The organism is Actinoplanes sp. NPDC051470 (assembly GCF_040682035.1).
Taxonomy (GTDB): Bacteria; Actinomycetota; Actinomycetes; order Mycobacteriales; family Micromonosporaceae; genus Actinoplanes.
On record NZ_JBFBAA010000033.1, the window covers coordinates 1 to 57,347 of the forward strand.

A 57,347-nucleotide genomic window follows, 5' to 3' on the forward strand; every position below is an offset into this window, starting at 1 on the left:
TCGCCCCGAACAAGCCCGGCGACTGGCGGTTCCCGTTCAAGGACTTCACCAGCCAGGTCGGCCCGCCCTGCGCCGCCGACAAGCAGTGCTCGTGGAACCCGAAGGTCCCGTACTCGTGGAAGGACAACGCGAAGCAGAACGCCGCCCAGTTGTTCTACTACGTGAGCAGCTTCCACGACCACCTGGAGAAGGCCCCGATCGGCTTCACCCGGGCGGCCGGCAACTACGAGACCGCCGACGGCGACCCGATCGAGGTCAACGCCATCGACGGCGCCGACCTGTTCGGCACCGGTGACCCCGCCTACCTCAACAACGCCAACATGCTGCCCACCCCGGACGACGTGCCCGGCCGCATGCAGATGTACCTGTTCGCCGACCCACTCCTGGCCGCCAACTCCGGGGACGAGGCCGACATCGTCTTCCACGAGTACACCCACGGAATGTCCAACCGGCTCGTGGTCGACGCGTCCGGCAACTCGACCCTGTACGGCATCCAGGGCTACTCCATGGGCGAGGCGTGGAGCGACTGGTACGCCTTCGACAAGCTGGTCGCCGACGGCTTCCAGACCGACACGCCGGCCCCAGGCGAGGTGCTGGTCGGCCGCTATGTCGGCGACGATCAGAACCTTATCCGTACGCAGCCGCTGGACTGCGCGGTCGGCGCCCCCGCGGACGTCTGCCCGGGCACCCCGGGCGCCGGATCGGGCGGTTACACGTACGGCGACTTCGGCAAGATCGTCAGTGGGCCGGAGGCGCACGCGGACGGTGAGATCTGGGGCGAGACGCTCTGGGACCTGCGTACGTCGGTCGGCTCGAAGATCGCCGAGTCCCTGGTCACCCGGGCCATGGAGCTGTCACCGGCCAACCCGTCGTTCCTCGACATGCGCAACTCGATCCTGATGGCCGACAAGGTCACCCGCGACGGCCGGGACGCCAAGAAGATCTGGAAGGTGTTCGCCGGCCGCGGCATGGGCTGGTTCGCCTCCGACTTCGGCGGCGGCTACAGCACCACCCCGGTCGAGGACTTCTCGGTGCCGCCGACGCGGGACGCGTTGCGGACCAAGGTCAGCGGCACGGTCACCGACTCCGTCACCGGCGCGCCGCTGGCCGGGGCGACGGTCACCTTCGCCGGACACGCCTCCGGCTTCGCCAACCCGTATCAGGCGACCACCGACCCGCAGGGCCGCTACACGATCACCGGAGTGCTCCCCGGCGGCACCTATCCACAGGTGAACGCGGTGGCCGCCGCCTATTCGGTGGGTGTCAAGGAGGTGCGGATACACCAGGGCGCCAACACCGTCGACTGGGCGCTGGACCGGGACTGGGCGGCCACCGGCGGCGGCAGCAAGGTGGCCGGCTTCAACGGCGAGGACTACAGCGACTTCGGCTGCGGTCCGGGCGACGTCCTCGACACCCTGCCGTGGACAGGCTGGAGCACCGACGCCAGATTCGACGCCGACAACCGCATGGATCCGCGCTTCCTCGTGGTGGAACTGCCGAAGCCGGTCACCGTCTCGTCGATCGTGATCGACCCCACCGCGACCTGTGGCGACGACCTCAGCGCCTCGACCGGTGACTACCGGGTCGAGACGTCGGCCGACGGCCAGACCTGGACGGTCGCCTCCGAGGGCCACTTCGGGGTCGCCAACCGGAACAAGATGAACGAGGTCCCGCTCGCTGCCGGAAGCACCTCCGGGGTGCGCTACCTGCGTTACACCATGCTCGGGACGCAGACCGCCGAGAACGGCATCAACTGCCCGGAGGCCGACGGATACTACGCAGGCTGTTACTTCGTCGACACTGCTGAGGTTGCGGTGCACGGTAACGCCCGATAAGCGGCTCCGGGTGCCCTGCTCGGGCGCATGGGCACCCGGAGCTCCGGTCCGAACTGGTCCCTGAGGAGTGCGGGATCATCGATGCGACACGTCCGATCCGCCGCGGCGGATCGGCTGTCGTGCTGACCCTGTCGACGACTGCCCGCGCTTCCAGCGAGTGTGGCACCTCGGGCCGGCCCGACTCGGTAGTCCGCCACCAATCGTTGCCGCGCACCCGCCGGGCCGGTCGCGCGTTCGCATTCCACCGCCATGGAGAGCGTCGCGCTGACCGCCGCCGGGACGGCTGTCTGGGCGGGCGGCACGTGTGCCCCCGTGCTGTGTCCGCCCGCCCAGACGCCTCCGGCGCAGACCCGCATCGATGATCGCCGCGGTGACGCTGGTCGCCGTCAGCCGCACGGCCGAGGCGCTCGTGGCCGATCCGTCCGGTGGTCCCGTCGTTGCGGTCGTCGATGCGGTCCGCCGCCGGGCCGGGTGCCCGGTGCTGCTCGCCCGTGAGGAGCGGACATGGAATCCGCGGCCGTCGCCGTGACCGGAGCCGACCGATCGCCTGAAGCTCACGGCGTGATGACCTTCGGCGCCACCGAGGCCTCTCACCCGGCGAGTCCGGCCTCCCGGTCGGCGGCGGCGATCTGATCGTGGAAGCGCCGGTGGACCCAGCAGCGCTCGCCGAGGAGCTGCGTCCGCCCCCAGCGGCCGGACACCGGCCCGAGCCGGGTGCGCCGAGGCGCCGCGCCGATCAGCCGTTGCGGTCGGCCACCGCCCGACCAGCGGCTGCTCGCGAGCACGTAGATGGTCTCCGGGGTGACCGCGACGCAGCGGTACCGGGCCCAGAAGATGGCGAGTCCGGTCAGGTAGACGAGCACGAAGACGACGAAGTTCGGCGCGGTCTGGTAGATGAACACCTGCCGGACCTCGGCCTTCGGCGGCAGGAAGGGCGCCGCGCGCCGTGCCAGGTCCTCGCGCATGGCCGGCTTGGTCACAAGGTCCTTCCTAGCAACGTCCAGCCAGCGCAGCCGGTAGGGCGGGGTGCCGTCGTTGCGGACGATCGCGGTGACCAGCCCGACCCGGCGGTGCTCGCCGAGACAACGCGTCCTCGACGCCCGTACACGCTCAGGGTGATGACTTGGGTGGCGTCGCCTTCACCCCGATCGTGCTCAACGGCATCGGTGACCAGATCTCGACCATCGCCCAGCAGCAGGCCCACGAGACGGTCGTACGGTCACGGGGCAACGAGGGGCTGCTGCGGCAGACCTACGTCGCCACCGCCGGTCACTGCACCTGCGTCACGGGCGAGTACGTGGCCGCGATCGAGGTGATGGCCCGGCGGTTGCGTACCGGGACGTGGCCGGACTGGACCCGGCGGCGATGAACGGCCGCGCGACCGGCCCGGACCCGGAGGGCCGGCCGGGCCGGTACCTGACCTACCGCCCGGAGACCTTCAACCGCCCGTTCCCGGCCTGAGCCGGCCGGCGCCGGTCAGGGGGCGTTGCTAACGAACGTGCGACCAGGGATCAAAAAGTTGATCAATGGTTGAGTGATGGTCTTGGTCTGGTCTCGACGGAATGATGTCGGTCTGTGGCTGGTCTGCCGGAGAACTTTCCTGACCTGGTTGAACATTGGACGCTGCTGCCTACGGAGTCGGACCTGTTGGCGGGAAAGCATGATGGTCCGACGAAGCTGGCGTTCGCGTTGCTGTTGAAGTTCTATGGCCGGTACGGACGGTTCCCGCGGGGGCGGGCGGAGCTGCGTGATGAGGTCGTGGAGTTCATCGCGGCGCAGGTCAGGGTGGCAGCGCCTGATCTGGGTCTTTACGAGTGGAACGGCCCGACGATCAAGCGGCACCGGGCCGAGATCCGCCGGTTCTTCGGGTTCCGCACGTTCACAGTGGCGGACTTCGACAAGCTGACCGACTGGCTCGCGGGCGACTACGCGCAGCGGGTACGCCGCCCGGAGTTGGTACGCGAGTACTTCCTGGCCGAGTGTCGTACGCGGCAGTTGGAACCGCCGACCCTGGGGCAGATCGACCGCCTGGTGGCCAGCGCGCTGGCGCAGGGCGCCGAGTCGGTCGCGACCCGCGTAGCAGGCCGGCTCGACCCTGGCGTGATCCTGCGGCTGTTGGCGCTGGTGCAGAGCAGCGACGGTGATCCGGACGCGACGGACGTCGACGCCGATGTGGAGGCTGATCCGAGCCTGCTGCGCTGGATCAAGTCCTCGGCCGGAGACGTCAGCTTGAAGACGATGCTCGACGAGGTCGCCAAGTTGGAGGCGATCCGCGCGTTCGACCTGCCGGGGAACGCGTTGCGCGACGTGGCGGTCAAAGTCGTCGCGGAGTGGGAGCACGCGGCGTTGATCGAGTCGCCGAGTCATGTGCGCCGGCGCGCGGAGCCGGTGCAGGCGGCGATGCTGGTTGCGTTGCTGCTGGCCCGCCAGCAGCGGATCACCGATGCGCTGGTGCAATTGCTGATCTCCACGGTGCACCGGATCGGGCTGCGGGCGGAGAAGAAGGTCGTCCGGCAGATGGCCGCCGAGTTCACCCGGGTGGGCCACAAGGAGAGCCTGCTGTTGAAGGTGGCCGACGCCGCGCTGCGCCGCCCGGACGAGACGGTGCGGCAGGTGGTGTTTCCGCTGGTCGGCTCGGAGAACCTGCGGAACCTGGCGGCGGAGTTCAAGGCCGGCCGCACGGTGATCCAGACGAAGGTGCAGGCCAGCTACCGGGAGTCCTACACCCGGCACTACCGCCAAGGCCTGATCCGGCTTCTGGAGGTGCTCGAGTTCCGGTGCGAGAACTCCCACCAGCCGGTGCTGGACGCGGTCAAGCTGGTGCGCCGCTTCGCCGACGACGCCCAGTTCACTTACTACCCCGAGGGCGAGGTGGTGCCGAAGCACAAGGGCCTGGCCGGCGACTGGGAGACTCTGGTGTACCGCACCGCGAAGGGCGGCTCCAAGCGGGTCGTGCGGGCGATCTACGAGTTGCGCACCCTGGAGGCGCTGTGCGACCAACTGCGCTGCAAGGGCATCTGGGTCGTCGGTGCAGCTGAGTTCCGCAACCCGGACGAGGACCTGCAACCGGACTTCGTCGAGCGGCGCGGCGAGCACTACGCCGCCCTGGCCAAACCGCTGGATCCGAGCGAGTTCATCGACGCGGTACGCGCCGAGCACGAGAGCGAGCTGGCCGCGCTGCACACCGCACTGCCCGATCTGGACTTCCTGACGATCGCGCCGCGTGGCCGGGACGGGTCGATCCGGCTGAGCCCGCTGGATGCGGTCGCCGAGCCGCGCAACCTCGGGCTGCTCAAGCGCACGGTGGTACGGCGCTGGGGCATGGTCCCGTTGGTCGACGCGCTGAAGGAGGCGGTGCTGCGATCGAACTGCCGGGCCACGATCGCGGGCATGACCGGCCGCGACGACGTCGCCGACGCGTTCCTGCAGAAGCTGCAGCTATGCGTGCATGGCTACGGCACCAACACCGGTATCCGGTCGGTGGCCGCCGCCGGCAGCCACCGTGAGCACGAGCTGTACTACCTGGTACGCCGCTACCTCACCCCCGAGTTGGTGCGCGCCCTGGCCATCGACATCGCCAACGCCACCTTCGCCGTGCGGCAACGGGCGCTGTGGGGCGGCGGATCCAGCGCGGTCGCGTCGGACTCGACGCACTTCGGCGCGTGGGACCAGAACCTGTTCACCGAGTGGCATTCCCGATACAAGACACGCGGCGTGCTCATCTACTGGCACGTCGAGCGTAAGAGCATGGTCGTGCACTCGCAGCTGCTGACCTGCACCGCGTCCGAGGTCGCCGCGATGGTCGACGGGGCGATGCACCACGGCACCGAGATGGACGTGCGGTCGAACTACGTCGACACGCACGGCCAGTCGGTGATCGGGTTCGGCCTGACCAGGTTGCTGGGCTTCGACCTGCTGCCGCGGATCAAGCGGATCAACCACCTGCGGTTGTACCCGGCGTCGCCCGGTTGGCGGGATGTGTACCCGGAGCTGGCGCCGGCGATGGTGAACCGGGCGATCGACTGGGGCCTGATCGCCGACGAATACGACCACATGATCAAGTACGCGATCTCGATCAAGAACAAGACCGCCTCGACCGCGGCGATCCTGCGCCGCTTCCACCGCACGAACGTGCTGCACCCCACCTACCAGGCGATGCAGGAACTCGGCCGCGCGCAGCGCACGATCTTTGCCTGCCGCTACCTCCGCGACCGGGATCTGCAAAGGGAGATCAACTCGGGGCTGAACGTGGTCGAGTCGTGGAACTACGGCAACAGTGTGATCTTCTTCGGTAAGGGCGGTGACATCCCCGGCAACCGCCGTGACCAGCAGGAACTGTCCGTGTTGTGCCTGCGGGTGCTGCAAGCCTCGATCGGCTACCTGAACACCCTGATGATCCAGGACGTGCTCGCCGACGGCGCCGTGGCGCTGACGGCGGAGGACGAGCGCGGCCTCAACCCGCTGTTCTGGTCGAACATCGCCCCGTACGGCGAGGTCAAACTCGACCTCGGCCGGCGCATCACCCTAACCGCCGACACCCTCCCGGCCGCGCCGGCCGGAGACGATCCCGTCCGCTGACCACGAGGAAGAGTTCCGACCATGCCGAAGGCCCTGCCCGTGACCCACACCGAAGACTTCCACCAGCGGGCTGGCGCCGTGCTCGGTGCTGCGCTCGAGCGGGCCGCCGCGGCAGTGGCCGCCGGCGACTTCGCCCAGGCCGCGACCGCCGCGCAGCAGCTGGCCCAGTACGGCGAGCACGTGCAGACCGCCGTGGTCCGCGACGCTCTGGCCGCGGGGGCGGACTGGTGGCAGCTCGGCGAGCACCTGGGTCTGCACCCGCAGGCCGCCTACGAGCAGCACCGCGGCGCCGCCGAGGGCCTGCGCCCACCCGCGCTGCAACGGCAGCAGCTGGCCGTGGTGTGCACCGCCGGTCTACTCACCGAGCACGACCAGGACACCGAGCACGGCATTGACCTGGACGACCTCGGCGACGACCACAGCCTCACCCAGGACCCGACCGTGGCCCGCATCCGCGCGGCCGCTGAGCTGCTCGACGAGGACGCTTGGATCGCGGTCCGGCTGCCCGGCGACTACGAAGGCGACGACGACCTCGACGACGGCACGGCCATCCGCCGCTGGAGGACCGTCGTGGCCCACCCCGACGAACTCGGCTGGCTCCGCGAAGCCCTACAGCATCTCGCCGGCGACGACCCGGACGACGAGGATGATCTCGAACCGCTGTGACCGGGTGACGGAGGGTCTCACGGTCTCGTCACCTCAGTGGGGGCGTCGAAGCTGCAGCTGCGGATCGGATCCTGGTCGGTGGTGGAGATCCGGGGCGTACCCGGCCGTGGAAAGGCGCACCGACCGCCCGGCCGTTGCGCCTATCCGGTGGCGCGCCGGAGTGCCGAGTTCCACAGGACGGCCACGATGTTGAGTTCGCGCCGTTGGTCTGCAGGCAGCTCGTTCGCGTAGCGCCGGCCGACTTGCTCGGCGACCCGCGAAAGATCGGCCGTCATCGCGCAATCGGCGTCGGCGGTCGCGATCCGGATCTCCGTCGTGCGCGCCGAGGAGAGGTCTCGCCCGGCCCGGCGCGCCGCGTCGTACGCCTGGGCTGCGAGATTCCGGGCCTCCTGCGCAGAGGCGACGGCGAATCCCCGATCGCGCATACATGCCGACCACCGTGCGACAGCGTCCCGCACCCTCCGATCGGCGCTGATACGGCCGAGAACGGCCTGGTGGGCACCCTGCGGCACGTACGATACCCGGGCGGCGTCGACAACATTCCCGTAGAGCTCAATGCGGCTCTGTGCGATGCAACCTGTCGCAGCGAAGTTGAATCTCGTACCGTCCCGCATTTCGTACGTCGCGCGGCGACTTGGATCCCCCTTGAGCGCGCGCACATGCTTCGCCCGCTCGGCCGCGGAAAGCGCGCGTAACCACGAGTCAGGGGACGGCTGAGAGGCGGGGTCCAGTCCGTAGCCGCGGCTGCGGCGGACCTGAAGATTCGGTGCCCACTCGCTATCACCGCCGGTCTGATCTGGTCTGGCGGCGGGGTAGGTGAGCCCCTGGCCGAGCATGCATCGGCGCGTGAACTCGAGTTCCGCCTCGAACAGCAGGCGCCGTCCGGTGAGATAGCGGCTGCTCGGAATGGCCAGCGCGTGGGCGGCTTCGGAGAGCACGGTGTCGGCCGTCGCCGCGGCCGCCGTGCCGGATACAACCGGGGGTTGGGCCGGGGTCACCGGCTGCGCTGACGAGCAGCCGGTGACCACCAACACCGCACCCGCGACCGCCGCGAGGACTGTCCACGTTCGTCGTGTCGGGCGTCGAGGATGCATCGGTCTAGCAGAACCAGGAGTTGGAACTGACCACATCGTTCCAGTTGCCGCCGCTGGGCTTCCCGCGGTCGGCCAGGTTGTCGACGAAGGTCTCACGGTTGATGACGAAATTGGACCCGCCCATGCTGGGGTGCTCCCAGATCACGGCCTCGCAGTCGATGCCCTCGTTGCGGATCGACGAGATGCAGTCGTTCCAGCCCACCGAGGCGCCACAGCGGTTGGCGGAATCAGTGAAATTCGCCCAGTTGGCGTTGGCGTCCTCCACCGTTCCCGGCCGTCCCTGATAGTTGGCGGCCGGCCAGAAGCACAGCAGACCACTTTCGTCGGGGCAGTCGTTGAAGCTGGCCTGGGCGGGCGCCGGCGCGAGGCTGACAACACCGGCCGTGACCAGGCCCACCGCCAGCGCGGCACCGATCCTCGGAATTCGCATGTCCCCTACTCCGTTCTCGTGTGATCGACGGTTTGTGCGTTGACCGGCTCGACCGATCCCTCCGTCTTTCAATGACCGACATGGATGTTGTGCTGGAACCAGCGTTGAGTGGGGACCCGCGGCGATGGTGGATTCGGGACGAATTTGGACGTGGGTTCCGCGTTGGCCCGGAAGGTGCGCTTGGGGCAGCGCGCGGACTGTCACGTGACTGATACCGCCGGTTGCAAATAGCTCGCTAGCCTCGAACCTGAGATATCGAATACGGCTGATGGGTGGTGAGGGATGCCGCTGTCAGGGGAGCCGGTGACCGCGCCGGAAGACGCCTTCGTCACGCTGCCCGATCCGGCGCAGGCCGGCAGCCTCACCGCTCTTGTCGAGCGGCTGCGCCGGCTGAAGGTCTGGGCCGGTGACCCCTCCTACGAGACGATCAAGGACCGGGTCAACACGGCCTGGACCGCAGCCGGACGGCCCGCCGGTGAACTGACGCGCAAGTCCACCGTCGCATATTGCTTCCGGCCCGGTCGGCGACGCCTGGACACCGACCTGGTGCTCGCGGTGGTCCAGGCGCTGCACCCGGACACCGGGTACGTGAGCCAGTGGCGCCAGGCGCTGCGTGTCGTGGGCGGAGAGATCGAAGCGATGTCCCAGGTCCGGGTGCAGGACCGGCTGCCGCAGGATTTGGCCGGGTTCACCGGCCGCACCGGCGAACTCGACCGGCTCCGCCACGCGGCACAGGCCGGGGAAGCGGTGGTGATCTCCGCGATCGAGGGGATGGCCGGGGTCGGCAAGACCCAACTCGCCGTCCACGCCGGACACCTGCTCCACCGGCAGCAGCCGTTCGAGCGGGTGTTGTTCGTCAACCTGCGCGGCTTCGATCCCGACGCTGCGCAGCCGCCAGCCGACCCGGCCGCCGTCCTTGACGGGTTTCTGCGTCTGCTCGGGGTGCCCGGCCAGCAGATACCGCACGACCTCGCTGCCCGGGCCGCCGCCTACCGCGACCGGCTCGCCGGAACCCGGACCCTGGTGGTGTTGGACAACGCCGCCACCGCCGGGCAGGTCCGCCCGCTGCTACCGTCCACACCTGGCTGCCTGACCATGGTCACCAGCCGGCGCAGCCTGACCGACCTGCGCCCCGCCACCCACCTCACCATGGATGTATTCACCCCCGGCGAGGCAGTGGTCTTCCTGATCAAGGCCGTGCCAGGGGTTCCGGTCGGCCCTGACCCGCACGCCGCGGCCCGGATCGCCGCACGCTGCGGCTACCTGCCGCTGGCCCTTGGCCTGATCACCGGGCACATCCGTAACACACCGGGCTGGACGCTAACCGACCACGCCGACCGGCTCGACGAACGCCACCACCAGCGGCGCCTGGACACCGGCGTCGAACACGCCCTCCACCTGTCCTACCAACACGTACCCGCCGAGCAACGACGACTGCTGCGCCTGCTCGCCCTGCACCCCGGACAAGACCTCGACGCGTACGCCGCCACAGCACTGGCCGACACCAACCTGGACACCGCCCAGGCCGGGCTGGACGGCTTGCACCACGATCATCTGCTGCAGCAGGGCACACCGGGCCGGTACACCTTCCACGACCTGGTCCGCGCCTACGCCACCACCCGAGCCCACGACGAAGACCCACCATCCGAACGCCGCGCCGCTCTGACCCGCCTGTTCGACTGCTACCTGGTCACCGCCGCTGCCGCTATGAACACGCTGTACCCCGGCGAGTCCAGCTTTCGCCCCCGGATCCCCGTGACCGGCGCTCGCACCCCAAACCTGAGCGACTCGGACACCGCCCTCGCCTGGCTGGACACCGAACGACCCACCCTGGTGGCCGTCGCCGCGCACACCGCTACCAACGGATGGCCCACCCACACCATCCGGCTTTCCCGCACCTTGTACCGCTACCTCTCCGGCGGCCACTACACCGACGCCGTTACCGTGCACGGTCACGCACACCACGCCGTGCTCCACACCGGCGACGCGACCGGACACGCCCATGCCTTGAACGATCTCGGCGTCGCTCTCTGGCGGCTGGGCCGGTACGAGCTGGCTACTGCGCATCTCCAGCAGGCTCTGGCTCTGTTCCGGCAGGCCGGTGACCCGCACGGCCAGGCTCGCACGCTGAACGATCTCGGCATCACTGCGTACGGTGAGTGCCGTTTCCAAGCGGCTACCGACTACTTCACGCAGGCCGTGCCGCTGTACCAACAGGCCGGCGATCGCGACGGCGAAGCCCGCGGGCTGACCGGTCTCGGTAGCGTCGAGGCGCTGCTGGGCCGTCATCGGAAAGCCATTGACTACTTCGAGCAGGCCCTACTCCTGCACCGGCAGACCGGCGATCAGGACGGCACAGCTTACGTACTGCTCAACCTCAGTGAGGTCGAGGACCGGTCGGGCCGATACGGGCCGGCCGGCGACCACCTACAGCAGGCTTTGACCCTGTACCGGCAGTTGGGTAACCGCACCGGAGAATCGGGCCGCGCTGGACATTATCGGCGTCCTGTATACCCGCCTCGGCAGGCCCCGCCCAGGCCGCCGAATACCACCAACGGGCCCTGACTGGCTTCCGTGAGACCGGCTTCCGAGGGTGCGAACCGTGGGCACTCAATGGCCTCGGCGAGGCCGCCCACGCTGTCGGCCGCACCCTGTCGGCCGCACCCTGTCGGCCGCACCGCCGACGCCCTTACCCACCACACCGACGCCCACACCATCGCCAGCCGCGACCAGCAAGCTCGCGCTCTCACCGGCCTCGGCCACGCCCACCACGCTCTCGGCAACCTCGACCTCGCACGCGAGCACTACCAGCACGCCCTGGTCCTCTGGACCGATCTCGGCCTGCCCGAGGCCGACCAGACCCGGGTGCGCCTCAGCACCCTCGCCACCAGCTCCAACGGCACAGCCGGGATATCGAGTTCCCTTCAGGAAAGGTCCCTTCTGTGAAGGCAATCGCTACGCTGGCGGCATGACCGCGCAGGTGATCGACATCAGCTCCCGGCCGGATCGGCGCAGATTGCCTTCACGAAAGGTTGTCCCGCTGCCGATCGGCGGTCTCGCCGCCCCGGACGCGATCGAGGCGTGGGCCAGCCGCTACCTCGACGCCGCCGTCCGCGGCGTCCGCTCCGCCGAAGTCGCCGACAAGATCGCCCTGCACCTGGCCCGGTTCCGCGACCACTTCCACGCCGCCCACGGCCACGACCGGCTCTCCGCCGTCGTCCAACGCGAAGTCGTTGCCTGGCGCACCCACCTCACCACCGCCCGGGACGCCGGCGGGCTCGGCCTGGCCCCGGCGACGGTCAACACCCACCTCGCCTCACTGTCCGGGTTCACCACCTGGGTATGCACCCACGACCCGGCCGCCCTGCCGCACGGCAACCCATGCGCCAAGGTCAGCGACCTACCGCTGCCCCCGCTCGAACCCCGCGCCCTGGCGCCTGGACAGGTCCGCACCCTGAAGAACGTGCTCGACCGGCTCCCGCGCTTCCATCAGCACAAGGGCCGCCGCCGTTCCGGTACCGGTGAGCTGCACGGCCACGCCCGGCCGCTACGTGACCGCGCGATCGTGCACACCCTGCTCGGCACTGGGCTACGCCGCGAGGAACTGGTCAATCTCAACCTGGACCAGGTCACCCCCAACACTGCGGGGGCGCTGCGCGCGGCGAAGAAGGCGAAGATCAGCGGCGTCCGGGGCAAGGGCGGCACCTCCCGCACCGTGTTCCTCGGCGCCGACGGCCGCGCCGCCCTGGCCGACTACCTGGAACAGGAACGCTCCGCCGACGCCGGCGCGACGTCGACCGCGCTGTTCCTGTCTGCCGTCTCGATCGGCTCCCGCCGCCCCGACGGCCGGCTCTCCCCGCGCTCGATCAACCTGATCTGCGAGCAAATCGGCCGCTGGCACGATGCCGAGCACACCGATCCGGCCCGACACGTCAGTCCGCTACGGCCGCACGATCTGCGTCACTCGTTTGCCTTCGCGCTCGCCGAGGCCACCGGCAGCGACGCCTACGAGCTCGAACGTCGCCTCGGTCACCAGTCACAGCGCTACATCAGCCGGTACACCAACCCGCCCGAGGACATCGCCGCCGGCTACGTCGAGAACCTGTAGTCGACGCCGCGGCCATATCTAGATCAACTTTTGATCCCTGGTCGCACGTTCGTTAGCAACGCCCCGTCAGGCGAGGGCCTGCCAGGCCGAGGTGAGATTGCGGCGGAGTTCGACCGGGTCGAGGTCGCTGGTCATCGTCTCCTCCAGCCGGCGGACCGGTTCGGCCAGCCCGGCCAGCAGTTCGGTGCCCGTGCCGGTGAGGTAGATGAGCATCTCGCGGCGGTTGGCGGGGTTGCGTTCACGCCGGATCAGACGGCGTTCCTCGAGCGTGGAGACCATGTCGGCCATGGCCTGGGCGGTGACGAACGAGTCGCGGGCCAGCTTGGCGGTGGTCAGGCCGTCGTGCCGGTGCAGCACGGTCAGGGCGGTGTACTGCAGGGCGGTGATCCCAGCCGGCCGGACCAGGTCGCTCAGCCGCGCCCGGACCAGCAACTCCAGCTGTTTCACCAGGTAGAGCAGCGATGAAGCGGTCGTGCGGGGAACAGCCGTCATGGGCTGGATGGTAGAGCATTGACAGGAAGCCTGTTCGATACGAAGCTGTGAAGAACAGGTTTCCTGTCCTTTCTCCCAGGGTGGTTGCTCATGGATCTCGGTGGCAAGGTGGCGATCGTGACCGGCAGCGGTCGCGGACTCGGACTGGCGTACGCGAAGGCCCTGGCCGCCGCGGGCGCGGCCGTCGTGGTCAACGACGTCGACGCCACGGCGGTGGACGCCGCGGTCGCCGCGATCACGGACGGCGGCGGTCGCGCGACCGGGGTGACCGCGCCGGTCGGCGACACCGCCACGGCGCAGGCCCTCGTCGAGACCGCGGTCCGGGAGTTCGGCCGGCTCGACGTGCTGATCACGAACGCCGGCATCCTGCGCGACCGGGTGCTCTGGAAGATGACCGACGAAGACTTCGACGCGGTGATCAACGTGCACCTGCGCGGCACGTTCACCTGCGCCCGGGCCGCCGCGGTGCGCCTGCGTGAGCAGGGCGACGGCGGCCGGATCATCCTGATCTCCTCGCCGGCGGGCCAGCGCGGCAACTTCGGCCAGACCAACTACGCCGCCGCCAAGGCCGGCATCGCCGCCATGGCCCGCACCTGGGCGCTCGAGCTGGCCCGCAACGGCATCACGGTCAACGCCGTGGTCCCGGTCGCGGCCACCGAGATGACCCGCACCATCCCCGCCTTCGCCCCGGTCATCGACGAGGCCGAACGCACCGGTGCGCCGTTGCCCGCCTGGCTGCGGCGCGACGAGGGGCTCGGCACCGTCGACGACGTCACCGGCCTGATCACGTTCCTCGCCTCGGACGCGGCCAAGGACATCACCGGCCAGGCGATCGGGGTCGGCGGTGATCGGCTCGCGCTCTGGGCCCACCCGTCGGAGAAGGCGGTCGCGTTCGCCGACGGCGGGTGGAGCGCCGAGGCGATCGCCTCGGCCCCGGTCTTCGAGCAGCTCGAGACCTACGGCATCCCCGCGCCGAAGGCCCCGGACGCGTGATGGACGTCGCCGGCCTCGTTGCGATCGATGTCCACACGCACGCCGAGATCAGCCGGGACGGCCACGGTTCCCTCAGCCCCGAGCTGCTCGGTGCGTCCGAGGACTACTTCAAGGCCCACGGCCATCGGCAGCCGACGATCGACGAGACCGCGGCCTACTACCGGGAGCGCCGGATGGCCGCGGTGATCTTCACGGTCGACGCCGAGCACGCCACCGGCCACCCGCGGATCGCCAACGAAGAGGTCGCCGAGAGCTGCGCGGCGCACCCGGACGTGCTGATCCCGTTCGCCAGCGTCGATCCGCACAAGGGCCGGGCCGGCCGGCGCGAGGCGCGGCGCCTGGTCACCGAGTACGGTGTCCGCGGCTTCAAGTTCCATCCCAGCCTGCAGGGCTTCAGCCCGGACGACCCGATGGCGTACCCGTTGTACGAGGTGATCGAGGAACTCGGCGTGCCGGCCCTGTTCCACACCGGACAGACCGGCATCGGCGCCGGGTTGCCGGGCGGGGGCGGCATCCGGCTGCGGTACGCCAACCCGATGGTGGTCGACGACGTCGCGGTCGACTTCCCCGAGCTGCGCATCATCCTCGCCCATCCGTCGTTCCCGTGGCAGGACGAGGCGCTGGCGGTCGCCACCCACAAGCCGTACGTCTACATCGACCTGTCCGGCTGGTCGCCCAAGTACTTCCCGCCGCAGCTGGTCCGCTACGCCAACTCGCTGCTGCAGGACAAGGTGCTCTTCGGCTCGGACTACCCGGTGCTGACCCCCGACCGCTGGCTCGCCGACTTCGCGAAGCTCGAGATCAAGCCGGCCGTCCGGCCCAAGATCCTCAAGGGGAACGCCGCCCGCCTCCTCGGACTCGACAAGGAGACCCCCGGATGACCATCGTGAACGGACTCGACGAGAGCAAGGCGCTGACCGGCCGGGACCTCGGGCGCAGCGACTGGCTGGAGATCACCCAGGAGCGGGTGAGCCAGTTCGCCGACGCCACCGGCGACCATCAGTGGATCCACGTCGACGTCGAGCGGGCCCGTGGCGGGCCGTTCGGTGCGACCATCGCCCATGGTTACCTCACCCTGTCGCTGGTGATCCCGCTGCTCACCGCCATGCTGGAGATCCGCGGCACGACCATGAGCGTCAACTACGGGCTGGACAAGGTTCGTTTCCCGCACCCGGTGCGGGTCGGTTCGAAGATCCGGCTCGCCGCCACCGTGGCCGAGGCGGCCGAGGTGGCCGGGGACGGCGTACAAATGCTGATCGATCTCACGGTGGAGATCGACGGCGAGCCGAAGCCGGCCTGCGCGGCCCGGGCCGTCCTGCGCCACTACTTCTGATGACGGCCATCCCGGAGCGCAACCAGGGCCTCGGGTCCTGGCCGGCGAGGCGGGCGGTGATGTCGCCGGGCCGGACGGCGCTGATCCACGACGGCCGGGCCACCATCTATCCCGAGCTGCATGAGCGGGTCACCCGGCTGGCTCACGGGCTGCGGTCGGCCGGTGTCGGCCCCGGCGACCGGGTCGATTGGCGGACCACCCGCCAACCGTGTTCCCAACCCCCTCAGGGCAGAACACCTGGATCGTTACGCAACACGTACAGCAGCGGGGTTTCCGGGTCGGCGGTGACCTCGTGCGACTCCCCGTTCACGCTGATGGTCGTGGTCATGCCTTCTCCCCGAACACCTCGGGATGGTTGCCCAGCTCGATCCGGGTACGCCGGATGTGGCCGGACACGAACCGGCCGGCGTCGATCTCGTCCCGCCGGAACATCGCGTCGATGATCAGCCGGTGCTCGGCGTTCACCACCCGCATCCGGCTGGGGCCGCTGATCCGCACGAACGCCCGGCGGTAGTACTGCGTCGAGTTCCACAGCCGGTGGACGGTGGCACTCAAGTGCTCGATCTTGCAGCCGGCATAGGTCAGCAGGTGGAACTCGCGGTCGAGCTCGAGGAAGCCGTGCACGTCGGTGCCCCGCTCGATCTCGTCCTGCAGCTCGGTCAGCCGGTACAGGTCGGAGTCGTCCAGTTCAGGCAGGCTCTCGGCCAGGGCGAGCGGTTCGAGTTGTTCGCGCATCCGGTAGATGACGTCGACCTCGTGCATGCTGAGCCGCGGCACGCGGGCGCCCTTGTTCGGCTCGTTCTCGATGAGTCCCTCGCCTGCGAGCATCTGCAGCGCCTCGCGGACCGGAAGCCGGCTCGCACCCAGTTGCTGTGCCACGTCTTCCTGCCGCACCCGGTCGCCGGGGCCGAGGGCGCCGCCCAGGATGGCGTCGCGCAGGTGAGTGGCGATCCGTTGCGTGGCGACCGTCATGCCGTCGCCTCCGCGGCGGACTCGGCGTTCAAACAGGGCCGGCCGTGCGGGTCGGAGCCCGATGGCGCCAGGGAGGAGACCCGGCGTTGGCTCTCGTGAAGGCCCGGCACGTAAAGGTATTCGCGGCCGAGGACGTCGACCAGGAAGGCCTGGGCGTCGTCGAGGCCGGGCACGGTGGAACCGGTTTGGTCGAGCCACCGCAGTCCGGGCAGTTCCACGGTCGTCCTCCTGTCTGCCGTCCGGGGTTGTGTCGTCGCAACCGATCCACTTTTGGATCCAATCGGAGCCTAGCGCGCGAACATCGACGGCGAAAAGCTTGAAATTGGATCCAATCCTATGGCAGCCTTGTCGGCGAGAGCGAAGGAGGACCCGATGCCCCTACACCGCACACTCCACCCGGACGCGCCCTGGACCGAGCTGGCCGCCGCCGACGCCGACTGGGATGCCGCCGACTCCTCCGATGGGACCGGCTCATGCCCTGGCGGCAGACGCAGCGGCAGGCTCACGAGACGCCGAAGGGCACGTTCGTCTGCCACCCGGACGGGAACCACGGGGTGTCGAACCTGCGGTCGATCGCGCGGCCGTCGATCGCGGACTGGACGCGCGGGCAGTTGAGCGGGAGTGGCGATGGCAATTGATCTCAATGTCCGGCCGCGCGTGTGTCCGCGGCCTCGTGGGGACGGGTTCCCGGATACATTGCTCGTGGCCGATCCCGCCCGGGTCGAAGGAGAGCGATGTCCGACGCTGACACGCACGTCCAGGCGCTACGTACGCTCATCTCGGTCAGCAAACGGGTGCACGGGAGTCTCGACCTCACCCAGACCCTGGACGCGGTCGCGGAAGGCGTCGTCGAGGCGGCCGGCTTCGGGCTCGCCGTGGTCAACCTGGCCGAGCCCAACGGCGACTTCACCGTCGTCTCGGCGGCCGGCAGCGACAAACTGCGCCGCGAGATGGTCGGCACCAAGGGGAGCGCGGACAACTGGCACGAGCTGTTCCGGCGGGCCGACCGGTGGGACAACCTGTACTTCGTCGACCATCGCAAAGGCGTTCCGGAAAGCCTCTACACGTGGGTTCCGGACATCCCGGAGCCGGACGACCCGGACGCCTGGCATCCGCTGGACTGCCTGTTCGCGCCGCTCATGGCGCCGGGGGGCTCCTGGGTCGGGGTGCTCAGCGTGGACCTGCCGGTCAGCGGCATGCGGCCGGGACCGGAGCAGCGGGAGATCCTCTCGCTGTTCGCGGAGCACGCGGCGATCGCGATCCTGCACGCCCGGATGCACTCGGCGCTCGAGCACAGCCAGGAGGAACTGCAGCACGCGGCCACCCATGACTCGCTGACCGGGCTGGCGAACCGGGCATTTCTGCGCGAGCGGGTGAACGCGCTCCTGCGCGAGCCGGGACGTGAGGTCGGGGTGCTGGTGATCGACCTGAACGGGTTCAAGCGGGTCAACGACGCGGCCGGGCATGAGGCGGGGGACGAGGTGCTGCGGGTGGTGGCCCGGCGGATGCGGCGGCACATCCGCGAGGGGGACCTGCTGGCGCGGATGGGTGGCGACGAGTTCCTGGTGGTGCTGTCGGGCGAGAACCTCGAGGGGCCGCTCCGGGAGACGGCCGACCGGCTTCGCGAGGTGGTCGGCAAGCCGATCGAGACGGCCACCGGCGTCCACTTCGTGGGGGCCAGCGTCGGGGCGGCGCACGGCACGGCCGGCGACGACTTCGGGGCGCTGGTGGAGGCGGCGGACACCGAGATGTACAGGGTCAAGCGCCAGCGGCGCCTGCGATCGGCCGACCCCGGCATCCCGGCCTGAAGGGGACGGCACCGCGGGGCGCGGCGGGTGGGGTCAGGTGGGGTCAGGTGGAGAGCTTGATGCGGACGCGGCGGTTCTGGCGGCCCTTGCTCTCGACCTTCTGGACGGTGATGTGACCGACCTGGGCGGTTGAGGCCACATGGGTGCCGCCGTCGGCCTGGATGTCGAGGCCGACGATGTCGACCACGCGGATCTCGGGCATCTCCAGCGGGGGCAGGGCGTCCTGGGTGCGGACCAGGTCGGGGATGGCCAGCGCCTCGTCGCGGGGGAGGATCCTGGCGACGATCCGGCGGTCAGCGGCTATCTCGGTGTTGACGGCGTCCTCGAGGGCCTGTTTGAAGCCGGGCGGGACCTCGGGCAGGTTGAAGTCCATGCGGGCCTCGCCCGGTTGCATGTTGCCGCCGGTGACCAGGGCGCCGAAGTCGCGGAACACCGTGCCGCAGAGGATGTGCAGGCCGGAGTGGGTGCGCATCAGGGTGGAGCGGCGGTCGTCGTCCAGGGCGCCGCGAACCGCGGTTCCAGCCTTGGGGATGGGGTCGCCGGGGGCGGGGATCAGGTAGAGGTCGTCGCCCTTGCGGGTGTCGATGACGCGGGTCTGCACGCCCTCCCAGAGCAGGACACCGTGGTCGGGTGGCTGCCCGCCGCCGCCGGGGTAGAAGGCCGAGCGGTCCAGGACGATGCCGGCCTCGGGGTTCGCCGGGTCGGACCACACCACGGCGCAGTCCCATTCGCGCAGGGTCGGGTCGGTCCAGTCCAACCGGTGCGTGTGCCCGTGTTGTTCGAACGCCATCCGACGATCCTAGGCCCGGACGCTCGGTGACCAAAGACTTCCAGCCAGTAACAGAGCGTAGGAGTTGAGGTTCATCGGATGATCTCCGCTTGCGCAGGGTGGGGGATGCTTTTACGGAACGTGAGGACGGATCGGCTTTTCGGTCATGAAATGGATGTGAGGGGGGCTCGGAGTGCACCGATCGGCCCGGCACGACGTATCTTGGACCAGCGCCGAGGGCCCGCCATCCCTCGCGGCACGCCTCGATTCCCCCTTGAGGACCCCCGAGAGGACCCCCGTACATGCGTAAGGCAATGGCGTCGCTCGCCGTGTTCGGAATGCTGGCCACGGGTGGACTCTCCGCCTGTACCGGTGATGACGGGGACGGCGGCGCGGCCAACGGTAGTGGTGGCACCAAGACGAATGCGACCGGTAAGGGCGGCGTCGGCATCATCATGCCGGACAAGACGTCGTCGCAGCGCTGGGTGTCGGACGACCCGAAGTATCTCGCGGAAGCGTTCAAGGCGGCCGGCGTGCCGGCTGACATCCAGAACGCCGACGGCGACAAGACCCGGTTCGTCCAGATCGGCGAGAGCATGATCGCCGGCGGCGTCAAGGTGTTGATGCTGACGAACCTCGACTCCCCTTCGGCCAAGATCCTTCTGGACAAGGCGAAGGCCGCCGGCATCAAGACCATCGACTACGACCGTCTGACGCTCAACGGCGGCGCTGACTACTACGTGTCCTTCGACAACAAGGCCGTCGGCGTCCTTCAGGCGACCGAGCTCACGAAGTGCATCGCCGCCCAGAACTACACCAACCCGGTGATCGCCGAGCTGAACGGTTCGCCCACCGACAACAACGCCACCGAGTTCAAGGCCGGGTACGACGAGGTGCTGCAGCCGCTGTACGACGCGGCGAGCTACACCAAGGGCCCGGACCAGTCGGTGCCCGACTGGAAGAACGACCAGGCGGGCCAGATCTTCACCCAGATGTTCGCCCAGCAGCCGCGCATCCAGGGTGTGGTCGCCGCCAACGACGGTCTCGGCAACGCGGTCATCGAGGTGCTCCGCAAGAAGAAGCTGAACGGCAAGGTGCCGGTCACCGGCCAGGACGCCACCGTGCAGGGTCTGCAGAACATTCTGCTCGGCGACCAGTGCATGACCGTCTTCAAGAACACCAAGGACCAGGCGAACAAGGCCGCCGAGCTGGCCATCAAGCTCTACAACGGCGAGCAGCCGACCACGGTCGAACAGCAGAAGGACGTCGAGTCCGGCGCGTACGTGCCATTCGTCAGCCTTCAGCCCAAGGCGATCACCAAGGATAAGATCAACACGGTCATCGAGGCCGGCTACGCCACGTACGCCGATGTCTGCAAGGGCAAGTTCGCCGAGCTCTGCGAGGAGAACGGCATCGTCAACCCCAAGCCCTAGCGGGTCCGGCCCTTCAGGCGGCGGCCCATGTGCCGGGCGATCTCGCGTTTCGCGTCCCGCTCGGCCAGGGCCTGCCGCTTGTCGTACGACCGGAGGCCCCGGGCCAGGGCCAGTTCGACCTTGGCCCAGCCGTCGTTGAAGTAGAGCGACAACGGTACGACCGTGAGCCCGTGCTCGTCGTGCAGGCGAGCACGGATCCGGTCGATCTCCACCCGGTGCAGCAGCAGCTTGCGGTTGCGCCGCGGCGCGTGGTTGGTCCAGCTGCCGAAGCCGTACTCGGCGATGTGCAACCCGTACAGGATGAGTTCGCCCTCGTGCTCGCCCGCGAACGCGTCGCGCAACGAGCAGTAGCCCGCGCGTAGCGATTTCACCTCGGTCCCGGCGAGCACCAGCCCGGCCTCGTACGTCTTGAGGATGGCGTAGTCGTGCCGGGCCTTCTTGTTGGACGCGATGAGGGTGCGCCCGGTCTCGCGGGTCATCCGGTCATTGTGCGCGAGGCGTGCCGGAAAGTCCGTCAATAACGACGCCTTGACCGCCGGCCGGGCGCCGGGCACCGGCCGGCCCGGCCGTCCCGATCAGCGACGTCGTGACCGAACCCCGGTCAACAAATCGTCCGAACACATCAATACATGCAAATCATTGAGTAGTCTCCGACTGTCCTGAAGAGATCCTCCAGGACCACAGCTCAGGAGGTGCGCGTGCACAGACGCACACGTTTTGCCCTGGTCGCGGGGCTACTCGCGACAACCACCCTGATCGCCGCCGGGCCGACGCCGGCCGGCGCGGCGCCGGCGCCGGCCGCACCCACGGGAACACCGCTGACCGGCGAGCCGGTCGGCCACGAGCACGATTTTGTCGACAACCGCGGCGGCGCGGTCGCTCCCCGCGCCGGAGCCCGGGTCGCGGGCGCCCGCTTCAACAAGTTCGGCACGCCGGCCCGCCTGACCGGCAAGCTGGCGACCGGCCTGTCGAAGGACCCGGTGGCCGCGGCCAAGCAGTACCTCAAGCAGAGCCGCGGCCTGTTCGCCCTGGACGCGGCCTCGGTCGACAACCTCCAGACGGTCTCCAGCACGCCGGTCGGCCAGGGCTCGGTCGTGCTGCTGCGCCAGAGGTTCGGCAAGCTGCCCGCCGCCCACGACGGCCTGGTCGCCGTCGCGGTCAAGGCCGGCGACGTCCTCTCGGTCAGTTCCACGCTCAGCCCGGAGGTGGCCGCACCCGAGCCGGCCACCCTCACCCAGGCCCAGGCGGTGACCGCCGCCCTGCGCGACGCCAAGCTGACCCGGGCCGACCTGGCGACCCACCGGGTCCGTACGGTCGCCATGCCGATGCCCGGCGCGCCCGCGCGTACCGCGTTCGAGGTCGTCCTTCTCTCCAGGAGCGGCGAGCTCGGCTACACCACGTTCATCGACGCCCGGGACGGCAAGGTCCTGGTCCGCGAGAACCTGGTGAACAGCGCCGAGGCCGAGTCGGAGGACAACCCGCACTGGAAGGTCTTCGTCAGCACCCCCACCACGGGCGCCGACTCCCGGGCCACCTGGTGCGCCGCGGCCGCCCCCGAGTGCTCGCGGGTGGTGCTCGACCCGGCGACCGGCAAGGCGTGGGACATCGACCCGGACACCGGCGTCACCTCACAGACCACCAGCGGCAACTCGGCCTACTCGGTGCGGTTCTGGGACGCCGCGTCGCCGCAGGTCCCGGCCACGCCGAGCCCGACGCGCGACTACACGTACCCCTTCACCAACCAGTGGAACTCCACCAAGTGCGACCCCACCACGCTGGCCTCCCCGCAGCAGGCGGACGTCGACGCGGCCACCACGAACCTGTTCGCCATGCACAACCGGATGCACGACTGGTCGTACCACCTGGGCTTCACCGAGGCGACCTGGAACCTGCAGAAGACCAACGTCTCGCCGTACGGCAAGGGCGGTGACGCCGAGCGCGGCAACGCGCAGCAGGGCGCCAACACCCAGAGCACCCGCAACAACGCCAACCAGGCCACCCCGCCGGACGGCGTGACCCCGACGACCAACATGTACATGTGGCAGCCGATCGCGGGCAGCTCGTACCCGCCGTGCGTCGACGGCGACTACGACATGACGGTGATCGGGCACGAGTACACCCACGCGATCAGCAACCGGATGATCGCCGGCCCGGACTCCGGCATCAGCTCGCAGCAGGGCGGCTCGATGGGCGAGAGCTGGTCCGACCTGCTGGCCATGGAGTACCTGTTCGAGTCGGGCTACGTGCCGCGCGGCAACACGCCGTACGTGACCGGCGGCTACGTGACCGGCGACCTGGCCACCGGCATCCGCAACTACGACATGAGCAACAGCCCGCTCAACTACTCCAACTTCGGGTACGACCGCGGCCCGGCCGTGCACGCCGACGGCGAGATCTGGAGCGCCACCCAGTTCGACGTACGCCGCAACTTCATCTCCCGCTACGGCACGGGCACCCGCACCCTGCAGGAGAGCTGCGCGAACGGGCAGACGCCGGCCACCGAGTGCCCGGGCAACCGGCGCTGGGCCCAGCTGCTGTTCGACTCGTTCCTGCTCGCCGCCACCGGTCAGATCAGCATGCTCGACATGCGCGACAACATGATCACGGCGGACGCGCTGCGCTTCGACGGGGCCAACGCCGACCTGCTGTGGAACGCGTTCGCCGTCCGCGGCATGGGCGCCGGCGCCTCCAGCGGCCCGGCCGACATCGACCCGGTGGCGAGCTTCGCGTCGCCGTACACGGAGAACGTCGAACTGACCTTCAAACCGGCCGGCGGGGGAGCGGGCAAGGTCGCGCGCCTCTACATCGGCGACTTCGACTTCGGCTCGACGCCGGTCGCCGACACCGACCCGGCCACCCCGATCCCGGACACCTTCACCGTGGTGCCGGGCACCTACAAGTTCCTGGCCATCGGCAAGGGTCTGGGCCACAAGAAATTCACCCAGCCCGTGTACGCGGGCGTGACCACGGCCGTGACCGCGGTGATGCCGAGCAACCTGGCGTCGTCCACCAACGGCGCGACGGCCGCGGGCGACGGCGTCAACGCGCAGAACCTGCTCGACGACGCCGAGGCCACCTCGTGGAGCGGCACCGGCGGCGTGGCGGGCAGGACCGTCACCGTCGACCTGCCCGGTGACGCCGCCCAGCTGGTCTCCCGGGTCCAGGTCAGCGGCCTGACCGGCACCATGATGACCTCGGTCCGGAAGTTCGAGGTGCTGACCTGCAACGCGCGCGCCGGTCAGGACTGCGCCACGGACGCCGGGTACCGCTCGGTCTTCGTCAGCCCCGACAACGCGTTCGCCACGGGCTCGTTCCGGCCGAAGATCCGGGACGTCGTGATCAAGTCGTTCACGGTCCGCCCGGGCAACGCCACCCACGTGCGGTACCGCACGCTCACCAACCAGTGCACCGGCAACCCGCTCTACGCCGGTGAGCAGGACAACGACCCGCGCAGCACCACCGACTGCGCCTCCTCGCCGACGCCGGGCGCGACCACGGTCGCCACGGCCGAGTTCCAGGTGTTCGGCAGCTGATGGGAAAGAGGGCCGGGGACATCGTCCCCGGCCCTCCGCACATCAGGCGGGCGGCGGTGCCGGCGTCTCGTTGCCGAGCGGCGCCAGCAGGTCGGTCCGGCCGTCGAACGTGAACAGCAGCAGGTCGACCATCCGGAAGTCGCCCGCCTTCGAGGCGATGCCGGGCGTCGGCCGCCAGGACGGGTCGCGGAGGATCGAGATCCGGCTGGCCTCCATGGCCCGGTGGAACACCTCGGCGACGATCCGGCCGCCGACCCCGGTCAGCCGGCCGCCGTTCAGCTCGGCCTCCCGCAGGATGTAGAACCACAACGGCGTGCGCTGGAGGAACTCCTCCCGCTCGGCCTCGGTCAGCGTGTCGAGCTTCGCGCCGCCGGCCCCGTTCAGCAGCTCGTCGTCCTTCAGCTTGCCCACCCCGAGGAACTCGGCCATCTGCTGCCCGCTGGCCAGGTTGACCATGTTGGCCCGGACCAGGTTGCGGAAGGCCAGGTTGAGCCGGGGTGAGCCGGCCTGGACGCCCTTGCCGCCGAACGCGCCGAGCGGCAGCTCCGCGAGCGGGTCGACGAGGAGCGTGTCGATGCGCTGCGCCAGGTTGATGCCGTTCGGCGCGGCCAGGTCGGCCCGGCCCGCCTCGCCGGCGAAGTCGTACATCCGCCGCCAGTCGACCGTCCAGTTGGTGGGCAGCCGCTCGAACAGGCCGGATTCCTGGTCGTTGACGTTGGGGTTGAACGGGTCGAAGTTGCCGCTGGTGCCACTGAAGATGAACAGCAGCCGCAGGGTGCCGCGACCGCCGCTGAAAACCCGGTTCCAGTCGTACGCGGCCCGCACCATGCTGTGACCCAGCCGGTACGCGGCGACCGAGAACTCGATCGGCATCGTCGGCGTGTCACCGAACTGACGGGACGGGTTGCCGTGGTCGTCGAGCTTGACCGGCGGCTCGAAGAACTTCCGGCCGTTGGTGAAGACGTCGTCCACGATGGACTTGTCCACGATGCGCGGCAGGAAGTCGGTCTTCAGCATCCACTGGTAGTGCTTGACCACCAGCTCACGGGCCCGGTCGAAGAGCTGGGTGCTGGGCACGCTGCGGTCGACCAGGAAGTCGACCACCCGGTTGTGGAACCGCTGGAACGCCAGGTGGGTCTGCGCGACGACCAGGTTCTCGTCGTTGCGCTTGTCCGGGATCTGGGCGGCCTGCCGCTCCGCCTTGGTCGATCCCTGGGTGACGCGCGGCAGGTCGTACCCGTTGAGGTTGACGTTGGTGCCCGGGTCCGGGCCGATCGCGGCGGTCTGCCCGACCTTCAGATGAATCTTGTCGTCGGCGTAGAACCGGTCGTCGGCGGCGTCGGCCGGGCCGCGCCCGTACACCGAGTCGAGGTCCAGCGCCGGGGACCGGCCCTGGATCAGCTCCGCGACCGTGACGTGCTCACCGAGCGCCGCCGCGGTGTTGTCCAGAGTGAGGTCGTGATCGACGAACTGGCCCAGGTAGGTGAACCCGGCCGGCACCGGCGGATCGGCCGAGACCGGCTGCACCTGCCCCTCGGCCGGCTTGACCGTCATGGCCTTCGCGACCTTCTCGAGCAGCAGCTCGTCGTGCGCCTCGCCCTTCCGGCCCAGCCGCGAGAACCGGAATTTTCGCAGCTCGGCCAGCGGCGTCGGATCTTCCCGGTGCTTCTTGCCGTGCTCGTCCGTGGTCAGGATGCCCTCGCCGACCACGAAGTAGTTCTCGCGCATGTGACGCTTCACGCTGCGCACCTTTCCCCCGAGGGACGCCGGCCGCCGCGTAGGCGACCGGCGGGACACGTCCCCCTCGGCCGTGTCCGTGGTGAGGGAGCGACCGAGGTGGCGGAAAGATACCCGGGTGTCGGTTATGCGACGACCGGCGGGATCGGCCGGCGCATCGAGTACGTCACCGAGGCGAGCCGATGAGGCTCGTTGATCACGTGGATGGCGGCGCGGTCGTACGACTGCCACCCCGCCGCCCCGGCCCGGTTGAGGTGCCGCAGGTCGTCGAACCGCTCGTCGGTGCCCCACCGCAGCACACCGCCGGGGTGGTGGAACGTCGCCGTCCAGTCCATGAACTTGTCCGCGCCGAAGGTGCCGGCCGAGCGGTATTCGAGCCTCGCGTATTCCCAGTTCGCCACGAGATCCATTATGCCGCCGCCTCCTTTGCGGACGCTCGGTGAATGGGCCTGAACAGTCCGCGGCGACGACCCGCAACGGCCGGCCCGGCGGGCCGCGGTGGACGCTAGCCGGTGGTCACGCTGAGCTGGGCCATGCCGGCGGCGGCGTCGAGGTCGACCCGGTTGCCGGCGCCGGACCAGTCGTCGGGGGTGAAGAGGGCGCCGGCCGCGACGCCGTCGTGGGACTGGCCGGCCAGCACCACCCGGCCGGCGCCGCTGCCGACCCGGACGCGGACCGGGATGCCGTCGGCCGAGTGCAGGGCGAACTGGTTGACGCCGCCGGTCAGCCGGACCGCCAAAGTGCCTTCCGGGCGCGGCAGCCGCAGGTCGAGCACGGTCCCGCCGTCGTACAGGGCCACCGCGCTGACCCGGGCGCCGGCCAGGTCGACGGTGCGCCGGTCGGCCGGGCCGTGCACGCCCAGGTCCCAGGTCACGCCGGGGGCGAGCAGCAGCTCGACCGGGCCGGCGGCCATCTCCAGCCGGATCCGGCCGCCGTCGTCGGTGGCGTGGCCGGCCGGGCGTACCCGGTAGAGCTCGCCACCCAGATCGGCCGTCCGCACCGTGATCTCGGTCCCGCCGACCACGTCGATCCCGGACGACGCGCGACGCGGCGTGGAGACGGCCGGCGCCTGGCGGTCCATCGAGAACACGATCAGCGCGCCGGCGACTGCCACCGCCAGCGCCAGGCCGGCCAGGAGCAGCCGCCGAACCCGCGGGGTGTGCAGTTCCGTTGCCGGCGGAGGCGGAGGGGGCGGCGGCAACGGGTCCGGCTTGCGTCCGGCGACCGGCATCTCCAACGTCGGGTTGTCCCACTCCGGTGCGGTCATGCCCCTCAGTACGGACAGCGGGGGCGCGCGGTTCGTTGTCCGGACGGGACAAGCGCCGGACGAGGGACCTCACGGGTCACCTCCGTCGTCCTCACCCCCACCCGGGCCGGCAGGATGATGGTCGCATGTCGTTGATCATCCGTGACGCCGGTTCCGAGGACGCCGCCGCCTGCGCGGCCATCTACCGGCCGTACGTGCTGGACACCGCGATCACCTTCGAGACCGAGCCACCGCCCGCCGCCGAGATGGCCCGTCGCATCGAGACCGCGAACGTCTCGCACGCGTGGCTGGTCGCCGAGTTCAACGGCAGGATCGTGGGGTACGCGTACGCCCGCCCGTTCGCCGTCCGGCCCGCCTACCGATGGTCGTGCGAGGTCAGCGTCTACCTCGAGACCGGCCTGCGGCGCACGGGGGCCGGCCGGGCCCTCTACGAGGCGCTGCTGCCACGGCTGGCCGGCCGCGGCTTCCGGGTCGCGGTGGCCAAGATGACCCTGCCCAACGACGCCAGCGAGGGCCTGCACGCCGCCCTGAACTTCCGCCCGGTCGGCGTCCACCGCCGGATCGGCTGGAAGAACGGCGCCTGGCACGACGTGGCGATCACCCAGCTCGATCTGGCCACCGACGATCTGGCGCCCCCACCGAGCCGACCTGATCGACCCGCGTCCGGGCCGGATGGCGGGGAACGGCCTGGAGCCGCACCCGGGCCGCCGAGATGGCGGGACCGTGTGTCCGGCGTACCGGAAAAGGGTTATGGGGCGGTGAGGCGGCCGACCATGGCGTGGGCGGCGGCGGTGACCAGGGCGCGGTCGTGGCTGACGGCGAACTCGAAGCGGCGGTCGGGGTCGGGGCCGGTGTCGCCGAGATCGCGGGCCATCAGGGCGGCCGAGGTGTGCGCGCCGAGGACGACGACGGTCCACTCGGCGGCCAGCGGGTCGCGCGCCGAGAGGGCGCCGCCGCGGACACCGGGGGCGGGGAACGCGGGCATGTCCACGCCCAGGGCCGCGACGAACGGCAGCCGGGCGGCGAGGTCGGTGAACCGGCGGACGGTGGACGGCTGGAAGAACGAGGCGTGCTCGAAGGCGGCGAGCAGGATCGGCGGGACCGCCTCCTGCGCCGCCATCAGCTCCAGCGTCTTCGACACCGGGACGAGCAGGTGCTTGGGGGCCTGCCGGATCCGCCGGTCGGCGCCGATCAGCTGGTACGGCGTCGTGTGCAGAGCCGCGCCGATCGGGCGGGCCGCGAACCGCTCCGGCGCGGGCGTCCACCGGTCGAGCCGGCGCTCGCCCCGCCCCCACAGCCAGCCCTGCCCCAGGGTCGCCCCCAGCACCAGCGCGCGGGTGAGGTCCTCGGGAACCTCGATGCCCTCGGCGACGACCTCGGCGCCGGCCTGTTCGGCGTACGCCCGGACCGCCCCGGCCACCGCGACCGTGGCCGGGTCCTTCACGGTGCGCAGCAGGCCCAGGTCGAGCTTGACCACCTCGGGGCGCAGCAGCGGGATGAAGGCCAGCGACTCGGGCTGGGCGCCCACGTCGTCCAGGGCGATGGCGCAGCCGGCGGCGCGCAGTCGTTCCGCGGCGGTCAGCATGCCGGCCAGGTCGTCGGCCAGCGCCCGCTCGGTGATCTCGACGACCACCTGGAGGTGCCCGGCCCGCCCGGCCAGGGTCTCGAGCACCATGTCGAGGTGCTGGGTCAGGGTGCTGGGCTCGAGGTTGACGAAGACGGTGAGCGGCCGCCCCTCGGACAGCGCGTCCGCGTCGGTCAGGGCGGTTCGCAGCGAGGCGTGTTCCAGGTCGGCGAGGCGCCCGGTCTCGTGCGCGGCGGCCAGCAGCGCCAGCGGCGAGTGCAACGGGGTGCCCGCGGGGCCGCGCATCAGGGCCTCGAAGGCCGGCACGGAGCCGGTGTCCACGTCGACGAAGGGCTGGAAGACGCACGACAGTCCGACGCCGGCTAGGACGTCGTCGCGCGTGGCTACGGCGCTCACCTCAGACTGATCGGCAGCTGCCCCCACAACCTTGAGCCTAGTGAACGATCAATCCGAACGACCGTGCCCCCGGCTGGTGCACGCCGGCCGCGGGCACGGAAGCATGGCATCCGACCGCACGAGCAGAAGGAGTCACGTTGATCTTCATCACCGCGAAGTTCCGGGTGAAGCCCGAGCACGCCGAGGACTGGCCGCGGATCGCCGGCCCGTTCACCGAGGCCACCCGGGCCGAGCCGGGCTGCCTGTGGTTCGACTGGTCCCGCAGCCTGGACGACCCGGCCGAGTACGTCCTGGTCGAGGCCTTCCGCGACGGTGACGCGGGCGGCGCCCACGTCACCTCCGCGCACTTCAAGCAGGCCCAGCTGGAGCTGCCGCCCTATCTCGCCGCGACGCCGAAGATCGTCAGTCAGACGATTGACCAGGACGACTGGTCGGAGCTGGGGGAGATGGCGGTCCCGAGCCGCTGATCAGCGGCCTGGTCCGGTCAACTCGGCGGTGCCGAGGTTGCGGATCGACGCGTCCAGCACCTGCGCGGTGTGCGCCAGCGCGATGCTCCCGCCGCGGCGGCGCACACCGGCCGCCACCTGCATCAGGCAGCCCGGGTTGGCGGTGACCAGCAGCTCGGCCCCGGTGGCCAGCACGCTGGTGGCCTTGCGGTCGCCCAGCTCGGCCGCCGGCGCCGGGTTCAGCACGTTCCACACGCCGGCCGAGCCGCAGCAGATCTCCGGGTCGGCGATCTCGCGCAGCTCCAGGCCGGGAATGCCGCTCAGCAGCGCGCGGGGCTGGGCGCGGACGCCCTGGGCGTGCCCCAGGTGGCAGGCGTCGTGGTAGGCCACGGTCAGCGGCAGCGGATGCCGCTCGGCCACCGGTCCCAGCTCGGTCAGCAGCTCGGAGACGTCGCGCACCCGCCCGGCGAAGGCGGCCGCCCGCTCGGCGTAGATCGGATCGTCGGCCAGCAGGACGCCGTACTCCTTCAGCGACGACCCGCACCCCGCGGCGTTGACCACGAACCAGTCCATGCCGCTGCCCTCGAAGGTGTCGATCAGCCGCCGCGCGAACCCCCGCGCCTCGTCACCGCGCCCGTTGTGCACGCTCAGCGCGCCGCAGCAGCCCTGGCCGGCCGGCAGCACCACGTCGCAGCCCTCGGCGGCCAGAATCCGGACGGTCGCCGAGTTCACGTCCGGGAAGAACGCGCTCTGCACACAGCCGGTGAGCATCCCGACCACCGCCCGCCGCGGCCCCCGGGCCCGGACCAGCGCCGGCGGCCTGGGCACCCGGCGCAGCCGCGGCGCCAGCGAGTCGAGCGTGGCCAGCGTCGGCGCCAGCCGCTCCAGCAGCCCCGTCCGCGCGACCAGCCGCTGCAGCCCGCTCGCCTGATAGATCCGCAACGGCCCTTTCAAGAGCCTCAACCGCTTCGGGTACGGGAACAGCGCGAAAATCGCCTTCCGCAGCGCCCGCTCCTTCGCGCTGCGCGGGTGCCGCCGCTCGACCTGGGCCCGGGTGTCCTCGATCAGCCGGTCGTACTTGACCCCTGACGGGCACGCGGTCACACAGGACATGCAGCCCAGGCAGTTGTCGAAGTGCTGCACCATGCTCGGGCTCAGCGGCTCCCCGGTCAGCCCCTGCGACATCAGATGGATCCGCCCGCGCGGCGAGTCCATCTCCTCGCCCCAGAGCACATAGGTCGGGCACGTCGGCAGGCAGAACCCGCAGTGCACACAGTCCGACAGCAGCTCCCGCGACGGCGGATGGTCGTCGTCAAAGGCCCGGACCGGCCCCAGCACGTCGCGCGGCGCCGCCGTGGGTTCGCTGCCGTGCGTGGCGTCGATGTCGGCCATCAGATCCCTCCCACGAAGCGCCCGGGCGCGAACAGCCCCTGGGGGTCGAACTGGTCCTTCACCCGCCGCATCAGCTCCAAACCACCCACCGGCCCCCACATGTCCAGCCTGTCGCGCACCGTGGCCGGAGCCGTGAGGACGACGGCGTGGCCGCCCGCTCGGGTGGCGGCCTCGCGCAGACGCGCGACCGCATGTCCTACCTCTTCACCCCTTTGCTCTGCGCACTCATACTCACCCCCTGCGGGCCGGCCGGGAGCACCGCCGGCCGGCTGGCCGGCCGCCTCGCCAGGCGCCGGTCCCTGGTCAGCGGCCTGGGCGGGCGGATGTGAAGCGTTCCTCTCAGGCTCGCTTTGCTCTGCGCACAAATACGTACCGGGTAGTCCCGCGTACAGGACTCCGGAGGCGGCGGAACCGCGGATGGTCAGGGGGAGAGAGGTGTCCAGGGCGGCCGTGAACAGGTCGGGGACGCGGGAGAGGGAGGCGGTCAGCTTGATCCCGACGTCGCCGGGGCCCCACGGATAGGTGCCCCACCACGAGGGGTGTTGCCTGTACGCGCTCAGAGCAAAGGGGGCGGGGGAGAGCAGTTCGGCGAGGACCTCGGCGCGGTGGCGGACGCCTTCGGGGGTGCCCTCGACGAGGACGGCCACCTCGAGGTCGCCGGACGGCGGGGCGTTGACCTCGACCGCGGACGGCACCACCTGGGCGTCCAGCACCGCCGCGACCAGGCGGCCGGCGGCGGCCGGGGACGGGGCGGTGGCGGTGACGAACGCCGAGGCGAACGGGCGCGGGTGCAGGCGGAACGCGCATTCGGTGATCAGCCCGAGCGTCCCGTACGAGCCGGTGTACAGCTTGCCCAGGTCGTACCCGGCGACGTTCTTGACGACCTTGCCGCCGGAGCGTGTGACCGTGCCGTCGGCCCGGACCACCTCGATGCCGATGAGCAGGTCGCGGGCCGTTCCGTAGAGGACGCGGCGGGGGCCGCTGACGTTGGTGGCGACGGTGCCGCCGATGGTGGCGCCGGGCAGCGGCGAGTCGAGGGCCAGTTGCTGGCCGGGCAGGTCGAGGTCGTCCAGGCGGGTGCCGGCGCCGAGCACGGTGATCAGGTCGCCGGCGGCGTGCTCGCGGACGCCGGCCAGGCGGTGGGTGTCGATGATGAGGTCGAGCGCGCGGGGCGGCGTACCCCAGTCGATCTTGGTGGCTCCGCCCCGCACCACCACGGTGAGCCCGGCCGCGGCTTTGACCAGCGCGGACGCCTCGGCGGTGGACGCCGGAGCGGCGACCAGCCGGGCCCGGACCCCGCCCACCACGTCGTCGTCGCCGGCCGGCCGGGTCAGGTCGTCGAGCTGGGTCATCAGAACACCTCCGCGATGCCGGCCTCCTGCAAGGGGTGTGCGCCCTTGTGCCGGCCGGGCACCTCGCCGCACAGCCGCGGCGTCGGGAACACCTTGCCGGGGTTGGCCAGCCCATCGGGGTCGAACGCGCAGCGGACCAGCTGCATGGTGTCGAGGTCGTCGTCGGTGAACATCCGCGGCATGAACCGGGCCTTGTCCATGCCGACGCCGTGCTCACCGGTGATCGAGCCGCCGAGCTCGATGCAGATCTCGAGGATCGCCCCGGAGACGTCCTCGGCGCGTTCGGCCTCGCCGTCCACCGCGTCGTCGAAGAGCACCAGCGGGTGCAGGTTGCCGTCGCCGGCGTGGAACACGTTGGCCACCCGGACACCCTTGGCCGTGGCCAGGTCGGCGATCCGGTTCAGCACCTCGGTCAGCGCGGTCCGCGGGATCACGCCGTCCTGCACGATGTAGTCGGGGCTGATCCGGCCGACCGCCGCGAACGCGGACTTGCGGCCCTTCCAGATCAGGACCCGCTCGGCCTCGTCCGCGGCGACCCGGATCTCGAACGAGCCGGCCTGCTCGCACAGGGACACCACCTGTTCGAACTGGGCCGAGACCTCGGCGGCGGGACCGTCCAGCTCGACCACCAGCACGGCGCCGGCCCCGTCCGGATAACCGCAGCGCACGGCCGCCTCGGCCGCCTCGATGGCCAGCGCGTCCATCATCTCGATGGCCGCCGGCACCACCCCGGCGGCGATGATCGCCGAGGTCGCGGCGCCGGCCTCGTCGGTGGAGGGGAAACCGGCGAGGAGGGTACGCACGGACTCCGGCCGCCGCACCAGACGTACGGTCACCTCGGTCGCCAGGCCCAGCGTTCCCTCCGAGCCGACGAACGCGCCGAGCAGGTCGTACCCGGGGGCGTCCGGCGCGTCCCCGCCCAGCCGGACCAGGTCGCCGCGGGGCGTGACCACCTGGGCGCCGACCACGTGGTTGGTGGTGAAGCCGTACTTCAGGCAGTGGGCGCCGCCCGAGTTCTCGGCCACGTTGCCGCCGATCGAGCAGATCTGCTGGCTGGACGGGTCGGGCGCGTAGTAGTAGCCGTGCGGGCGGGCGGCCTTGCTGACGTCCAGGTTGATCACGCCGGGCTGCACCACGGCGCGTTCGTCGGCCGGGCGTACGTCCAGGATGTCGCGCATCTGCGAGGTCACCAGCAGCACCCCGTCGGCGTGCGGGAGGGCGCCGCCGGACAGGCCGGTGCCGGAGCCGCGGGCGACCCAGGGCACCTTGGCCCCGACGCAGGCCCGGATCACCGCCGCGCACTCCTCGGCGGTGTGCGGCAGCACGACCAGCGCCGGGACCACCTTGTAGTGGGCGAGGCCGTCGCACTCGTAGGTCCGCAGCCGCTGCCGGTCGCTGATCACCCGGTCGTTGCCGAGGAGCCCGCGCAGCACCGCCGCAAGATCATCGATCATGCCGTCCTCCTCACGCCCAACCTAACCGTCACCGGACGACTACGGATACTTTTGTCTGAATCGATGAAAGTTGTGCGTTCGGATCGTCAACTTCTTTGTTAGGCGGTCTTTCTTTTCACTTTGGACCGGGATAGCGTCTCGACCAGACGTAACACATTCGACACAGCTTGTTCTCAGGTCCACTTCGGACCCTCCCTTGAAACGATTCGCCAGCGGCCGACGAGCCGCCATCGAAAGGTGGGCACCCATGAGTGAGGCAATCCAGAAGGCGCCGGTCAGCCGGCGGAAGTTACTGGCCACCGCGGCCGGCGCCGCGGCCGCTCTCGGCGCGGCCGGTCTCCCGGTCCTGCAGACCGCCAAGCCGGCCATCGGCGAGGCCAAGCTGCACGCCGAGCCCCTGATCCCGGCGCAGAACCGGGGCATCATCCTGTACAGCGTGCGGGACCGGATCTCGGCCGCCCCCGACACCACCGGCGTCCCGTACGGCTTCGAGCGGGTGCTCGCCCGCATCGCCGAGCTCGGCTACAAGGAGGTCGAGTTCGCCGGCTACACGCAGAACACGGCGATCCTCGGCCGGCAGATCACCCCGGAGGAGATCCGGAAGATCCTGGACGACAACGGGCTGGTCGCCAACGGCACGCACACCTCGATCAACGCGGCCACCTTCCAGCAGCAGCTCGACATCGCCGAGACGCTGGGCATGAAGAACATCGGCACCGGCTCCGACCCGACCGGCAGCGCGTACCAGTCCGACTGGGACGCCGCCGCCGATCTGTGGAACACCCTCGGCGCCCAGGCCCGGGAGCGCGGGCTGCGGCTCTACACCCACAACCACGACGCCGCGTACGGGTTCCTGCTCGACGCCGGCCCGCTGGACGCCAACGGCCGCCCCACCCGCTCGTCCGGCATCCGCAAGCTCGAGTACTTCATGGCGAGGACCGACCCCAAGAACGTCTTCTTCGAGCTGGACATCTACTGGGCGTACGTGGCGCAGTACCGCTTCAAGACCTACGTGAACTCGGCCGGGAAGACCCGCACCGACATCTTCGACCCGATCCTGACCGTGGCCAACCGCACCAAGCGGTTCCCGCTGTTCCACGCCAAGGACGGCGACCGGGACACCAGCCAGTCCGCCGGGTACGTGATGACCCCGCTCGGCGAGGGCGACATCAACTTCCAGCAGTTCTTCGAGACCATCGGCGAGCCCGAGTTCCACCACGCCAACTGGGAGATGGACACCGCTCCCGGCGGCACCGCCAACCCGGGGCAGTCGCTGGCCTACGCGGACCTGAGCTACGACAACATGTCCGCCCTCTCGATCTACAAGCGCTGAGGCGGCCGGCATGCGTCGCTGGTTCCCCCTCTTCGCAGCGATCGTGGTCGCCTCACCTCTCGCGGTCGCCGCCCCGGCCGCTGCCCACGACGAGTACCAGGTGCTCGTCTTCACCAAGACCGACGGGGTCCGCCGCGAGTCGATCGACAAGGGCGTCAACGCCATCCGTACGCTCGGCGCGGCCAACCACTTCAGCATCGACGTGACCCAGAACGGCACCGCCTTCACCGGGGAGAACCTGGCCAACTACCGGGCCGTGGTCTTCCTGAACACCACCGGCGACGTGCTCACCGCGCCGCAGGAGCAGGCGTTCCAGGAGTACGTGACCGACGGCGGCGGGTATGTCGGCGTGCACGCGGCGGCCGAGACCGAGCCCTCGTGGACGTTCTACCGCAACCTGGTCGGCACCGGGGTGGCCGGGGTCGCGTCCACCGGCGCCGGAACCGTCGAGGTCACCGACCGGGTCCACCCGGCCACCCGGCCGCTCGCCCGGCAGCTGAGCCTCGCCGAGGAGTGGTACACCTACTCCACCAACGTGCGGGGCGCCTCCCACGTGCTGGCCACGGCGTTCAACGCCCCGGTCGCCTGGTGCAAGGACTACCAGGGCGGCCGCTCGTTCTACACCGGCCTCGGGCACAGCTCCGACACGTACGCCAACGGGGCTTTTCGAAAGCACCTGCTCGGCGGCATCCAGTGGGCCGCGGGTGACGCCGCCGGCGACTGCGGCGCCACGGTGACCTCGAACTACGAGAAGGTCATCCTCAACGACGAGCCGGGCGAGCCGATGACGCTCGCGGTGCTGCCCGACGGCCGGGTGCTGCACAACACCCGGAGCGGCCAGATCCGGCTCTACGACCCGGCGACCGCGGCCAGCCCGGTGATCACCACGGTCGAGGTCTACCAGCACGACGAGGACGGCCTCCAGTCGGTCACCCTCGACCCCGACTTCGCCACCAACAAGTGGGTCTACCTCTACTACGCGCCGAGGCTGAGCACCCCGGCCACGGACGCGCCCGCGACCAGCACCAACCCGGCCGCCTGGGACGTCTACCGGGGCTACAACCAGCTGTCCCGGGTCAAGTTCGTCGAGGAGCCCACGCCCCACCTGGACATGTCCACCGAGCAGAAGATCCTGCAGGTGAACACCGACCGGGGCATCTGCTGCCACGTGGCCGGCGAGGTCAAGTTCGACGGCAAGGGCCTGCTCTACCTGGTCACCGGCGACGACACCAACGCCGGCGGCTCGGACGGCTTCACGCCGATCAACGACGCGCCCACCCAGGGTCCCGGCTACGACGCCCAGCGCTCGGCCGGCAACACCAACGACCTGCGGGGCAAGCTGCTGCGCATCAAGGTCAAGCCGGACGGCGGCTACACGATCCCGGCCGGCAACCTGTTCCCCGAGGCGCAGGACACCGACAACAAGACCCGTCCGGAGATCTTCCTGATGGGCCTGCGGAACCCGTTCCGGTTCGACGTGGACGCCCGCGGCTGGGTCTACATCGGCGACTACTCGCCCGACTCGCAGACGCCCAGCCCGACCCGCGGGCCCGAGGGCACCGGCCGGTGGATCGCCGCCAACAAGGCGGGCAACTACGGCTGGCCGTTCTGCGTGAGCCCGTCGCTGCCGTACTTCGACTACGACTTCACCACGCGTACGCCGGGAGCGGCTTTCAATTGCGCGGCGCCCAAGAACCTCTCGCCGCGCAACACCGGTCGGACGACGCTGCCGCCGGTGCAGCAGTCCGAGTTCTGGTACACCTTCCAGGCCCGGACGACCTGCGCCGAGGCGTACCTGAACACCCCGCCCACGCCCTGCGACTTCAAGTGGCCGGTGATCGGCACCGGCGGCGTCGGCCCGATGGGTGGTCCCGCCTACCACTTCGACGCCGGCCTGGCGTCGGACGTGAAGTTCCCGGAGTACTACGACGACAGCGTGGTGTTCGGGGAGTTCAGCCGGGACAAGATCTTCATGATGCGTACGAACGGAGCCGGCGGCCTGACCGGGGTGGAGCAGTTCCTGCCCGGTGTGGTCTTCGACAACCCGATCGACATGGAGTTCGGGCCGGACGGCAGCCTCTACGTGCTCGAGTACGGCGACGGCTTCTTCACCGCCAACCCGGACGCCGCGCTCTCGGTGGTGCGGTACGTGAAGGGCACCCGGTCGCCGGTGGCCAAGCTGTCCGCCACCCCCGACAACGGACCGGCCCCGCTGACCGTGCGGTTCTCCAGCGCGGGTTCGGCCGACCCCGACCCGGGCGAGGCGATCTCGTTCGCCTGGGACTTCCAGAGCGACGGCACCGTCGACTCGACCGAGGCCGACCCCTCGTTCACGTACACCCAGAACGGGGTCTACAACGCCAAGCTCACGGTCACCGACTCGAGCGGTAAGACGGCGGTGCTGACCCATGTCGTCACGGTCGGCAACACCAAGCCGACGATCACCGTCACCTCGCCGATCGACGGCACCTTCTTCAATTGGGGCGACACCGTGCCCTGGACGGTGACGGTCACCGACCCGGAGGACGGTCCGATCGACTGCTCCCGGGTCACCGTGTCCTTCGTGCTCGGCCATGACAGCCACGGCCACGGCATGAGCGACGCGACCGGATGCTCGGGCTCGTTCGTCTCACCGTCGGACGGGGCGGACCACGCCGGCGGCTACCTGTACGGGGCGATCAGCGCCACGTACACCGACCTGGGCGCCAACGGCCAGCCCGCGCTGACCGCGGTCGACCAGTCGGTGCTGCCGACGTGGCGTCAGCAGGCCGAGTACGCGCAGGTCAAGAACAACGTGACGGTCGCCAGTACCGGTGACACCGGTGGCGGGCAGCACGTGAACGGGATCGACCCGGGCGACTCGATCGCCTTCGACCCGATCAACCTGGGCGGGGTCGCCTCGGTGGCGCTGCGCTACTCGGGCGGCTCGGCGGCCACGGCCGGGCAGCCCCGGGCCACGGTCGAGGTCCGCCTCGACAGTCCCACCGGAACCGTTGCCGGCACCGGCACGCTCAACGCCACCAGCGGCAACACGGCGTTCGCCACCCAGTCCGTACCGGTCTCCGCGTCCGCCGGCAGTCACCAGCTCTACCTGGTGTTCCGGCCGGTCAGCGGGGGTCCGGCCACCGGCCTGGCCAACCTGAACTGGGTCGAGTTCGCTCCGGCCTGACCCGGGTCCAGCGCTCGCCGGGGGCTGTCGCCACCCCCGGCGAGCGCTCCGGCCGTACCCGTCTAAAGCTTTTGTCGCTCAGTTAAGAAGTTAGATCTACAAATGAAGAACTTTGTCGATCAGCCATCTTTCTTTTCGTCGAAAGCCCGGCTAGCGTCCCGATACGTAACAAGGTCGACACAGGCTGTTGGTTTCTGTCCTCTTCGGATCCACCCCGGAAGGTGCACAGACATGGATGAACGCAAGCCCGGTTGGGGCCGCCGCAAAGTGCTCGCCACCGCGGGCGCGGCCGCCGCCGCCCTCGCCGCCGCCGGCCTCCCGGTGATCAGCACCGGCGGCGCCGCGCTGGGCGAAGGCAAGCTCCGGGCCGAGCCGCTGATCCCGCCGAACCGCCGCGGCATCATCCTCTACAGCGTCCGCGACCGGATCCAGGCCGCGCCCGACAACTCCGGGGTCCCGTACGGCTTCGAACGGGTCCTCGCCCACCTGGCCTCCGTGGGGTACAAGGAGGTCGAGTTCGCCGGGTACACCCAGCACACGTCGATCCTCGGCCGGCAGATCACCCCCGCCGAGATCCGGAAGATCCTCGACGACAACGGGCTGGTCGCCAACGGCACCCACACCAACATCAGCCCCGGGTCGCTCGACGCCGAGATGGACATCGCCCAGACCCTCGGCATGGCCCACGTCGGCACCGGCGGCGACCCCAGCGGCAGCGCCTACCAGGCCGACTGGGACCGCGCCGTCGACGACTGGAACGCGATGGGCGCCCGGGCCAAGGCGCGCGGGCTCAAGCTCTACACCCACAACCACGACACGGCGTACGACTTCCTGCTCGACGCCGGTCCGTTCGACGGCAACGGACGCCCCACCCGCTCCACCGGCATCCGCCGCCTCGAGTACTTCCTGGCCAAGACCGACCCCGAGCTGGTCTACCTGCAGATGGACATCCTCTGGGCGTACCTGGCCCAGCACCGCTTCCGCACCTACACCAACTCGGCCGGCCAGACCCGATCGGACGTCTTCGACCCGATCCTCACCGTCGCCAACCGGCCGCGGCGCTTCCCGCTGTTCCACGCCAAGGACGGCGACCACACCGCCAACGGCTACAACGAGACCCCGTTCGGCGAGGGCGACATCAACTTCCAGCAGTTCTTCCAGACCATCGGGCTGCCGGACTACCACCACGCCAACTACGAGATGGACGACGCGCAGCTCGGCGGGTCGGCCGACCCGGGCAAGAGCCTGCGCATCGCCGAGCAGAGCTACGACAACATGTCGGCGCTCACCATCTACACCAGATAGTCACCACCCTCCCCGGGGTCGCCGGCGTCGCCCGGGCCCCGGGGACCGGCCCCCCTGGAGGTCCGCTGATGCGTACCGGAATCTGGCTGATCGGCGCACGCGGCTCGGTGGCGGTCACCGCCACCGTCGGCGCGTTCGCCCTCAAGGCACGCCTGACCGACACCACCGGATGCGTCACCGAGTTGCCGCCGCTGAGCAGCCCCGCGCTGCCCGGCTGGGGCGAACTCGTGTTCGGCGGCCACGACATCGTCAGCACGCCGGTGGTGAAGAAGGCCGAGGCCCTCGCCGCCGCCGGCGTGCTGCCCGGCCGGCTGGTCGCCGCGCTCACCGACGAGCTGACCGACCACGAGGACAACATCCGGCCGCTGCCCACCGCCGACACCCAGGAACACGCGGCGCAGCTCATCGCGGCGGACATCGCCGGCTTCCGCGCCCGGCATTCTCTCGATCTGGTCGTGGTCGTCAACGTCTCCACCACCGAACCCCTGTTCGATGACTCGTCCGCCACCCTCGGCTCGTTGCCCGGCAGCTCGCTGGCGGCCTACGCGGCGTTCTCCGTGGGCTGCCCGTTCATCGACTTCACCCCGTCGACCGGCGCGCGGCTGCCCTTCCTGGACGCTTTCGCGCGCTCCCGCAACGTCGTGTACGCCGGGAACGACGGCAAGACCGGCGAAACGCTGGTCAAGTCGGTGCTGGCGCCCATGTTCGCCATGCGCAACCTGCGCGTCCGCAGCTGGTCCGGGCTCAACCTGCTCGGCGGCGGCGACGGCGCCAACCTCGCCGACCCCGCCGCCAACGCCGCCAAGGTGGCCAGCAAACAGCGCGTGCTCGGCGACGCCCTCGGCTACGAGCCGTCCGGCACCAGCCGCATCGACTACGTCGAGGAGATCGGCGACTTCAAGACCGCCTGGGACCTGGTCACCTTCCAGGGCTTCCTGGGCACCGGCATGCGCGTCGAGTTCACCTGGCACGGCTGCGACTCGGCCCTGGCCGCGCCGCTGGTGCTCGACCTGGCCCGGCTGACCGCGGCCGCCCAGCGCAGCGGCCGCAGCGGGCCGCTGCCCGAGCTCGGCTTCTTCTTCAAGGACCCGATCGGCGACGGGCCGTCGGCGCTGGCCGAACAGTGGGCGCTGCTGGTCGGCCTGGTGTCGTCCTTCTCCGGTCCTTCCGCCTCCGGTCCTTCCGCCTCCGGCCCTTCCGCCTCCGGCCCTTCCGCCTCCGGCCCTTCCGCCTCCGGCCCTTCCGCCTCCGGGCCTTTTGATGACGCCGCGTCCTTGCCCTCTTCTCCTTCCTCTTCGGAAGACGGCCGATGAGGTTCCGTGACCTGATCTCGCTCGTGCGCGCTCCCGCCGCCCTCTCCGTGCCCGGGGACGTGGTGGCCGGGGCCGGCGCGGCCGGCGCCCTGTCGCCGTCGACGGCCGGGCTGGCCGGGGCATCGGTCTGTCTCTACTGGGCCGGGATGGCCGCCAACGACTGGGCCGACCGGGAACTCGACGCCGTCGAGCGGCCGGAACGGCCCATCCCGTCCGGGCGGATCTCGCCCCGGGCCGCCTTCGGGATCGCGGCCGGGCTGACCGGGGCCGGGCTGGCTCTCGCCGGGGCGGCCGGCGGGCGGCGGGCACTGGCCGTCGCGGGGCCGCTGGCCGCCGCCGTGTGGGCCTATGACCTGAAGCTGAAGAACACGGCGGCCGGGCCGGCCGGGATGGCAGTGTGCCGGGGGCTGGACGTGATGCTCGGCGCCAGCGGCTCGGCGCGGATGGCCCGAGCGGTGCCGTCGGCGCTGGCTGTGGCGTTGCACACGTACACCGTGACGGCGTTGTCACGGCGCGAGGTGTCGGGAGCCGAGCCGCGGCTGGCCGCGGTCACCCTGGCCACCACGGCGGCGTTGACCGGGGCGGTGGCCACGACGGGCCACCTGTGGAAAACCGCGTCGGAGCGTCGGGCCCACGCGCTACATTCCGGCCCACCCAGTGATGGGGCGGGGGAGGGGGCGGGTCGTCGATCAGCGCAACCCACCCCCCACCGAGGAGGGCGCTGGGACGGGCTGGGCGGCGGGCGGGTCGAGGGCGCGTTCGGGCGCGGCGGGGACGAGCGCGCGGACAAGCGGCGCCGGGCCTGGCGGCTGGCGGCCACGGCCGTGATGGCCGCTGGGTATGCGGTGAAGTACGGCCGTGCCCAGGCCGCCGTCATCGGCGATCCGGCCGCGCCGCGGGTCCGGGCGGCCGTCGGCGCCGGCATCACCTCCTTGCCGTCGCTGCAGGGCGCGCTGGCCGCTCGTTCGGGCGCGCCGTTCGTCGGGATGGCCGTGGCCGCGGCGGCGCCGCTGGCTGGTGCGCTGGCCCGGAAGGTGTCCCCGACATGAGCGCACCGATCACCGGCGAACCGGCAGGCGGCGAGCCCATCATGGGCGGCCCGCTCGGTCGTGGTCCGAGCGCGGGAACGCCGGATGGGCCGTCGATCAAGGCGCCGGCGGGTGAGCGGGCCGGGGGCGGTTCAACCGAGGGCGAGCAGGCGGCCGGAGGAAGGCTGCGCTTCGGCTACGGGACGAACGGGTTCGCCAATCATCGGCTGGATGAGGCGCTCACGGTCATCGCCGAGCTGGGCTATGAGGGTGTGGCGCTGACGCTGGATCACGATCATGTGGATCCGTTCGCGCCGGATGTCGCGAAGCAGGTTGGCCGGGCCGCGGATCGGCTGCGGGATCTCGGGCTGGGTGTGGTGGTCGAGACGGGGGCCCGGTATCTGCTGGATGCCTGGCGGAAGCACGCGCCGACCCTGTTGCACGACGACCGGGGCAGGCGGCTGGAGTTTCTGCGGCGGGCCTGTGACATCGGGGCCGATCTGGGGGCCGAAGCGGTGTCGTTCTGGGCGGGGGTCAGGCCGGACGACGTCGACCCGGACACGGCCTGGAAGCGGCTGGTCGACGGGGTTGCCGAGGTGCTGGGGTACGCGCGGACGAAGGTCGGGTTCGAGCCGGAGCCGGGGATGCTGGTGCAGGACATCGCGGACTGGCGGCGGCTCCGGCATGACCTGGGCGATCCGGCCGAGCTGGGCATCACGCTCGACATCGGGCACTGCCGGTGCCTGGAGGATCTGGGCGTGCCCGAGTGTGTTCTCGCTGTGCGGGAACACCTGGTCAACGTGCAGATCGATGACATGCGCCGGGGGGTTCACGAGCATCTGGAGTTCGGCGAGGGGGAGATCGACTTTCCGCCGGTGCTGCGGGCGCTGCGCGAGGCCGACTACCGGGGGCTGGTCGCGGTCGAGCTGCCGCGGCACTCGCACGCGGCGCCGGACGTGGCCCGGCGGTCGATCGATTTCCTGAGAGGAGCGGCGGCGGAATGACCCTGGACGACCTGCGCGAGGCGCTGCCGGACAAGGAATGGCTGAAAAGCGCACAAAATGCTACCGAGATCACCCGCCTCTTCACGCGAGCCGACCGTCAGCTCGGCCGCGACGAGATCGCGCCGGGCTGGACCGCGGGGCAGGCGGGACGAGCGTTGCTCCTCGGCGGGCAGAGCCCTGAGCAGATCAGAGAGCTGTACGACCATGGCGACGCCGCCGAGAAGCTGGCCGTGCTGAAAGCGCTCCCCCTGCTGCCGATCAAGGACGCCGGCGTGCCGCTGCTGCTGGACGCGTTGCGCACCAACGACACCCGGCTGGTCGCGGCCGCGCTGGGCCCGTACGCGCGGCACCTGGACGCGGCGACCTGGCGCCAGGGCGTCATCAAGATCGTTTTCATGGGCGTACCCCTCGCCGAAGTGGAAGACCTGGACGAGCGCGCCGACGCCGAGCTGGCCCAGATGCTCCGCTCGCTGGCCGACGAGCGGGCGGCCGCCGGCCGGGAGATGTCGGCCGACGCCACCGCCCTGCTGAACCGACTGGAGGCGTGACCACCGTGCGCATCTTCGATCCCCATATCCACATGACCTCGCGGACCACGGACGACTACGCGGCGATGGCGGCGCACGGCGTGAAGGCCGTCGTCGAGCCGGCCTTCTGGCTGGGCCAGCCGCGGACCAACCCGGGCTCGTTCGCCGACTACTTCGACTCGCTGATCGGCTGGGAGCCGTTCCGGGCGGCGCAGTACGGCATCCGCCATCACGCCACGATCGCGCTGAACCCGAAGGAGGCCAACGACCCCCGCTGCCGCCCGGTGCTCGACCTGCTGCCCCGCTATCTGGACAAGGACGGCGTGGTCGCGGTGGGTGAGATCGGGTACGACTCGATGTCGCCGGTCGAGGACGAGGTGTTCGCCGCCCAGCTGGCCCTGGCCGTCGAGTTCGAGCTCCCGGCGCTGGTGCACACCCCCCATCGGGACAAGGCGGCGGGTACGAAGCGGACGCTCGACGTCGTCAAGGAGTCGGGCATCGAACCGGGCCACGTCCTGGTCGACCACCTCAACGAGGTCACGGTGGGCCTGGTCCAGGACAGCGGATGCTGGATGGGCTTCTCGATCTACCCGGACACCAAGATGTCCCCGCCGCGCATGGTGGACATCCTCAAGGAGCGCGGCACCGAGCGGATCCTGGTCAACTCGGCCGCCGACTGGGGCAAGTCCGACCCGCTGCTGACCGTGGCGACGGCCGAGGCGATGCTCGCGGCCGGCTTCACCACCGACGACGTCGACAAGGTGCTGTGGCGGAACCCGGTCGAGTTCTACGCCCAGTCGGGCAAGCTCGACCTGGGCGAGACGACGACCGACGCCACCTTCGAGGGCAGCTCGATCCTGCGGGGCGGCAGCTGATGCGCCTCCGCCACCGTGACGGGCAGACCGTGCACCTGTCCTACTGCACGAATGTGCACGCCGCCGAGGAGCTGGACGGCATCATCGAGCAGCTCGACACGTACGCGCTGCCGATCCGCGAGAAGCTCGGCACCAACGTCCTGGGGCTGGGCCTGTGGATCGCCGCCCCGGCGGCCTCCGAGCTGGTCTCCGACTCCGCCAAGATCGAGAGGCTCAGGCGGGAGATCGCGACAAGAGGCCTCGAGGTGGTCACCCTCAACGGCTTCCCGTACGCCGCCTTCCAGCAACCGGTGGTCAAGGGCGCCGTGTACGAGCCGGACTGGACCACGCCGGCGCGGCTCACGTACACGCTGAATCTGGCCCGGATCCTGGAGCGGCTGATGCCCGAGGACGCCGTCCGCGGCTCGGTCTCCACGCTGCCGCTGGCCTGGCGTACCCCCTGGGACGACGAACGCCGGGACGCCTGCCGCCGGTCGATGGACGTGCTGGCCAGCGAGCTGGGCCGGCTCGACCGCACGGTGCGGGTGGCGTTCGAGCCCGAGCCGGGCTGCGTCGTGGAGAACACCACGCAGGCGGCCGAGATGTTCAGGGACGCGGACACCGAGCGGCTCGGCGTCTGCCTCGACCTGGCCCACCTGGCCTGCGCCTGGGAAGACCCGGCGGCCGCCCTGCAACGGCTGCGCGAGGCGGGCGTGCCCGTCGTGAAGACCCAGGTGTCGGCCGCCCTGGCCAGCGACGACCCGGAACGCGACGCCGAGGTGCTGGCCCAGTACGTCGAGCCGCGTTTCCTGCACCAGACCCGGGGGCGGGCCGGCCTGTCCACCGACGATCTGGACGACGCCCTGGCCGGCGACCGCGGCCAGCCCTGGCGGATCCACTACCACGTGCCGATCCACGCCCAGCCGGTCCCGCCGCTGCGGGCCACCACCGGTGTGCTGCGGGACGCGCTGCGGGTGCTGGTCGGCGGGGCCACGGCCGAGTGCGACCACCTCGACGTGGAGACGTACACCTGGAACGTGCTTCCGGAGGGGTCGCGGCCGCGCGATCCCGTCGAGCTGGTGGCGGGCATCGCCGCCGAGCTGGACCACGCTCGCGGCCTGCTGGACGAACTGAATCTCAACCGGGAGAAGGTCACATGGCAGGGTTGAGGGAGAGCCGAGCCGTGAAACCGTTGCTGGTGATCGACGTGGTCGGGCTGACCCCGCGGCTGCTGGAGCACATGCCCCGGCTGCGGGCGTTGGCCGGGCGGGGCTTCCAGGCGCCGCTGGGCACGGTGCTCCCGGCGGTCACCTGCTCGGCCCAGTCCACCTTCCTGACCGGGGAGCTGCCCAGCGGGCACGGCGTGGTCGGCAACGGCTGGTACTTCCGGGAGCTGGGGGAGGTCCTCCTCTGGCGGCAGCACAACCGGCTGGTCGGCGGCGAGAAGCTGTGGGAGGCGGCGCGGAAGGCCCGGCCCGGGCTGACCGTCGCCAACGTCTGCTGGTGGTACGCGATGGGCATGGACGTCGACTGGACGGTCACGCCCCGGCCGATCTACCACGCCGACGGCCGCAAGGACCCGGACTGCTACACCTACCCGCCCGAGCTGCACGACGACCTGACCTCGGCGCTGGGCACGTTCCCGCTGTTCAGCTACTGGGGCGCGGGCGCCGGGATCACCTCGTCGGCCTGGATCGTGAAGGCCGCCCAGCGCATCCTGGCGCAGAAGAAGCCCGACATCACGCTGGTGTACGTGCCCCACCTGGACTACGACCTGCAGCGGTTCGGGCCGTCCGCCCCGCAGGCCGCGGCCGCCGCCCGTGAGCTCGACGAGGAGCTGGCGCCGTTGCTCGAGGCCGACGCCACGGTCGTGGTGCTGTCCGAGTACGGGATCGTCGACGTCGACCGGCCGGTCGACGTCAACCGGATGCTTCGCTCGGAGGGCCTGCTCGAGGTCTACACCCAGGCCGGGATGGAATACCTCGACACCTGGACCAGCCGGGCCTTCGCGGTGGCCGACCACCAGGTCGCGCACGTCTACGTGAAGGACCCGGCGGACATCCCGGCGGTGGCCAAGCGCTGTGCCGAGCTGCCCGGGGTGGCCGAGGTGCTGGACGCGGCCGGGAAGGCCGGGCACGGCCTCGACCACGAACGCTCCGGTGACCTGGTGCTGGTCGCCGAGCCGAACGCGTGGTTCACCTACTACTACTGGCTGGACGACGCCCGCGCCCCGGACTTCGCCCGGTTGGTCGAGATCCACCGCAAGCCCGGCTACGACCCGGCCGAGCTGTTCTTCGACCCGGCCGGCCCGGGTGCGGCGAAGGCCCGGGCCGGGGCGGCCCTGCTGCGGAAGAAGGTCGGCCTGCGCTACCTGATGAACGTGGTCGGGCTGGACGCCGGCGCCCGCGCGGTGCGCGGTTCGCACGGACGCCTGCCGGACGATCCGCGGGACGCGCCGGTCCTGATCTGTTCCGACCCCGCGTACGCGCGGGAGCAGATCGCCGCGACCGAGGTCAAGGCCCTGCTCCTGCAACTCGCTGTGCCGCCACCGAAGCCTGGTCCTTCGGACGGCGCGGAGAACCACCACCCCTCCGGGGCTCCATCATGACGGTCGGGTCGGCCGTCGGGGTGACCGCGGAGGATCTGGCCCGCCGCTTCGACCAGGCCCTCACCGGTTTCCTGGACGGGCAGGGCCCACAGTGGCCCGACGGCGCCCCGCACGGCGTGCTCGACGCCTGCCGGCGGTTCATCCTGGCCGGCGGCAAGCGGCTGCGCCCGATGTTCTGCTACTGGGGCTGGCGCGGGGCGGGCGGACCGGACGGCCCGGAGATCATCACCGCGTCGGCCAGCCTGGAGCTGTTCCACGCGTTCGCGCTGATCCACGACGACATCATGGACGGCAGCGACCAGCGCCGCGGCCGCCCGTCCATGCACCGGCACTTCACCGACCTGCACAACCGGCACCGCTGGCGGGGTGACGCCGCCCGGTACGGCCACAGCGCCGCCCTGCTCGGCGGCGACCTCTGCGCCGCCTGGGCCGACCAGATGTTCACCGGGTCAGGGCTGCCGCCGGAGTGGATCCAGCGCGGTCACCGTCTGTTCACGCTCATGCGCACCGAGGTGATCGCCGGGCAGTACCTCGACCTGGTGTCCAGTGTCGGCGACGGCTCGGTGGCCGGCGCGCTGACCGTGATCCGGATGAAGGCCGCCCGCTACACCGTGACCCGGCCGTTGCAGATCGGCGCGGCGCTGGCCGGCGCCGAGCCGGAGACCCTGGCCGCGCTGCTGCGGTTCGGCGACCCGCTCGGTGACGCGTTTCAATTGCGTGACGATGTGCTCGGCGTCTTCGGCGACCCCTCGGTGACCGGCAAACCCGTCCTTGATGATCTTAGAGAGGGCAAACCGACCGTCCTCATCGCACTGACCCGGGAACGTAGTGATGCAGGTCAGAGCGATAAATTCAAAAATCTCTTCGGCCGGGCGGATCTGGACCCCGCAGGTGCAGAAGATCTGCGTACGATCATCGCCGCCACCGGTGCGCTCGACCGGGTGGAAGACATGATCACGGTGCGGGCCGAGTCGGCGGTCGCGGCACTGACCGACGCGCCCATCTCCGACGAGGCCCGCGCCGCTCTGGCCACCCTTGCCGGCAGCGTTGTTGACCGCACCAGATAAGTCGTTCTTGACCGCACCAGATAAGTATTGAGGCCCTCCGATACCCCAGGGGACCCGTGTGACACTGAACGAGCTCGACACCGAGGACACCGACACCAGGATGCGCGCGCCCGCGATCATCCGGCCGCGGCAGTCGCCCGAGAACGCCGACCGCCCCACCGGCTGGCGCCCGCTGCGCATCGCCATGGTCGGGCAGAAGGGCATGCCCGCGACCTACGGCGGCATCGAACGGCACGTCGAGGAGCTCGGCGCCCGGCTGGTCGCGCTCGGCCACGAGGTGACGGTCTACTGCCGCGACAGCTACGACGCGATGCCGATGGACCAGTACCGCGGGGTGCGATTGCGGCGTACCCGCACGATCGCCACCAAGCACTTCGACGCGATCGCCCACGCCGCCACCGCCACCCTGGCCGCCCTCAAGGACAAGCCCGACGTGCTGCATTACCACGGCATCGGGCCGGGCCTGGTCGCGCCGCTGCCGCGCTACCTGTCCCGGGTCCGGGTCGTGCAGACCATCCACGGGCTGGACAACCAGCGGGCCAAGTGGGGCCGGCTGGCCCGCGCGGTGCTCGGCGCGGCCCACTGGTGCAGTGGCCGCGTGCCCGACGTACGCATCACGGTCTCCCGCACCCTGGCCACCCACTACCAGGACCGGTTCGGCACCGACACCCGCTACGTGCCCAACGGGGTCGGCGCCCAGCGCAGCGTGCCCGCCCAGCAGATCGTCAGCCGGTTCGGCCTGACCGAGCAGGGCTACCTGCTGCTGGTCGGCCGGCTCGTCCCGGAGAAGGCCGCCGACCTGCTGATCCGCGCCTTCCGGCGGCTCGACACCACCCTCAAGCTGGCCGTGGTCGGCGGTTCCTCGTTCAGCGACGAGTACGTCAAGGTCCTGCGCGAGGCGGCCGGTGACGACCCGCGCGTCGTCTTCACCGGCTTCGCCTACGGCGACCTGCTGGCCGAGCTGTACACCAACGCGGCCGGTTTTGTGCAGCCGTCCCGTCTGGAGGGGCTGCCGCTGACCCTGCTGGAGGCGTGCGCGTACGGTCTCCCGGTGGTCGCCAGCGACATCCCGCCGCACGTCGAGCTGCTCGGCTCCGACGACGCCGGCCGGCGCCTGTTCCGCGACGGCGACGAGGACGACCTGGTCGCCGCCCTGACCCGGCTGCTCGCCGAGCCGAGGACCGAGCGGCTCGCCGCCACCCGGCACGGCGGCCGGCTGCGCGCGCAGTACAGCTGGGACACCGCCGCCCGCGAGGTCGAGCAGGTCTACCTGTCCGTGGTGAGGACGAAGTCTTGACCTCTCGCCTGCTCACCGGCGCGATGGCGGTGGCCTCCGCGGTCGCGGCCGGGTTCACCGCCTGGGCGCTCGGCGAGGGCGCGCTCGGCCTGGCCGTGCTGCCGGTGGCCGCCGCGCTGGGCCTGGTCGTGGGCGCGCTGGCGCTCACCCGGTTCGGCGCGTACGCGCTGCTCATGCTCGCCGTCCGGCCGATGGTCGACCTGTTCAAGCTGAGCGGTCCGACCGCGGGCAAGGCCGGGGTGGACGCCGAGGGGGTCAGCCGCACCCTCGATCCGTCGACGATCCTCGGCGTGCTGTTCCTGATCGCCGCCGGGCTGTGGCTGGCCGCCCGCGCCCGCGAGCACGGCCGGCTGCGCACCACGCCGCTGACCGTGGCGCTGCTCATGGTCGGCGCGACCGCGCTGGTGAGTGCCCTGGGCGCCGACAAGGTGCCGAACAGCCTGCTGGAGGCGCTGCGGATCCTCACCGTGGTCGTCATGTTCGTGGTTCTCGAGCAACTTCTCGGCGATCACCGGTACGCGCGGCGGATCCTGCTCGCCGTCTACGGGTCGCTGGCCATCGTGGTGGCGTACACGGTGATCCTGTCCCTGACCGGGAACCCGCCGGCCGAGGTCAAGGGCAGCTTCGTCCGCATCAGCGGGCCCTTCGCGCAGTCCACCACGTTCGGCCGGTACCTGATGTTCCTGCTGATCTTCGGGTTCGGGATCTTCCGGTACGTGCACGGCCGGCTCCGTGTGGCGCTGGGTGTGCTGCTCGGCCTGTCGTTCGTCTTCCTGCTGCTCACCAACACCCGCAGCGCGATCCTCGGCCTGGCCATCGGGCTGATCGTGGTGGCGCTGGTGCAGCGCAGCGCCCGCATGCTGCTGGCGCTGGGCCTGGCCGCCGTGCTCGGCGTCGCGCTGCTGCCCGCGGTGGGTGACCGGTTCGCCCAGCTGGCCGAGGCGCGCCAGGTGGGCGGGGCGCCGACCGGGAACACCCTGGCCTGGCGGCTCGGCTACTGGTCGGAGATCGTCTCGCTGGCCAACCGGAACCCGGTGACCGGGATCGGGCCGAACATGACCCAGTTCCAGACCGACGAGGCGAAGAAGCCGCACAACGACTTCCTGCGGGCGTACGTGGAGACCGGCGTCGTCGGGCTGCTGGCCTACCTGGCCATGATGGTCCTGCTGCTCCTGGCCGGGCTGCGGGCGCTGCGCCGGGCGCCACCGGGTACGCTCGCGCGCGGCATCGCGGCGGGGAATCTCGGCTGCGCGGTCGCCTTCGTGGCGATCAGCGCCGTGTCCAATGTGCTGTCCAGTGTGGCGACGCTGTGGTACCTGGTGGCATTCGCGGCGGTGGCCGGGGCGGCCCCGGCGCTCGAGGTCGTGACGACCGAGCCGGTGACGAGCAGGCCGGTGACGAACAAGGTCGAGGAGCATGGAGACAGTGGACTATCTCGGCACAGCGCGTAAGCGGCTGCCCATCCTGATCGGCCTCCCGGTTCTCGCCGCGCTGGTCGCGACCGTGGTCGTGCTCCTGACCCCGCCGAAGTACGCGGTGACGACCTACGTCGCGGCGCCGGCGCTGATCGGCGGCGTGGCCGCCCAGCAGTTCTCCGGCCAGCAGGGCGCCAACCAGTTCGTGGCCGCCTTCTCGGCCGCGGCCACCTCGCCCAAGGTGATCGACCAGGTCGCCGCGGACACCGGGGTGGGCCAGGACGAGCTTCGCGACGGCGTGGAGGTCAAGCAGGTCGGCGCGAGCAGCCAGCTCACCCTGACCTTCACCGGCTCGGACCGGGCCACGGTGGCGCCGGTCGCCACCTCGATGACCGGCCGGGCCCTGACCTTCCTGTTCGCCTCCCAGGTCGACGTGGCCACCCAGCAGGTGGCGGCGGCCGAGGCGGACGTGACCGCGGCGACCAAGAAGATCACCGACTGGGAGACGGCCAACAAGGTCACCCAGCCCGACAAGCTGTTCCAGGCCACCCTGGCCGAGCAGAGCAACCTGCGCCGGCAGGAGCTGGAGATGTCCGCGGTGGGCAACACCAAGGGCGCGTCGGCGGCCAAGGACGCGCTGGAGGACAACGAGAAGCGGCTCAACGACATCGGCCCGAAGCTGCCCGGCTACCAGGCGCTGATCGCGCAGCGGGACGCCTCGACCAACGCCCTCGCCAACGCCCAGCAGGGCCTGCAGGCGGCCAAGGCGCAGGTAGGCGCGGCCGACCCGAAGTCGGTGTCCAGCACCGGCGAGGTCGTCTCCGACTCCAAGCTCTCCGCGCTGGCCCAGACCGTGCCGCCGGTGGCCGGCGCCGGCCTGCTGATCGCCGTGCTGCTGATCGTCCTGCTCGAGATCGTGCGACGGCCCACCGCCCCTTTTGACGGCTCGATCCCGTCGCCCCGGCGGGAGAAGGAGCCGGCTTCGGTATGACGGTCGGGGCGGACCGGCAGATCCGGGGCATCGCCCGCGGCGGGGTGCTCAACCTGGCCGGGGCGATCCTCGGCCAGGCCGCGGTCTTCGGGGTCCTGCTGCTGCTGGCCCGTGTGCTCGGCGAGGACGAGGTCGGGCGCTACGCCCAGGGGTACGCGGTCCTGACCCTGCTCGGCCTGCTCGCCCTGTCCGGCTTCCGGGCCGGCGTGACCCGGTTCGTGGCCGTGCACCTGGCCGACGACGACCCGGCCGCGGTCCGCGGCACCGTACGCCTGGCCCTGCTCGTCTCCGGCGGCTCGGCCGCCCTGCTCGGCGTGGTCCTGGCCCTGGCCGCGCCGTGGCTGGCCGAGCGCCTGCACGACCCGGCCCTGACCGGCGGCCTCCGGCTGATGGCCCTCACCCTGCCCGCCTCCACGGTGATGGAGGCGGCGCTCGCCGCCACCCGGGGCTGGCGCAGCCAGAAGGCGTTCACGCTGGTCGGGCAGATCTACGAGCCCGCCTGCCGCCTGGTCATCACGGCCGCGCTGCTGCTGGCCGGGTTCGGGGTCGGCGGCGCCTTCACCGCCCTGGTCGTGTCGGCCTGGTCGGCGGCGGTGCTCGCGCTGCTGGCGCTGCGGAAGCGGCTGGCCGCGCTGACCGGCGACGGGCACACGTACGCGCCCCGGCAGCTCTTCTCGTTCTCCACCGTGAGCTGGGTGTCCTCGCTGGCCTCGACCGGCCTGATCTGGCTCGACACGCTGCTGCTGGGCTTCTTCGCCAGCCCGGACATCGGCGTCTACAACGTCTCCACGCGGCTGGTCACGGTGGCGGTGTTCGTGCTCGCCCCGCTCAACGCGGCCTTCGCGCCGTACCTGGCCGACCTCTACCACCGCGGCGAGCTGGACCAGGTGCGGGCCAGCTACCGGGCGGTGACCGGCTGGGTGATCCGGCTGTCGCTGCCCGCCTTCGCGGCGCTGCTGGCCTTCCCGGACGAGCTGCTGACGCTCTTCGGCAACGCCTACGCGGCCGGGGCGGCGGTCACCGTGATCCTGGCCGTGGGGCAGCTGGTCAACGCGGCCACCGGACCGTGTGGCACGGTGCTGAACATGTCCGGCCAGGTCGCGCTGAACATGGCCGACAACGTGGCCGCCCTCGTCCTCAACGTGCTGCTCAACCTCGTGCTGATCCCGGAGTACGGCATCGTCGGGGCCGCGGTGGCCTGGGCCGCCTCGCTGACCGTGGTCAACCTGGCGCGGGTGATCCAGGTGCGGCGGCTGATCGCCACGCTGCCGGCGTCCCGGGGCATGGCCAAGGGACTGCTGGCCGGGGTGGCCGCGCTGGCCGTGGGGCTGGTGCTCGAGGCGGTGCTGCCGTCCGGCCCGGCCGGGCTGATCGTGGGCCTGGTCGCGATCGCCGGTGTCTACGCCGGGACGGTGCTGGCGCTGGGGCTGGGCCGGGAGGACCGGATGGTGCTGCGGGCGTTGCGGAGGGGTGCGCGTGCGAGTTGACGCTCTACGGCGGGCGGTGCGCTCCTCGCGGGCGTACGGCAAAGCGGTTCTGCCCCTGCCCCTGGGCCGGCTGCCGGAGTTCCTGGTGATCGGCGGGCAGCGGTGTGGCACCACGTCGCTCTACCGCTACCTGGCGGCGCACCCGTCGGTGCGGCCGGCCACCGGCAAGGAGCTCCAGTTCTTCAGCCTGCACCACGGCCGGGGCGAACGCTGGTACCGGGCGCACTTCCCGGTGCGACCGCAGTCGATCCACAGCTTCGAGGCGTCGCCCTACTACCTGTTCGACCCGGCCGTGCCCGCGCGCGCCGCCGCCATGCTGCCGGCCTCCCGGTACATCGCCCTGATCCGCGACCCGGCCGAACGCGCCTATTCGCACTACCTGCATTCGGTGGCGTACGGGGTGGAGCAGCTCCCGTTCGCCGAGGCGCTGGACGCCGAACCGGCCCGCCTCGCCTCCGGTGATCACGCCGCGCGACGGCAGTTCAGCTACCAGGCCCGCGGGCGGTACGCCGAGCAGCTCACCCGGTGGTTCGACGCCGCCGGGCGCGATCGCGTGCTGGTCGTCCGTACCGAAGAACTGACCTCGCGGTATGCCGGCATCCTGGCCTTCCTCGGCCTGCCCCCGCAGGAGGCGCCGACCGAGGTGCACACCCGGCGGGCGTCCGGCGCGCCGCCGCTCGACGACGCTCTGCGAGCACGGCTCGACGCGGCGTTCGCCGACGACCAGCACGCCCTGGACGGACTGCTCGCCGACTCCCGGTGAGGACGTCACGGCGACTCCGGCCCGGGCCGGCCCGGTGCCGGAGCGGCGAGCCGGGCCATCTTGAGGGCCAGGTGCAGGCAGAGGCGTTCGGTGCCGTCCTTGAGGTTGGTGCCGGCCAGCTGCTCGACCCGCTGGAGGCGGTAGTAGAGCGTGGTCCGGTGCAGCTGGAGCCGCTCGGCCGTGGCGTGCGCGTTCCCGGCCAGGTCCAGATACGTCTCCAGGGTCTCCACCAGCACCTGGCCGCCGTCCGTGCGCAGCAGCCGCAGCAGGCCCGGGTGCACGTCCCGCGCCTCCAGTCCCTGCTCGTCGAGCAGGCTCACCGCGCGGTAGACGCCCAGCGACGACCAGGCCGCCACCTCGCCCAGGTCGGGCCGCCGCGCCGCGACCCGGGCCGAACGCACCGCCTCCTGGTACGACACCGCCGCCTCGGCCAGCCTCGGGTACGCCTCACCCAGCCCGATCACCGTCCGGCCGACGCCGGGCAGCCGACGCCGGATCGTGTCCAGGCTGTCGGCCAGATGGCGGGCCACCGTGGCCGGCCGCCGCCCCCGGCCGGCGCCGGAGATCAGCAGCAGACCGTGATCGCGGCGCATCAGGTGCAGCGCGGCGTGGTCGCCGTACCACCGGCGGGTCAGCACCAGGGCGTGCTCCACCGCGGCCCGCGCCGGCTCGTCGAACACCGCGTCCCCGGTCGGCCGGACGGCCATCGCCACCACCGGGCCGTCCTCCATGATCAGGCCGTCCTCCAGCAGTTCCTTGGCGGCCCGCTCGCGGCTCTCGGCGACGTCGGACAGCAGCGCCCGGGTGGCCTCGGCCTCCCGCTGCGACGCCAGGTCGCCGAGCAGCCCGGCCCGGTGCAGCACCCGGGACGCGTCGGACGCCGCCTCACCCGCCGCGCGGATGTCCAGATCGGACATCGTCCCGTCGGCGTCGATGAACCAGAGGAAGCCGAGCAGCAGGTCGCGGTGGACGATCGGCAGGCAGACCCGGGGGAGCAGGCCCAGTTCGGGCGCGGCCGGGGTGCGCATGGGCGCCCTGATCCGCTGGACGCCGTGCCCCCGGAACCAGGCGATCACCTCGGGCGTGGTGTGCCGGCTCAGGATGCTCTCCCGGCGCACCTCGTCCATCGGCTCCGAATGCGACGAATACGCGATGACGAGCTGGTGACTGTCCTCGATCAGCGCGGCGCGGCCGACCCGTTGAGCGACGGTGTCGACGATGCGTTGTAGGTCCCCGTGCATCACCCCTCCGAATGCCGATGATTGTCGATGGGGGTGTCACGGTTCAAGGCGTGATCTTCATCAGTTGTCGAAGGGCACACCGGTACCTACCGACATTTGCAGGTATCACTTCCGTCGTCCCGCCCATTACGTTCCGGTGATGCAGCTCACGGACGCAGGGAAACGGCGCGCCGGCCTGGCCGCCGTGCTCGCCGCCGCGTTGGCCACCACCTTCGCCGCCGCCCCCGCCCAGGCCGCTCCGGCCGACCCGGCGACCGGCCCGTTCGCGGTGGTCGACCCGCAGAACTGGGAGAACCCCGACGCGATGACCTGGGACGACTACACCAGGCCGCCCGGCACCGACTGGCCCAACCCGGCTCGCAAGGGCTCGGTCCGCAACTTCAACATCGCACTGGTCACACTGGACTACCCGGACCAGCCGTTCGTGGTGACCCAGCGGGCCGGCTCGACGATCTTCGGCAACCCGCAGCCCGCGGTCTCCGGTCTGGCCCGCGAGGCGGTGCCCGGCTACTACCGCGACCTGCTGAACACGCCGAACACGCTCAACGGCGGGCACACCCTGCACGAGTACTGGATGGAGGACTCGGGCGGGCGCTACGGCGTCGACCTGACCGCGTTCGGGGCGTACAAGATGCCGGCCAAGTCCTACACGTACGGCATCACCAACGACATGAACCCGGGCATGTGCCCGGCCGGCGACACGTGCAACCGCAACATCCGCACGGACGCCCTGAACGCGTGGCGCGCCGACGTCGGCGACGACGTGGCCGACTCGTACGAGCTGGTCTTCATCCTCTCCGCCGGCCAGGACGAGTCGTCCACCTGGCAGGAGTTCGGCGAGATGAAGTTCCAGACCAAGGAGGCCGTCACCGACCCGTTCGGGCCGCCGGTCGAGCCGCAGCCCAACTACGCGCGCACCCGCTACGTCGAGTGGACGTCCTGGGCCTCGGCCGCCACGATCTGGCCCAACGCCGGCGGCGGGTCGTCGACCCAGGCCGAGAGCTCGGGCATGGGGGTGTACGCCCACGAGCTCAGCCACCTGCTGACCATCGGGGACAACTACAACAACCCGTACGGCGTGCCGTTGCGCCGCGCGTACACCGGGCCCTGGTCGATGATGTCCCGCGGATCGTTCAACGGGCCCGGTGGCCCGCACACCCGCTGGCAGATCCCGGCGGTCAAGGGCGGCTCGATGGGCTCGGCCCACACCCTGCGCGACAAGCTGAAGATCGGGCTGGTCGGCGAGGACCACGTGCTGCGGCTGTCCCGTGAGGCGCTGGGGTCGTCCGGTCTGGTGGTGGCCAAGGTGACCGCCCGTGAGGTCGTACCCGGCTCGAACGGTCTGATGGGTGTGAACGTGGCGATGAACGCCGACCGGGCGCCCGCCTGCAACGTCAACACCGACCCGCTGTGCGACGGCCGCGGGTTCCAGAACTACACGGTCGAGGTGATCGACCGGATGGGCGCCGACTCGTTCACGCCCGACTCCGGCGTGATGATCAGCAAGACCAAGAACCAGGACCAGGCGCCGTTCGTGTGGACGGTCGACGCCAACCCGCAGGACATCGACATGGTCGACTTCATCCGCCCGGACGGGACCCCCGCCAAGATCACCATGGGCGACTACCGGCAGCTCTCGGACGCGCTGTTCCACGCCGGGACGCGGTCGGGCTCCGAGTACGAGTACACCGACGAGGCCAACCGGCTGCACTTCTACATCCTGGACGTGAAGCGCGACAACACCGGCGTCCTGTCGTACACGGTGGCGGTGAAGTCGCTGGACGGCTCGGGCGGGCCCAGCACGCACGGCGTGGCCCTCGGCAAGGGCGCGGTCAGCTCCGGCGGCAACCCGGTCAACCGGGGCGTCACCTGCTCGTTCGAGCTGGCCAACACCGGCGCGTACTCGGCCGGCGGCGCGCAGCACCCGGAGAACGCCGCCCAGTACCTGACCTCCGACGTGTACCGGCTCTCCGCCTCGGTGGCCGGCCGCGGCTGGCGGGTGACGGTGCCCAACGAGCTGGCCACGGCCAAGTTCGGCGCCACCACGACGGTCAAGGTGGCGGTCGCCGCGACCCCCGAGGCCGTGGCGACCGGCTTCGTCAAGCTGACCGCGACGTCCGAGTCCGACCCGGCGCAGACCACCACCAAGCAGTGCCGCGTCGACAAGTAGGACCTTCTTGAACAGGGCAGTGGCCGGTTCCCCGTTCCGGCCACTGCCCGCCCTACCTCTCCGTCGCTACTTCTCCGTTGCGGTGACCACCACGTTGTCGCG

At 70.8% G+C, this 57,347-nt stretch carries 49 protein-coding genes and 3 pseudogenes (1 of these 52 running past the window's edge); 34 read left to right on the forward strand and 18 right to left on the reverse strand.

Going from position 1 to position 57,347, the window contains the following annotated elements; all coding sequences use genetic code 11:
* Together AB0M54_RS38755 and AB0M54_RS38760 are read left to right on the forward strand one after the other, a co-directional pair.
* Positions 1–1,835, forward strand: a 1,835-nt coding sequence (locus AB0M54_RS38755) for a M36 family metallopeptidase (RefSeq protein ID WP_364476938.1), incomplete at its 5' end; no start/stop codon positions are given.
* A gap of 358 nt (positions 1,836–2,193) precedes the next feature.
* On the forward strand, positions 2,194–2,364 hold the full coding sequence (locus tag AB0M54_RS38760; RefSeq protein ID WP_364476940.1) for a hypothetical protein: 171 nt from the start codon (positions 2,194–2,196) through the stop codon (positions 2,362–2,364).
* A gap of 61 nt (positions 2,365–2,425) precedes the next feature.
* Here AB0M54_RS38760 and AB0M54_RS38765 read toward each other — a convergent pair whose 3' ends face one another.
* Together AB0M54_RS38765 and AB0M54_RS38770 are read right to left on the reverse strand one after the other, a co-directional pair.
* Entirely contained in the window at positions 2,426–2,815 is a 390-nt protein-coding gene (locus tag AB0M54_RS38765; RefSeq protein ID WP_364325585.1) for a hypothetical protein, read from the reverse strand.
* A gap of 30 nt (positions 2,816–2,845) precedes the next feature.
* Positions 2,846–2,914 (reverse strand): annotated as a pseudogene (locus AB0M54_RS38770) (DUF1918 domain-containing protein); the annotation flags it as partial.
* Between the two features lie 44 nt (positions 2,915–2,958).
* On the opposite strand from AB0M54_RS38770, the gene AB0M54_RS38775 reads away from it, so the two are divergent.
* The 3 genes from AB0M54_RS38775 to AB0M54_RS38785 all read left to right on the forward strand — a co-directional run bounded on the left by AB0M54_RS38775 (position 2,959) and on the right by AB0M54_RS38785 (position 7,079).
* Positions 2,959–3,204, forward strand: a complete 246-nt coding sequence (locus AB0M54_RS38775; RefSeq protein ID WP_364476942.1) for a hypothetical protein — start codon at positions 2,959–2,961, stop codon at positions 3,202–3,204.
* 206 nt (positions 3,205–3,410) lie between these two features.
* On the forward strand, positions 3,411–6,413 hold the full coding sequence (locus AB0M54_RS38780; RefSeq protein WP_364476944.1) for a Tn3 family transposase: 3,003 nt from the start codon (positions 3,411–3,413) through the stop codon (positions 6,411–6,413).
* A 21-nt stretch (positions 6,414–6,434) separates the two neighbouring features.
* Positions 6,435–7,079, forward strand: coding sequence for a hypothetical protein (locus AB0M54_RS38785; protein WP_364476945.1), 645 nt, complete (start codon positions 6,435–6,437; stop codon positions 7,077–7,079).
* 140 nt (positions 7,080–7,219) lie between these two features.
* Here the strand turns inward: AB0M54_RS38785 and AB0M54_RS38790 are convergent, their stop codons facing one another.
* Together AB0M54_RS38790 and AB0M54_RS38795 are read right to left on the reverse strand one after the other, a co-directional pair.
* Positions 7,220–8,110, reverse strand: a complete 891-nt coding sequence (locus AB0M54_RS38790; RefSeq protein ID WP_364476947.1) for a hypothetical protein — start codon at positions 8,108–8,110, stop codon at positions 7,220–7,222.
* Positions 8,111–8,177: 67 nt separating this feature from the next.
* Entirely contained in the window at positions 8,178–8,603 is a 426-nt protein-coding gene (locus AB0M54_RS38795) for a peptidase inhibitor family I36 protein (protein WP_364476949.1), read from the reverse strand.
* Between the two features lie 282 nt (positions 8,604–8,885).
* On the opposite strand from AB0M54_RS38795, the gene AB0M54_RS38800 reads away from it, so the two are divergent.
* From AB0M54_RS38800 to AB0M54_RS38810, 3 genes are read left to right on the forward strand one after another with little or no spacing between them, the layout of a single operon-like run.
* Entirely contained in the window at positions 8,886–11,168 is a 2,283-nt protein-coding gene (locus tag AB0M54_RS38800) for a tetratricopeptide repeat protein (RefSeq protein ID WP_364476950.1), read from the forward strand.
* 48 nt (positions 11,169–11,216) lie between these two features.
* Complete coding sequence (locus tag AB0M54_RS38805) at positions 11,217–11,549, forward strand: tetratricopeptide repeat protein (RefSeq protein WP_364476952.1); 333 nt, start codon at positions 11,217–11,219, stop codon at positions 11,547–11,549.
* A 22-nt stretch (positions 11,550–11,571) separates the two neighbouring features.
* Positions 11,572–12,711 (forward strand): site-specific integrase, encoded by a 1,140-nt coding sequence (locus tag AB0M54_RS38810; protein ID WP_364476954.1) that lies wholly within the window; start codon positions 11,572–11,574, stop codon positions 12,709–12,711.
* A 66-nt stretch (positions 12,712–12,777) separates the two neighbouring features.
* On the opposite strand, the gene AB0M54_RS38815 is transcribed toward AB0M54_RS38810, so the two are convergent.
* Positions 12,778–13,203 (reverse strand): MarR family winged helix-turn-helix transcriptional regulator, encoded by a 426-nt coding sequence (locus AB0M54_RS38815; RefSeq protein WP_364325580.1) that lies wholly within the window; start codon positions 13,201–13,203, stop codon positions 12,778–12,780.
* A gap of 90 nt (positions 13,204–13,293) precedes the next feature.
* On the opposite strand from AB0M54_RS38815, the gene AB0M54_RS38820 reads away from it, so the two are divergent.
* From AB0M54_RS38820 to AB0M54_RS38835, 4 genes and pseudogenes are all read left to right on the forward strand, one after another.
* Positions 13,294–14,196, forward strand: coding sequence for an SDR family NAD(P)-dependent oxidoreductase (locus AB0M54_RS38820; RefSeq protein ID WP_364476956.1), 903 nt, complete (start codon positions 13,294–13,296; stop codon positions 14,194–14,196).
* Positions 14,196–15,077 carry an amidohydrolase family protein gene (locus tag AB0M54_RS38825; RefSeq protein ID WP_364476958.1) on the forward strand — a complete coding sequence of 294 codons (882 nt, stop codon included), beginning with the start codon at positions 14,196–14,198 and terminating at the stop codon, positions 15,075–15,077. Before AB0M54_RS38820 ends, AB0M54_RS38825 begins: the two co-directional genes overlap by 1 nt.
* Positions 15,074–15,529, forward strand: a complete 456-nt coding sequence (locus tag AB0M54_RS38830) for a MaoC family dehydratase (protein ID WP_364476960.1) — start codon at positions 15,074–15,076, stop codon at positions 15,527–15,529. Before AB0M54_RS38825 ends, AB0M54_RS38830 begins: the two co-directional genes overlap by 4 nt.
* A 59-nt stretch (positions 15,530–15,588) precedes the next feature.
* A pseudogene (locus AB0M54_RS38835) lies at positions 15,589–15,702 on the forward strand (hypothetical protein); the annotation flags it as partial.
* A 151-nt stretch (positions 15,703–15,853) separates the two neighbouring features.
* On the opposite strand, the gene AB0M54_RS38840 reads toward AB0M54_RS38835, so the two are convergent.
* Positions 15,854–16,501 carry a GntR family transcriptional regulator gene (locus AB0M54_RS38840; RefSeq protein ID WP_364476962.1) on the reverse strand — a complete coding sequence of 216 codons (648 nt, stop codon included), beginning with the start codon at positions 16,499–16,501 and terminating at the stop codon, positions 15,854–15,856.
* Positions 16,498–16,719 carry a hypothetical protein gene (locus AB0M54_RS38845; protein ID WP_364319732.1) on the reverse strand — a complete coding sequence of 74 codons (222 nt, stop codon included), beginning with the start codon at positions 16,717–16,719 and terminating at the stop codon, positions 16,498–16,500. Before AB0M54_RS38845 ends, AB0M54_RS38840 begins: the two co-directional genes overlap by 4 nt.
* Positions 16,720–17,235: 516 nt before the next feature.
* Here AB0M54_RS38845 and AB0M54_RS38850 point away from each other — a divergent pair.
* Positions 17,236–18,309: a GGDEF domain-containing protein gene (locus tag AB0M54_RS38850; RefSeq protein ID WP_364319729.1), complete on the forward strand. Its 1,074-nt coding sequence runs from the start codon at positions 17,236–17,238 to the stop codon at positions 18,307–18,309.
* Positions 18,310–18,352: 43 nt separating this feature from the next.
* Here AB0M54_RS38850 and AB0M54_RS38855 read toward each other — a convergent pair whose 3' ends face one another.
* Complete coding sequence (locus AB0M54_RS38855) at positions 18,353–19,099, reverse strand: alanyl-tRNA editing protein (RefSeq protein WP_364476963.1); 747 nt, start codon at positions 19,097–19,099, stop codon at positions 18,353–18,355.
* A 281-nt stretch (positions 19,100–19,380) separates the two neighbouring features.
* Here AB0M54_RS38855 and AB0M54_RS38860 point away from each other — a divergent pair, with 281 nt between their 5' ends.
* A complete protein-coding gene (locus AB0M54_RS38860) occupies positions 19,381–20,511 on the forward strand; it encodes a substrate-binding domain-containing protein (protein ID WP_364319725.1) in 1,131 nt (376 codons plus the stop codon).
* On the opposite strand, the gene smpB is transcribed toward AB0M54_RS38860, so the two are convergent.
* Entirely contained in the window at positions 20,508–20,990 is a 483-nt protein-coding gene (smpB, locus tag AB0M54_RS38865; protein ID WP_364476964.1) for an SsrA-binding protein SmpB, read from the reverse strand. The two genes, AB0M54_RS38860 and smpB, sit on opposite strands and share 4 nt — an antisense overlap.
* 219 nt (positions 20,991–21,209) lie before the next feature.
* Between smpB and AB0M54_RS38870 the strand changes: the two genes are divergently transcribed.
* Positions 21,210–24,044 (forward strand): M36 family metallopeptidase, encoded by a 2,835-nt coding sequence (locus tag AB0M54_RS38870; RefSeq protein WP_364476966.1) that lies wholly within the window; start codon positions 21,210–21,212, stop codon positions 24,042–24,044.
* A 42-nt stretch (positions 24,045–24,086) separates the two neighbouring features.
* On the opposite strand, the gene AB0M54_RS38875 is transcribed toward AB0M54_RS38870, so the two are convergent.
* The 3 genes from AB0M54_RS38875 to AB0M54_RS38885 form a co-directional block, all read right to left on the reverse strand.
* Complete coding sequence (locus AB0M54_RS38875) at positions 24,087–25,784, reverse strand: heme peroxidase family protein (protein ID WP_364476968.1); 1,698 nt, start codon at positions 25,782–25,784, stop codon at positions 24,087–24,089.
* Between the two features lie 122 nt (positions 25,785–25,906).
* The gene (locus tag AB0M54_RS38880) at positions 25,907–26,182 is read right to left on the reverse strand and encodes a hypothetical protein (protein ID WP_364319719.1); all 276 of its coding nucleotides are present in this window, start codon (positions 26,180–26,182) and stop codon (positions 25,907–25,909) included.
* Positions 26,183–26,286: 104 nt separating this feature from the next.
* Positions 26,287–27,048, reverse strand: coding sequence for a hypothetical protein (locus AB0M54_RS38885; RefSeq protein WP_364319718.1), 762 nt, complete (start codon positions 27,046–27,048; stop codon positions 26,287–26,289).
* 125 nt (positions 27,049–27,173) lie between these two features.
* On the opposite strand from AB0M54_RS38885, the pseudogene AB0M54_RS38890 reads away from it, so the two are divergent.
* Positions 27,174–27,581: pseudogene (locus AB0M54_RS38890) on the forward strand (N-acetyltransferase family protein); the annotation flags it as partial.
* Positions 27,582–27,796: 215 nt separating this feature from the next.
* Here the strand turns inward: AB0M54_RS38890 and AB0M54_RS38895 are convergent.
* Entirely contained in the window at positions 27,797–29,029 is a 1,233-nt protein-coding gene (locus AB0M54_RS38895) for an EAL domain-containing protein (protein WP_364319714.1), read from the reverse strand.
* 137 nt (positions 29,030–29,166) lie between these two features.
* On the opposite strand from AB0M54_RS38895, the gene AB0M54_RS38900 reads away from it, so the two are divergent.
* Positions 29,167–29,496, forward strand: coding sequence for a putative quinol monooxygenase (locus AB0M54_RS38900; RefSeq protein ID WP_364319712.1), 330 nt, complete (start codon positions 29,167–29,169; stop codon positions 29,494–29,496).
* Here the strand turns inward: AB0M54_RS38900 and AB0M54_RS38905 are convergent, their stop codons facing one another.
* The 3 genes from AB0M54_RS38905 to AB0M54_RS38915 are packed head-to-tail and all read right to left on the reverse strand — an operon-like array spanning position 29,497 to position 33,673.
* Complete coding sequence (locus AB0M54_RS38905) at positions 29,497–30,867, reverse strand: heterodisulfide reductase-related iron-sulfur binding cluster (protein ID WP_364476970.1); 1,371 nt, start codon at positions 30,865–30,867, stop codon at positions 29,497–29,499. It lies immediately after the preceding gene.
* Entirely contained in the window at positions 30,867–32,219 is a 1,353-nt protein-coding gene (locus tag AB0M54_RS38910) for an FAD-binding oxidoreductase (protein WP_364476972.1), read from the reverse strand. The genes AB0M54_RS38905 and AB0M54_RS38910 overlap by 1 nt, the downstream gene beginning before the upstream one ends.
* Positions 32,219–33,673: an FAD-linked oxidase C-terminal domain-containing protein gene (locus tag AB0M54_RS38915; RefSeq protein WP_364476974.1), complete on the reverse strand. Its 1,455-nt coding sequence runs from the start codon at positions 33,671–33,673 to the stop codon at positions 32,219–32,221. Before AB0M54_RS38915 ends, AB0M54_RS38910 begins: the two co-directional genes overlap by 1 nt.
* Before the next feature lie 247 nt (positions 33,674–33,920).
* On the opposite strand from AB0M54_RS38915, the gene AB0M54_RS38920 reads away from it, so the two are divergent.
* The 16 genes from AB0M54_RS38920 (at position 33,921) to AB0M54_RS38995 (ending at position 53,834) form a co-directional block, all read left to right on the forward strand.
* A complete protein-coding gene (locus AB0M54_RS38920) occupies positions 33,921–35,006 on the forward strand; it encodes a sugar phosphate isomerase/epimerase (protein ID WP_364319706.1) in 1,086 nt (361 codons plus the stop codon).
* Between the two features lie 10 nt (positions 35,007–35,016).
* Entirely contained in the window at positions 35,017–38,175 is a 3,159-nt protein-coding gene (locus AB0M54_RS38925) for a ThuA domain-containing protein (RefSeq protein ID WP_364319704.1), read from the forward strand.
* A 231-nt stretch (positions 38,176–38,406) separates the two neighbouring features.
* Entirely contained in the window at positions 38,407–39,480 is a 1,074-nt protein-coding gene (locus tag AB0M54_RS38930) for a TIM barrel protein (protein WP_364476976.1), read from the forward strand.
* Between the two features lie 68 nt (positions 39,481–39,548).
* Positions 39,549–40,793, forward strand: coding sequence for an inositol-3-phosphate synthase (locus AB0M54_RS38935; RefSeq protein WP_364476978.1), 1,245 nt, complete (start codon positions 39,549–39,551; stop codon positions 40,791–40,793).
* Positions 40,790–41,842 carry an SCO3242 family prenyltransferase gene (locus AB0M54_RS38940; protein WP_364476980.1) on the forward strand — a complete coding sequence of 351 codons (1,053 nt, stop codon included), beginning with the start codon at positions 40,790–40,792 and terminating at the stop codon, positions 41,840–41,842. The genes AB0M54_RS38935 and AB0M54_RS38940 overlap by 4 nt, the downstream gene beginning before the upstream one ends.
* Entirely contained in the window at positions 41,839–42,825 is a 987-nt protein-coding gene (locus AB0M54_RS38945) for a sugar phosphate isomerase/epimerase family protein (RefSeq protein WP_364476982.1), read from the forward strand. The genes AB0M54_RS38940 and AB0M54_RS38945 overlap by 4 nt, the downstream gene beginning before the upstream one ends.
* The gene (locus AB0M54_RS38950) at positions 42,822–43,373 is read left to right on the forward strand and encodes an EboA domain-containing protein (protein ID WP_364476984.1); all 552 of its coding nucleotides are present in this window, start codon (positions 42,822–42,824) and stop codon (positions 43,371–43,373) included. Before AB0M54_RS38945 ends, AB0M54_RS38950 begins: the two co-directional genes overlap by 4 nt.
* Before the next feature lie 5 nt (positions 43,374–43,378).
* On the forward strand, positions 43,379–44,227 hold the full coding sequence (locus AB0M54_RS38955; RefSeq protein ID WP_364319753.1) for a TatD family hydrolase: 849 nt from the start codon (positions 43,379–43,381) through the stop codon (positions 44,225–44,227).
* Complete coding sequence (eboE, locus tag AB0M54_RS38960; RefSeq protein ID WP_364476986.1) at positions 44,227–45,375, forward strand: metabolite traffic protein EboE; 1,149 nt, start codon at positions 44,227–44,229, stop codon at positions 45,373–45,375. Before AB0M54_RS38955 ends, eboE begins: the two co-directional genes overlap by 1 nt.
* A 14-nt stretch (positions 45,376–45,389) precedes the next feature.
* Positions 45,390–46,814, forward strand: coding sequence for a nucleotide pyrophosphatase/phosphodiesterase family protein (locus tag AB0M54_RS38965; RefSeq protein WP_364476988.1), 1,425 nt, complete (start codon positions 45,390–45,392; stop codon positions 46,812–46,814).
* Positions 46,811–47,881, forward strand: a complete 1,071-nt coding sequence (locus AB0M54_RS38970; protein WP_364319689.1) for a polyprenyl synthetase family protein — start codon at positions 46,811–46,813, stop codon at positions 47,879–47,881. The genes AB0M54_RS38965 and AB0M54_RS38970 overlap by 4 nt, the downstream gene beginning before the upstream one ends.
* 58 nt (positions 47,882–47,939) lie before the next feature.
* The gene (locus AB0M54_RS38975; protein WP_364319687.1) at positions 47,940–49,178 is read left to right on the forward strand and encodes a glycosyltransferase family 4 protein; all 1,239 of its coding nucleotides are present in this window, start codon (positions 47,940–47,942) and stop codon (positions 49,176–49,178) included.
* Positions 49,175–50,629: an O-antigen ligase family protein gene (locus AB0M54_RS38980; RefSeq protein ID WP_364476990.1), complete on the forward strand. Its 1,455-nt coding sequence runs from the start codon at positions 49,175–49,177 to the stop codon at positions 50,627–50,629. Before AB0M54_RS38975 ends, AB0M54_RS38980 begins: the two co-directional genes overlap by 4 nt.
* A complete protein-coding gene (locus AB0M54_RS38985; RefSeq protein WP_364476992.1) occupies positions 50,595–51,584 on the forward strand; it encodes a Wzz/FepE/Etk N-terminal domain-containing protein in 990 nt (329 codons plus the stop codon). The genes AB0M54_RS38980 and AB0M54_RS38985 overlap by 35 nt, the downstream gene beginning before the upstream one ends.
* Positions 51,581–53,071 (forward strand): flippase, encoded by a 1,491-nt coding sequence (locus AB0M54_RS38990; RefSeq protein ID WP_364476994.1) that lies wholly within the window; start codon positions 51,581–51,583, stop codon positions 53,069–53,071. Before AB0M54_RS38985 ends, AB0M54_RS38990 begins: the two co-directional genes overlap by 4 nt.
* A complete protein-coding gene (locus AB0M54_RS38995; protein ID WP_364476996.1) occupies positions 53,061–53,834 on the forward strand; it encodes a sulfotransferase in 774 nt (257 codons plus the stop codon). The genes AB0M54_RS38990 and AB0M54_RS38995 overlap by 11 nt, the downstream gene beginning before the upstream one ends.
* A 5-nt stretch (positions 53,835–53,839) precedes the next feature.
* On the opposite strand, the gene AB0M54_RS39000 is transcribed toward AB0M54_RS38995, so the two are convergent.
* On the reverse strand, positions 53,840–55,075 hold the full coding sequence (locus AB0M54_RS39000) for a helix-turn-helix domain-containing protein (protein ID WP_364319677.1): 1,236 nt from the start codon (positions 55,073–55,075) through the stop codon (positions 53,840–53,842).
* A 139-nt stretch (positions 55,076–55,214) separates the two neighbouring features.
* Here AB0M54_RS39000 and AB0M54_RS39005 point away from each other — a divergent pair, with 139 nt between their 5' ends.
* Entirely contained in the window at positions 55,215–57,245 is a 2,031-nt protein-coding gene (locus tag AB0M54_RS39005; protein WP_364476997.1) for a M6 family metalloprotease domain-containing protein, read from the forward strand.
* Between the two features lie 66 nt (positions 57,246–57,311).
* Here the strand turns inward: AB0M54_RS39005 and AB0M54_RS39010 are convergent, their stop codons facing one another.
* On the reverse strand, positions 57,312–57,347 hold the final stretch of the coding sequence (locus AB0M54_RS39010) for a class F sortase (RefSeq protein WP_364476999.1). Its footprint extends 597 nt past the window's final position; only the last 36 of its 633 coding nucleotides appear in the window; its start codon lies off the right edge, out of view; the stop codon is at positions 57,312–57,314.

What these genes read in the sequence shown, in the direction of transcription:
- AB0M54_RS38760 (WP_364476940.1), top strand. Translation starts at nt 2,194, where the DNA reads ATGATCGCCGCGGTGACGCTGGTCGCCGTCAGCCGCACGGCCGAGGCG.
- AB0M54_RS38785 (WP_364476945.1), top strand. Translation starts at nt 6,435, where the DNA reads ATGCCGAAGGCCCTGCCCGTGACCCACACCGAAGACTTCCACCAGCGG.
- AB0M54_RS38795 (WP_364476949.1), bottom strand. Translation starts at nt 8,603, where the DNA reads ATGCGAATTCCGAGGATCGGTGCCGCGCTGGCGGTGGGCCTGGTCACG.
- AB0M54_RS38800 (WP_364476950.1), top strand. Translation starts at nt 8,886, where the DNA reads ATGCCGCTGTCAGGGGAGCCGGTGACCGCGCCGGAAGACGCCTTCGTC.
- AB0M54_RS38805 (WP_364476952.1), top strand. Translation starts at nt 11,217, where the DNA reads ATGGCCTCGGCGAGGCCGCCCACGCTGTCGGCCGCACCCTGTCGGCCG.
- AB0M54_RS38810 (WP_364476954.1), top strand. Translation starts at nt 11,572, where the DNA reads ATGACCGCGCAGGTGATCGACATCAGCTCCCGGCCGGATCGGCGCAGA.
- AB0M54_RS38815 (WP_364325580.1), bottom strand. Translation starts at nt 13,203, where the DNA reads ATGACGGCTGTTCCCCGCACGACCGCTTCATCGCTGCTCTACCTGGTG.
- AB0M54_RS38820 (WP_364476956.1), top strand. Translation starts at nt 13,294, where the DNA reads ATGGATCTCGGTGGCAAGGTGGCGATCGTGACCGGCAGCGGTCGCGGA.
- AB0M54_RS38825 (WP_364476958.1), top strand. Translation starts at nt 14,196, where the DNA reads ATGGACGTCGCCGGCCTCGTTGCGATCGATGTCCACACGCACGCCGAG.
- AB0M54_RS38830 (WP_364476960.1), top strand. Translation starts at nt 15,074, where the DNA reads ATGACCATCGTGAACGGACTCGACGAGAGCAAGGCGCTGACCGGCCGG.
- AB0M54_RS38840 (WP_364476962.1), bottom strand. Translation starts at nt 16,501, where the DNA reads ATGACGGTCGCCACGCAACGGATCGCCACTCACCTGCGCGACGCCATC.
- AB0M54_RS38850 (WP_364319729.1), top strand. Translation starts at nt 17,236, where the DNA reads ATGTCCGACGCTGACACGCACGTCCAGGCGCTACGTACGCTCATCTCG.
- AB0M54_RS38855 (WP_364476963.1), bottom strand. Translation starts at nt 19,099, where the DNA reads ATGGCGTTCGAACAACACGGGCACACGCACCGGTTGGACTGGACCGAC.
- AB0M54_RS38860 (WP_364319725.1), top strand. Translation starts at nt 19,381, where the DNA reads ATGCGTAAGGCAATGGCGTCGCTCGCCGTGTTCGGAATGCTGGCCACG.
- smpB (WP_364476964.1), bottom strand. Translation starts at nt 20,990, where the DNA reads ATGACCCGCGAGACCGGGCGCACCCTCATCGCGTCCAACAAGAAGGCC.
- AB0M54_RS38885 (WP_364319718.1), bottom strand. Translation starts at nt 27,048, where the DNA reads ATGACCGCACCGGAGTGGGACAACCCGACGTTGGAGATGCCGGTCGCC.
- AB0M54_RS38905 (WP_364476970.1), bottom strand. Translation starts at nt 30,867, where the DNA reads ATGGCCGACATCGACGCCACGCACGGCAGCGAACCCACGGCGGCGCCG.
- AB0M54_RS38910 (WP_364476972.1), bottom strand. Translation starts at nt 32,219, where the DNA reads ATGACCCAGCTCGACGACCTGACCCGGCCGGCCGGCGACGACGACGTG.
- AB0M54_RS38915 (WP_364476974.1), bottom strand. Translation starts at nt 33,673, where the DNA reads ATGATCGATGATCTTGCGGCGGTGCTGCGCGGGCTCCTCGGCAACGAC.
- AB0M54_RS38920 (WP_364319706.1), top strand. Translation starts at nt 33,921, where the DNA reads ATGAGTGAGGCAATCCAGAAGGCGCCGGTCAGCCGGCGGAAGTTACTG.
- AB0M54_RS38925 (WP_364319704.1), top strand. Translation starts at nt 35,017, where the DNA reads ATGCGTCGCTGGTTCCCCCTCTTCGCAGCGATCGTGGTCGCCTCACCT.
- AB0M54_RS38930 (WP_364476976.1), top strand. Translation starts at nt 38,407, where the DNA reads ATGGATGAACGCAAGCCCGGTTGGGGCCGCCGCAAAGTGCTCGCCACC.
- AB0M54_RS38935 (WP_364476978.1), top strand. Translation starts at nt 39,549, where the DNA reads ATGCGTACCGGAATCTGGCTGATCGGCGCACGCGGCTCGGTGGCGGTC.
- AB0M54_RS38940 (WP_364476980.1), top strand. Translation starts at nt 40,790, where the DNA reads ATGAGGTTCCGTGACCTGATCTCGCTCGTGCGCGCTCCCGCCGCCCTC.
- AB0M54_RS38945 (WP_364476982.1), top strand. Translation starts at nt 41,839, where the DNA reads ATGAGCGCACCGATCACCGGCGAACCGGCAGGCGGCGAGCCCATCATG.
- AB0M54_RS38950 (WP_364476984.1), top strand. Translation starts at nt 42,822, where the DNA reads ATGACCCTGGACGACCTGCGCGAGGCGCTGCCGGACAAGGAATGGCTG.
- eboE (WP_364476986.1), top strand. Translation starts at nt 44,227, where the DNA reads ATGCGCCTCCGCCACCGTGACGGGCAGACCGTGCACCTGTCCTACTGC.
- AB0M54_RS38970 (WP_364319689.1), top strand. Translation starts at nt 46,811, where the DNA reads ATGACGGTCGGGTCGGCCGTCGGGGTGACCGCGGAGGATCTGGCCCGC.
- AB0M54_RS38985 (WP_364476992.1), top strand. Translation starts at nt 50,595, where the DNA reads ATGGAGACAGTGGACTATCTCGGCACAGCGCGTAAGCGGCTGCCCATC.
- AB0M54_RS38990 (WP_364476994.1), top strand. Translation starts at nt 51,581, where the DNA reads ATGACGGTCGGGGCGGACCGGCAGATCCGGGGCATCGCCCGCGGCGGG.
- AB0M54_RS39000 (WP_364319677.1), bottom strand. Translation starts at nt 55,075, where the DNA reads ATGCACGGGGACCTACAACGCATCGTCGACACCGTCGCTCAACGGGTC.
- AB0M54_RS39005 (WP_364476997.1), top strand. Translation starts at nt 55,215, where the DNA reads ATGCAGCTCACGGACGCAGGGAAACGGCGCGCCGGCCTGGCCGCCGTG.